At 37.1% G+C, this 57,671-nt stretch carries 54 protein-coding genes and 1 tRNA gene (2 of these 55 running past the window's edge); 43 read left to right on the top strand and 12 right to left on the bottom strand.

The window, feature by feature from the left end:
• On the top strand, positions 1–279 hold the 3' end of the coding sequence (locus tag CXF85_RS21980) for a DUF2182 domain-containing protein (RefSeq protein WP_198555736.1). 486 nt of this gene lie to the left of the window's left edge; the window shows 279 of its 765 coding nt (coding positions 487–765); its start codon lies off the left edge, out of view; it ends in the stop codon at positions 277–279.
• Positions 280–793: 514 nt separating this feature from the next.
• Positions 794–1,342 (top strand): hypothetical protein, encoded by a 549-nt coding sequence (locus CXF85_RS21975; RefSeq protein ID WP_101230785.1) that lies wholly within the window; start codon positions 794–796, stop codon positions 1,340–1,342.
• Between the two features lie 167 nt (positions 1,343–1,509).
• Here the strand turns inward: CXF85_RS21975 and CXF85_RS21970 are convergent, their stop codons facing one another.
• Complete coding sequence (locus tag CXF85_RS21970; protein WP_101230784.1) at positions 1,510–1,920, bottom strand: PACE efflux transporter; 411 nt, start codon at positions 1,918–1,920, stop codon at positions 1,510–1,512.
• Between the two features lie 38 nt (positions 1,921–1,958).
• On the opposite strand from CXF85_RS21970, the gene CXF85_RS21965 reads away from it, so the two are divergent.
• From CXF85_RS21965 to CXF85_RS21915, 11 genes are all read left to right on the top strand, one after another.
• The gene (locus tag CXF85_RS21965; protein WP_101230783.1) at positions 1,959–2,924 is read left to right on the top strand and encodes a LysR family transcriptional regulator; all 966 of its coding nucleotides are present in this window, start codon (positions 1,959–1,961) and stop codon (positions 2,922–2,924) included.
• A gap of 404 nt (positions 2,925–3,328) precedes the next feature.
• Positions 3,329–3,511, top strand: coding sequence for a hypothetical protein (locus tag CXF85_RS21960; protein ID WP_101230782.1), 183 nt, complete (start codon positions 3,329–3,331; stop codon positions 3,509–3,511).
• A gap of 254 nt (positions 3,512–3,765) precedes the next feature.
• Positions 3,766–4,608 (top strand): AraC family transcriptional regulator, encoded by an 843-nt coding sequence (locus CXF85_RS21955; RefSeq protein ID WP_101230781.1) that lies wholly within the window; start codon positions 3,766–3,768, stop codon positions 4,606–4,608.
• A 46-nt stretch (positions 4,609–4,654) separates the two neighbouring features.
• Complete coding sequence (locus CXF85_RS21950; protein ID WP_101230780.1) at positions 4,655–5,395, top strand: AzlC family ABC transporter permease; 741 nt, start codon at positions 4,655–4,657, stop codon at positions 5,393–5,395.
• Positions 5,388–5,732 (top strand): AzlD domain-containing protein, encoded by a 345-nt coding sequence (locus CXF85_RS21945; protein ID WP_101230779.1) that lies wholly within the window; start codon positions 5,388–5,390, stop codon positions 5,730–5,732. Before CXF85_RS21950 ends, CXF85_RS21945 begins: the two co-directional genes overlap by 8 nt.
• 216 nt (positions 5,733–5,948) lie before the next feature.
• Positions 5,949–6,039, top strand: a tRNA-Ser gene (locus CXF85_RS21940).
• Between the two features lie 122 nt (positions 6,040–6,161).
• The gene (locus CXF85_RS21935) at positions 6,162–7,619 is read left to right on the top strand and encodes an acyloxyacyl hydrolase (RefSeq protein WP_232771303.1); all 1,458 of its coding nucleotides are present in this window, start codon (positions 6,162–6,164) and stop codon (positions 7,617–7,619) included.
• 160 nt (positions 7,620–7,779) lie between these two features.
• Positions 7,780–8,964, top strand: a complete 1,185-nt coding sequence (locus tag CXF85_RS21930; RefSeq protein WP_101230778.1) for a tetratricopeptide repeat protein — start codon at positions 7,780–7,782, stop codon at positions 8,962–8,964.
• Entirely contained in the window at positions 8,961–9,941 is a 981-nt protein-coding gene (locus tag CXF85_RS21925) for a M20/M25/M40 family metallo-hydrolase (RefSeq protein ID WP_101230777.1), read from the top strand. The genes CXF85_RS21930 and CXF85_RS21925 overlap by 4 nt, the downstream gene beginning before the upstream one ends.
• A 200-nt stretch (positions 9,942–10,141) precedes the next feature.
• Positions 10,142–10,609 carry a disulfide bond formation protein B gene (locus tag CXF85_RS21920; RefSeq protein ID WP_101230776.1) on the top strand — a complete coding sequence of 156 codons (468 nt, stop codon included), beginning with the start codon at positions 10,142–10,144 and terminating at the stop codon, positions 10,607–10,609.
• Positions 10,610–10,653: 44 nt separating this feature from the next.
• The gene (locus tag CXF85_RS21915; RefSeq protein WP_101230775.1) at positions 10,654–11,295 is read left to right on the top strand and encodes a DsbA family protein; all 642 of its coding nucleotides are present in this window, start codon (positions 10,654–10,656) and stop codon (positions 11,293–11,295) included.
• Between the two features lie 108 nt (positions 11,296–11,403).
• Here the strand turns inward: CXF85_RS21915 and CXF85_RS21910 are convergent, their stop codons facing one another.
• The 4 genes from CXF85_RS21910 to CXF85_RS21895 form a co-directional block, all read right to left on the bottom strand.
• On the bottom strand, positions 11,404–12,294 hold the full coding sequence (locus CXF85_RS21910; protein WP_101230774.1) for a LysR family transcriptional regulator: 891 nt from the start codon (positions 12,292–12,294) through the stop codon (positions 11,404–11,406).
• 87 nt (positions 12,295–12,381) lie between these two features.
• Positions 12,382–14,103: a Na+/H+ antiporter NhaC family protein gene (locus CXF85_RS21905; protein WP_101230773.1), complete on the bottom strand. Its 1,722-nt coding sequence runs from the start codon at positions 14,101–14,103 to the stop codon at positions 12,382–12,384.
• Positions 14,104–14,400: 297 nt separating this feature from the next.
• Positions 14,401–15,612 carry a sodium/glutamate symporter gene (gene gltS, locus CXF85_RS21900; protein ID WP_101230772.1) on the bottom strand — a complete coding sequence of 404 codons (1,212 nt, stop codon included), beginning with the start codon at positions 15,610–15,612 and terminating at the stop codon, positions 14,401–14,403.
• Positions 15,613–15,739: 127 nt separating this feature from the next.
• Entirely contained in the window at positions 15,740–17,017 is a 1,278-nt protein-coding gene (locus CXF85_RS21895; protein WP_101230771.1) for a diaminopimelate decarboxylase, read from the bottom strand.
• Positions 17,018–17,647: 630 nt separating this feature from the next.
• On the opposite strand from CXF85_RS21895, the gene CXF85_RS21890 reads away from it, so the two are divergent.
• From CXF85_RS21890 to CXF85_RS21875, 4 genes are all read left to right on the top strand, one after another.
• Positions 17,648–22,405 (top strand): NAD-glutamate dehydrogenase, encoded by a 4,758-nt coding sequence (locus CXF85_RS21890; RefSeq protein WP_232771302.1) that lies wholly within the window; start codon positions 17,648–17,650, stop codon positions 22,403–22,405.
• Positions 22,406–22,797: 392 nt separating this feature from the next.
• Complete coding sequence (locus CXF85_RS21885) at positions 22,798–25,650, top strand: TonB-dependent receptor domain-containing protein (protein WP_101230770.1); 2,853 nt, start codon at positions 22,798–22,800, stop codon at positions 25,648–25,650.
• Positions 25,651–25,766: 116 nt separating this feature from the next.
• Entirely contained in the window at positions 25,767–27,014 is a 1,248-nt protein-coding gene (locus CXF85_RS21880; protein WP_101230769.1) for a M14 family metallopeptidase, read from the top strand.
• An 8-nt stretch (positions 27,015–27,022) separates the two neighbouring features.
• The gene (locus tag CXF85_RS21875) at positions 27,023–28,642 is read left to right on the top strand and encodes an N-acyl-D-amino-acid deacylase family protein (RefSeq protein ID WP_101230768.1); all 1,620 of its coding nucleotides are present in this window, start codon (positions 27,023–27,025) and stop codon (positions 28,640–28,642) included.
• 169 nt (positions 28,643–28,811) lie between these two features.
• Here the strand turns inward: CXF85_RS21875 and CXF85_RS21870 are convergent, their stop codons facing one another.
• Positions 28,812–29,750, bottom strand: a complete 939-nt coding sequence (locus tag CXF85_RS21870) for a LysR family transcriptional regulator (protein ID WP_232771301.1) — start codon at positions 29,748–29,750, stop codon at positions 28,812–28,814.
• A 51-nt stretch (positions 29,751–29,801) separates the two neighbouring features.
• Here CXF85_RS21870 and CXF85_RS21865 point away from each other — a divergent pair, with 51 nt between their 5' ends.
• The 8 genes from CXF85_RS21865 to CXF85_RS23355 all read left to right on the top strand — a co-directional run bounded on the left by CXF85_RS21865 (position 29,802) and on the right by CXF85_RS23355 (position 35,146).
• On the top strand, positions 29,802–30,113 hold the full coding sequence (locus CXF85_RS21865) for a putative quinol monooxygenase (protein ID WP_101230767.1): 312 nt from the start codon (positions 29,802–29,804) through the stop codon (positions 30,111–30,113).
• Complete coding sequence (locus CXF85_RS21860) at positions 30,110–30,352, top strand: DUF2798 domain-containing protein (RefSeq protein WP_101230766.1); 243 nt, start codon at positions 30,110–30,112, stop codon at positions 30,350–30,352. Before CXF85_RS21865 ends, CXF85_RS21860 begins: the two co-directional genes overlap by 4 nt.
• Positions 30,353–30,354: 2 nt before the next feature.
• Entirely contained in the window at positions 30,355–30,729 is a 375-nt protein-coding gene (locus tag CXF85_RS21855) for a RidA family protein (protein WP_198555734.1), read from the top strand.
• 375 nt (positions 30,730–31,104) lie between these two features.
• On the top strand, positions 31,105–32,085 hold the full coding sequence (locus tag CXF85_RS21850; RefSeq protein ID WP_101230764.1) for a transposase: 981 nt from the start codon (positions 31,105–31,107) through the stop codon (positions 32,083–32,085).
• 338 nt (positions 32,086–32,423) lie between these two features.
• The gene (locus CXF85_RS21845) at positions 32,424–32,909 is read left to right on the top strand and encodes a hypothetical protein (RefSeq protein WP_101230763.1); all 486 of its coding nucleotides are present in this window, start codon (positions 32,424–32,426) and stop codon (positions 32,907–32,909) included.
• A gap of 121 nt (positions 32,910–33,030) precedes the next feature.
• Positions 33,031–33,429 (top strand): hypothetical protein, encoded by a 399-nt coding sequence (locus tag CXF85_RS21840; protein ID WP_101230762.1) that lies wholly within the window; start codon positions 33,031–33,033, stop codon positions 33,427–33,429.
• Between the two features lie 79 nt (positions 33,430–33,508).
• A complete protein-coding gene (locus CXF85_RS21835; protein ID WP_157829163.1) occupies positions 33,509–34,180 on the top strand; it encodes a cold shock domain-containing protein in 672 nt (223 codons plus the stop codon).
• 831 nt (positions 34,181–35,011) lie between these two features.
• Positions 35,012–35,146, top strand: a complete 135-nt coding sequence (locus CXF85_RS23355; RefSeq protein ID WP_269801214.1) for a hypothetical protein — start codon at positions 35,012–35,014, stop codon at positions 35,144–35,146.
• Positions 35,147–35,198: 52 nt separating this feature from the next.
• On the opposite strand, the gene CXF85_RS21830 is transcribed toward CXF85_RS23355, so the two are convergent.
• A complete protein-coding gene (locus CXF85_RS21830; protein WP_101230760.1) occupies positions 35,199–35,414 on the bottom strand; it encodes a hypothetical protein in 216 nt (71 codons plus the stop codon).
• Positions 35,415–35,849: 435 nt separating this feature from the next.
• Between CXF85_RS21830 and CXF85_RS21825 the strand changes: the two genes are divergently transcribed.
• The 4 genes from CXF85_RS21825 (at position 35,850) to CXF85_RS21810 (ending at position 41,448) form a co-directional block, all read left to right on the top strand.
• On the top strand, positions 35,850–37,973 hold the full coding sequence (locus CXF85_RS21825; RefSeq protein WP_101230759.1) for a CapA family protein: 2,124 nt from the start codon (positions 35,850–35,852) through the stop codon (positions 37,971–37,973).
• Between the two features lie 318 nt (positions 37,974–38,291).
• The gene (locus CXF85_RS21820) at positions 38,292–39,830 is read left to right on the top strand and encodes a methyl-accepting chemotaxis protein (RefSeq protein WP_101230935.1); all 1,539 of its coding nucleotides are present in this window, start codon (positions 38,292–38,294) and stop codon (positions 39,828–39,830) included.
• Between the two features lie 272 nt (positions 39,831–40,102).
• Entirely contained in the window at positions 40,103–40,924 is an 822-nt protein-coding gene (locus CXF85_RS21815; RefSeq protein ID WP_101230758.1) for a zinc-dependent peptidase, read from the top strand.
• 164 nt (positions 40,925–41,088) lie between these two features.
• Entirely contained in the window at positions 41,089–41,448 is a 360-nt protein-coding gene (locus CXF85_RS21810; RefSeq protein WP_101230757.1) for an STAS/SEC14 domain-containing protein, read from the top strand.
• Between the two features lie 241 nt (positions 41,449–41,689).
• Here CXF85_RS21810 and CXF85_RS21805 read toward each other — a convergent pair whose 3' ends face one another.
• Positions 41,690–42,058, bottom strand: a complete 369-nt coding sequence (locus CXF85_RS21805; protein WP_101230756.1) for a hypothetical protein — start codon at positions 42,056–42,058, stop codon at positions 41,690–41,692.
• A 238-nt stretch (positions 42,059–42,296) separates the two neighbouring features.
• Here CXF85_RS21805 and CXF85_RS21800 point away from each other — a divergent pair, with 238 nt between their 5' ends.
• The 14 genes from CXF85_RS21800 (at position 42,297) to CXF85_RS21735 (ending at position 52,839) form a co-directional block, all read left to right on the top strand.
• Positions 42,297–43,073, top strand: a complete 777-nt coding sequence (locus CXF85_RS21800) for a transporter substrate-binding domain-containing protein (protein WP_101230755.1) — start codon at positions 42,297–42,299, stop codon at positions 43,071–43,073.
• Positions 43,074–43,461: 388 nt separating this feature from the next.
• Complete coding sequence (locus CXF85_RS21795) at positions 43,462–43,794, top strand: YggL family protein (RefSeq protein WP_101230754.1); 333 nt, start codon at positions 43,462–43,464, stop codon at positions 43,792–43,794.
• Positions 43,795–44,096: 302 nt separating this feature from the next.
• A complete protein-coding gene (locus CXF85_RS21790) occupies positions 44,097–44,510 on the top strand; it encodes a LexA family protein (protein ID WP_101230753.1) in 414 nt (137 codons plus the stop codon).
• Positions 44,498–45,754 (top strand): Y-family DNA polymerase, encoded by a 1,257-nt coding sequence (locus CXF85_RS21785; protein ID WP_101230752.1) that lies wholly within the window; start codon positions 44,498–44,500, stop codon positions 45,752–45,754. The genes CXF85_RS21790 and CXF85_RS21785 overlap by 13 nt, the downstream gene beginning before the upstream one ends.
• Before the next feature lie 89 nt (positions 45,755–45,843).
• Entirely contained in the window at positions 45,844–46,134 is a 291-nt protein-coding gene (locus CXF85_RS21780) for a DUF3817 domain-containing protein (protein ID WP_232771300.1), read from the top strand.
• Positions 46,135–46,172: 38 nt separating this feature from the next.
• Positions 46,173–46,484, top strand: coding sequence for a cupin domain-containing protein (locus CXF85_RS21775; protein ID WP_101230751.1), 312 nt, complete (start codon positions 46,173–46,175; stop codon positions 46,482–46,484).
• A 256-nt stretch (positions 46,485–46,740) separates the two neighbouring features.
• On the top strand, positions 46,741–47,283 hold the full coding sequence (gene folE, locus CXF85_RS21770) for a GTP cyclohydrolase I FolE (RefSeq protein WP_101230750.1): 543 nt from the start codon (positions 46,741–46,743) through the stop codon (positions 47,281–47,283).
• A complete protein-coding gene (locus CXF85_RS21765) occupies positions 47,283–48,020 on the top strand; it encodes an SDR family NAD(P)-dependent oxidoreductase (protein ID WP_101230749.1) in 738 nt (245 codons plus the stop codon). The genes folE and CXF85_RS21765 overlap by 1 nt, the downstream gene beginning before the upstream one ends.
• Positions 47,993–48,343 (top strand): dihydroneopterin aldolase, encoded by a 351-nt coding sequence (locus tag CXF85_RS21760; RefSeq protein ID WP_101230748.1) that lies wholly within the window; start codon positions 47,993–47,995, stop codon positions 48,341–48,343. Before CXF85_RS21765 ends, CXF85_RS21760 begins: the two co-directional genes overlap by 28 nt.
• On the top strand, positions 48,343–48,729 hold the full coding sequence (folK, locus tag CXF85_RS21755) for a 2-amino-4-hydroxy-6-hydroxymethyldihydropteridine diphosphokinase (protein WP_101230747.1): 387 nt from the start codon (positions 48,343–48,345) through the stop codon (positions 48,727–48,729). Before CXF85_RS21760 ends, folK begins: the two co-directional genes overlap by 1 nt.
• Positions 48,730–48,817: 88 nt before the next feature.
• Entirely contained in the window at positions 48,818–50,035 is a 1,218-nt protein-coding gene (locus tag CXF85_RS21750; protein WP_101230746.1) for an EAL and HDOD domain-containing protein, read from the top strand.
• A 45-nt stretch (positions 50,036–50,080) separates the two neighbouring features.
• Positions 50,081–50,587: a regulatory protein RecX gene (locus tag CXF85_RS21745; protein WP_101230745.1), complete on the top strand. Its 507-nt coding sequence runs from the start codon at positions 50,081–50,083 to the stop codon at positions 50,585–50,587.
• Positions 50,588–50,876: 289 nt separating this feature from the next.
• The gene (locus CXF85_RS21740) at positions 50,877–51,620 is read left to right on the top strand and encodes a class I SAM-dependent methyltransferase (protein WP_101230744.1); all 744 of its coding nucleotides are present in this window, start codon (positions 50,877–50,879) and stop codon (positions 51,618–51,620) included.
• Positions 51,621–51,888: 268 nt separating this feature from the next.
• A complete protein-coding gene (locus CXF85_RS21735) occupies positions 51,889–52,839 on the top strand; it encodes an MBL fold metallo-hydrolase (protein WP_101230743.1) in 951 nt (316 codons plus the stop codon).
• A gap of 481 nt (positions 52,840–53,320) precedes the next feature.
• Here the strand turns inward: CXF85_RS21735 and CXF85_RS21730 are convergent, their stop codons facing one another.
• From CXF85_RS21730 to CXF85_RS21715, 4 genes are all read right to left on the bottom strand, one after another.
• Complete coding sequence (locus tag CXF85_RS21730) at positions 53,321–54,562, bottom strand: tyrosine-type recombinase/integrase (protein WP_101230742.1); 1,242 nt, start codon at positions 54,560–54,562, stop codon at positions 53,321–53,323.
• Between the two features lie 407 nt (positions 54,563–54,969).
• Positions 54,970–55,887, bottom strand: coding sequence for a DUF7281 domain-containing protein (locus CXF85_RS21725; protein ID WP_101230741.1), 918 nt, complete (start codon positions 55,885–55,887; stop codon positions 54,970–54,972).
• Between the two features lie 54 nt (positions 55,888–55,941).
• Complete coding sequence (locus CXF85_RS21720) at positions 55,942–57,216, bottom strand: hypothetical protein (protein WP_101230740.1); 1,275 nt, start codon at positions 57,214–57,216, stop codon at positions 55,942–55,944.
• 12 nt (positions 57,217–57,228) lie between these two features.
• A protein-coding gene (locus tag CXF85_RS21715) for a hypothetical protein (RefSeq protein ID WP_101230739.1) crosses the window boundary here: on the bottom strand, positions 57,229–57,671 show its 3' portion. Its footprint extends 181 nt past the window's final position; 443 of the gene's 624 nt are visible here — the last part of the coding sequence; the start codon falls outside the window, past its right edge — the gene reads right to left on this strand; the stop codon is at positions 57,229–57,231.

The following is a 57,671-nucleotide window of genomic DNA, read 5'->3' as shown; positions in this document are numbered from 1 at the left end:
TGTTTGAATTTATGTCGTTCACCATTATCACTCATAGCGAGCGAATGGCGTGAAGGTATTTTAGGAGCACTAACTTTAGGTATAAAACACGGTAGTTATTGCTTAGGTTGTTGCTGGTTTTTAATGGCTCTGCTTTTCGTTGCAGGGGTTATGAATCTAACTTGGATTTTAATTCTAACCCTAGTCGTTTTAGTTGAAAAGCTAGCACCTAATGGAGAATGGCTAAGTAAAATATTAGGCTTAGCGCTGGTTATTTATGGTATGAGCTACCTGATATAAACTATTGTTGCCTAGTTATATTGGCCCATTACAGCTATAAAGTCAGTCCGGTATTAAATCTTAGCGTAAAGTTGTGTCAAGTTATGTATTCGTTTATATAGCGTTACAAATCATCCCTCATTCATAATAAAAGTCACTCGTTTTCTTGATAAGTGAGTACTACGCTTATGGGGTATATTAAAAATCACGCTATTTACAATCAGCAAGAAAGTAGCTTAAGCAAGGTGTTTTAGTACTATACCCGTACCACATGAATATCCAGGACTTAGTTGGAATTATTAACGCTTTTAGGTAAGGCATTGGTTGAAGATAATGGTTGTTCTCTTGTCGAAATCAATAACGTCACATTAAACGTTTATAAGCCAGTCCTTTGGGGAAGCCTGAGTATCTTCAAGTGGAGCGGGTATATAGGAGGTTTTTTCTTCTATAAAGTCATTGAATATCTTCAGTATGCGTATTTACTTAATCATTGCTCAGTTTTATGTCAGTAGCATAATCAAATAGGAGATATGACATGAGACGCGAGTACTTTTTAGCTGAGTCTTTAGACGATGTAGATAAGGCGGCATCCATATTACATAACCAATTACACATCAATGGAAATAATATTCATGTGATTAGTAATGATAGACAAGGTATTAAACAACATCATTTGCATGAAGGAAGCATTATAGATAAATCCGATTTAGTACGCGGTGGTGAACACGGCGCATTGTTGGGGATAATGATGGGGATAACCGGTTGCACTATTCTTGTGGTTAGCATGCCCTTTTGGGGGGAGACTGAACTGATCAAACAAGTTGTATTAGTACTTACCTTGTTTGGTTCATTGATGGTTGGTTGCTGCATTGGCTCATTCGTTGGTTTACTGCATGTTAATTATAAAATTTGCCGATTCAATGAAGATTTAACAAGCGGTAAGTCGTTAATGTTAGTCGATTCAAATGAACTTGGAATAATCAAACGGGCACTAGAAAAACAGCCAATCATCGATAAAGGTGAAGGCAGTAGCTTTATTTTTCCCTTTGATGAATTCGAGAACCAACCCCGATTGATCGGTTAAACACTTTGCTACTCATAACTTAAATGAAGTAGTAAACAGCAGAGCGTCAGGCGATTTATTCTGACACTGTGCTATATATACTCGTCGCCATCCAAAGTGCTCAAGCACTTTGAAACTTGCATCTTGAATGGTAACGGCTATAAGTAGTTCAGAATTTATCTATTAACTCAGGTCGAAACTAGCCGATGTTTTGCCAGATCGTAAGCCCAGTTGTATATAATAGCGAATACCATAAAGAATATAATCATGCCCATATCCAAAATTAGCGCTGTAATAAGGTCCATATTAAGTATCCACATTATTGCCGGCAGGGTAGTGAATAACAATCCTAGTTCAAAGAACAAGCCATGCGCTATACGTAAAGTGAGGGTTCGCTCAATTCTGTTAGTACCGAATTTTTTATCAAACATCAGGTTGTAAACGTAGTTCCAACACATTGCCGTTAGACTCAACCCAATCGCTAAACCGGTCATATTGCCCATATCCACATCACTGAATAGGCTTCCCAGCGGGATAAGTAAGCTTAACGCGACTATTTCAAAAAATAGGCTATGAAAAATACGCTCTTTGGTCGACATGATAATTTACTCCAAATTTATTGTGTTTAAAAAGTACTTTGAAAAAATTTTCTAAAAGAATTGCTTATTATTGTATTAGAAATTACGATGTTGAAAAGTTAATAACTATCGGTTTTATAGATATGTTGAGTTTACAACAACTGAAAGCGTTTGTTATGTGTGCCGAGCTAGGTTCATTTTCTGCTGCCGCACGAAGATTAGGTAAAGCACAATCGGTGATCAGCCAAGCTATCGCAAACTTGGAAATTGATTTAGGTCAGCCACTGTTTGACAGAAATACACGAAAACCAACGTTAACTGAACAGGGCCAAAAATTACTGGCCCATGCACAAGCAACAGTGCTGCAATCACAAGAGCTTGAATTTGCAGCTAAGTCATTGGCAACAGGCAATGAAAGCGAACTCCGTATAGTGGTTGATCCTGCACTGTTATTGCCCCAATTATATGAGTTATTAGAAGTATTCTGTCAGCATTTTCCTGCGACAAGTTTGATTTTGAATGTCGCTAACAGCGATGACATACCCAATATTATCAACAAACAAGATGCTCAGTTTGGTTTGATGTTAATTGATGGTTCGATGCCGGCGGGTGTTGAGCTAGGCTTACTTGGCCAATTACCCTTTTATGTTGTAGCGCATCCTAACCATCCTCTAACTCAGGTCAGTAGTGTTACTAGATCCGATCTTGCTAAATACAGACAACTGCTAGTACGTAGTGCCGAAGGAAATATGCCTGTATTTCTCCCTGAAATTTCCCCGAAAAAATTCTGGTCTAACGATTTTGAAGCATTGAAACATATGGCTGAACATAATTTTGGTTGGTGTTACTTACCAGCTCATATGGTCGAAGCATCAATGAAATCAGAAAAACTAGTACGCTTGCCCGTTAGCTTTGATATTAAAACGTGGACCATACCCGTAGATAGAGTGATGCCCATTAATACATCAAAAGGACCAGCTTTACAGTGGTTGGCTGAAGCATCTGAAAATCTTTTTAGTTCGTGAATTTCGAGATTTTCACTCGTTATTACAGCAAGTATTTGCAACACTTATTGTTGTCCTTGATTCGTCTTACCGATAAAGGTAACAGAGTTTATGAAATTTAATTTTATATTTGTCTTCGTAATAAATTAATAGTTTTTATTACAGTCAACAACTCAAGTCGTTTCTTATAATATGTTTTGAATGAATACTAGCGCTAGTATTGCTAGTATTGCTAGTATCTAGATAGTTAAAAATAGAAAAACACAATAGCGCTGAGCGGTATAGCAATCCATTGTTCTTACTGTGAATAATTTGCAATATTTTCCAATAATCACTATCTAAATCAGTCAATGTGTTGTTTGCTCTCATTTTTACCGAAAATAATGGTATAGTCAGTTAAAATAATTCAATAAAGCGGAGTAGAAATGCGGATCAAATTAACCCAAGACCTAGTATGTGGACCTGACACTTGTTTAATTGGTGAGGAATACGAGGCCGTATTGATATTACCTCGTTCAACAACGGTAGAGTTTGTTGCTAGTTCAGGTAGAAAAATCAGAGCATTTAGTTATGAATACGTAAAAGTAACGTCTGAAACTAACACCTAGTCAAATAAGTCCATGGCCATTAACACTAAGTCTGCATTTTGATAATGAAACTTAATTACTAACGGCTCGACAACTGAATTGAAAAATTAAACGTACAAAATTACCCAATGGGTCGCTTTGTACGTTTATTTTTTTACTAAAATCATCACCACATCCTTCTGTCGATTAATCCAGTGCTATTCACGTCATAGAATATGTAAATAATTAATAGCAATATTGTACTGTTTTTTAAGAATGGAATTTACTTGTTAGCTATGGATAATAAAACAAAGGAAAAAGCTAATTTTACTATTGCCAATGCCTTTGATGGTATTGAAATAGTTCACGCCGATTATAAAGGCCAAGAATTCTCTAAACATGTGCATGAAGGTTACACCATTGGTGTGATTGAAAAAGGGGCACAACGCTTTTATCGCAGTGGTGAAATCCATACTGCTGATACCAATTCTATAATCTTGGTTAATGCTGACGATGTTCATACGGGTGAGTCTGCTACACCTGAAGGCTGGCAGTATAGGGCTATGTATCCTCTACCAGAGCATTTTGAAAATGTTTGCCTTGATCTCTACGAAGGGAAAAAATGTGCACCGTATTTCAGTTCATCTGTCATTAACGATGCTTTACTCACTGAACAATTAAGATTGTTGTTTAATCAAGTAGATAACAACGCTTCTAAGTTACTAACAGAAACTATCCTGTATAGCTTAATGTTAAGATTAACCTTACGTCATTCCTCACTACGCCATGTGCCAAAAGATATTTCAGGCAGCAAAGAAAAGCTCATTCGGGTAAAAGAATATTTGGATTTCTATCCAGCGGAAGATATATCGTTGAAACAATTGGCGGTGATAGCGGGATTAAGTCAATATCACTTCATTCGGCAGTTTAAAAAAATGTTCGATCTTGCGCCTCATGGTTACCAGATACAGGCGAGATTAAAAAAAGCTAAAACCTTACTTAAAGCTGGCGTGAAGCCCGCTATGGTTGCAACCGACTGTGGCTTTCATGATCAAAGTCATTTCAATAGACACTTCAAAAAAGCACTAGGTACCACGCCAAGCAAGTTTCAAAAACAAGCAATTTTGTACAAGAACTAATAACGCTTACCCTTTACACTCGTTAAATAAATTGAAGGAGTGTTATATGCCAAGTAGAACTGTTGTCGTGACAGAGTCTGTATCAAGTGATGTTAAAATAATGAATCGGGGTATTGTCGATATTTTCCCTCTTGCACTCGCTACCGTGCCTTGGGGAATACTTTGTGGTTCATTAGCAATCACTGTAGGTCTCACGCCTTTACAAGCTCAGTTAATGTCTTTGTTAATATTTGCTGGCGCGGCACAATTAGCAGCACTGACTATTATGGGCTCTGTCGGTTCGTTATCTGCAATGTTTTCTTCAACATTTGTCATCAGTTCCCGACATTTACTTTATTCAGCAGTATTTAGAGAACACGTTAGAAAAAGCCCTTTAGGCCTGCGTTGCACTATTGCCTTTTTTCTAACAGATGAAATGTTTGCAGTAACTTGTGCTTATATGGAAAAACATAAAAGCTTCAGTGCCGTTTACGCGTTAAGTTCCGGCATTACATTTTACCTCATTTGGAATATTTCAACCTTTGCTGGCATCGTTGCGGGTCAGTACATCCCCAATTTAGAGCATTTAGGGCTTGAGTTTGCCATTGCGGCAACATTCATTGCCATAGTTATCCCGAGTATTAAAAATAGATCTACTTTGGTATCCGTTGTTAGTAGCGGTTTAAGTGCCATTATACTTTCAATATTTTTGGAAGAGTATGCACTGATCGTAGCAACCTTTATTGGTATGTTTTGTGGGTACTTAACCAATGATAATCAGCAAAACAAGGAAAAAAGTAATGAATAACTTCTGGTTAGCTTTACTGGGCATGACATGTATCACATTTTTTTGTCGATTCTTATTTTTTTCAAAAACCGTATCTTTTGAACTTGGCCCCAAAGTAAAAAGAGTACTCAGCTATACAGCTCCTTCTGTTATGACAGCTATGTGGGTACCGATTGTTTTTCTTGGACATCAAGATAGTAGTGGTGATTTTATTACTAGCCCATTTTTAATAGCAGGTATGGCAACGGTAGCATTTAGTCTTCTAATGAAAAATACCCTAGCGGTTGTTGTGTTTGGCATGGGGGTTTTTGGGTTGTTGAAGATTTTTTATAATTCAATACAGTCAGTTCTGTCGTAGTGAAAATATGACCAAAAGTAATGAAGATGTTTTAGTTTTACAACAACAAAGTAAAAGTGATGTTTTTAAGCGCAATTTGCTTTTAAAATACTCTTTTTGCATACGGCTATAAATTTATTTAACAAATTATGCATTTAACGCTTTACAAATAGGCCTCCAGTAATTAGAATCTGCCCACTTTTGAGGAATAGCGAAATCTTTCTCTAAAAGTAACTTGGTGAGATGGCTGAGTGGTCGAAAGCACTGGTCTTGAAAACCAGCAAGGATTTGTAGTCCTTCTAGAGTTCAAATCTCTATCTCACCGCCACATTTAAAGAATCCGCTAATCGAAAGATTAGCGGATTTTTGCTTTACAGCGTTTAAAATAAAAAGCAAAGTGATTGCTTCTAATAAAGTGATTGAACAGCGTTAATACTTAAGGACTTTCACGTGACTATTCTGGAAATGAATAAAATTACCGATAAAGCAAATACTAATCCAATGAAACGTATTGCTTTGGTCGTATCATTCGCAATATCTTGTTTATTACCTAGCCAATCATTTGCTCAAGACACAACACCTGAACGTTCTAGTGAGTCCCAGCAGGCAACAAGTGAAATTCAACTTAGTCCCGCAATTACCACTGAAAACCTCGATGAAATTTATCGAGAAATGGCGACTAATAGCCGTTTTGAGAATTTAACACCAGCCCCTGATTTTTTTCAATCACCTTATCAACTATCAATATTTTCGCCACAAAATGGTGAAGACAGCGAAAGACTTTGGTCACAAACACGTTCGATTTTTGCTTACGGTTTTGGTGTTATCGGTTTAATCGCTTTATTACCAGAAGATATATCGAACTGGGATAAAGAAGAAGGCGTTTTCAATAAATGGACTGACAACGTGAAATCTGGGCCTGTATGGGACAGAGACACGGGCATGTTAAACCTTATTGGTCATCCTTATTTTGGTGGCGTTTATTATCAGGTAGCCCGTAAGTCAGGCTATCGCCAGTGGGATTCCTTCATATACTCAACCCTTATGTCGACTTTCTACTGGGAATACGGCATTGAAGCCTTTGCTGAAGTACCTTCCATTCAGGATCTTGTGATTACTCCTGTACTCGGTTGGGCCTACGGTGAATGGGCTTTCAATACTGAAATGGATATTAGAGAAGAGGGTGGTGATGTATGGGGCTCAAGTATTCTTGGTAGCACTGCATTATTCTTTCTCGACCCCGTTGATAGTATGAGTGTTGGCATTAACAATATGTTTAATAAAGAAATTATCAGAGCTGGTACCGGTTTTGTAAGTTTCAATGAAATTCCTTACGGTAATTCAGGTCAAACTGATAGCCAGATAAACTTTAATATGTCATTGCAGTTAGGTGATGGTGGACATTACACGCCTAGGAAAATCAAAAGATCAACTCGAGCTGATGATCCTATTGATACCGGTATAATTGGCGTAAGTTATGGTGTAGGTCAAACCCAGCTAGATGATTTATGGGACGTTGAGGGTGACACGACAACTGAGTACAGCTTAGGTTTGTATTTTACCCGTCAATTTTCAGGTAGGGTAACTTATTCTAAAGGTAAGTTTACTGACGGTTTAAGCGCTACCGAAATTAACTATGAAAACTATAGTTTAGACAGCCAATTCTATTTCAATAGCGACAATAACATCAGACCGTACCTAACGGCAGGCTTTGGTGAAACGTTGTGGGCAAGAGATATTGAGACTAAAAGGTTCCAAGTCAATGCAGGTGTTGGCGCACATTATAAGATTAATAGTAATTTTGCCTTACAATTAGATTGGCGTTTTTATCACAGTGCCAATGCTAATACTTCAGATCATAATACCAGCTTACGCTTAGTTTATTTTTTAGGTAATGGTGAGAGATAACTAGTTTGGTATTACGTCAGGCTTTATACACTTTTAAATTTGAATAATTAAAAATACTGCATAAATTGTAATCAAATATGAATAGTGAGCTACCTAATTAGCAAGTTATTCATATTTGTCTTACGCTAAGATCATTCCTTGTTGTTCTGTTGGAGTGATCATGAATACTAGATTTTATAGCCTTTTACTTTGTTTCCCGCTTTTGCTTGCTTGCCAAAGTAATCAAAACGTCCACGTTAGCCAAGTCACTTCACCAATAAATTTATACTTAGACAGTGACTATATCTCCTTAGATCCTGTTCATATCGAAACAGAAGAAGAAATTTTCCAACTTGATAATGAAATGATCGCTATGGTTCAAGCCAAGTTAATAAATAACTTAAACGCTCAACAAAAATCCCAAATTTTACTTAAACATCTGTTTAATGACGAGAATGTTGCGTTAACTTATAGCGGTAACGCCAATGTTACTGCGAGTCAGGCTTATCATGGTAAAGTAGCCAATTGCATGTCACTTACCATTCTAGCGTATGCCTTGGCAGATGAAGCAGGCATGAATATAAGTTTCCAAGAAGTGGAAGTACCTGAGTACTGGGTGCGTAATGGGCAATATAACTTACTAACGGGTCATGTAAATTTATTAGTAAAAGAAAGTGATGATGTGAATAGGCGTATTGTATGGGGACAAAAAAATACTAAAATAGACTTCGATCCCTTTGTCGCTAAGAAAAGATTCCCATCACATGAAATTACCAAAAAAACCTTATTAGCGATGTTTTATAACAATAAAGGTGCAGAGGCGCTGGTTGAAAAAAATTACCCGCTGGCTTATCAATACCTGAAACAAGCAACACTCACTGATAATAACTTTTCATCAGCTTGGGGAAATCTAGGCATTCTATATAAATTTTCTGGGCAGTTAGACATGGCTGAAAAAGCCTATGATTATGCCATTAGTTTAGATCGTGACAACCTTACTTCATTAGGGAATTTAGCCTTGTTACTCAATAAACAAGACCGTAGAAGTGAAGCACTACCTATTGAAGAATATATTCACAAGGTTAGGGTAAAAAACCCTTATTATCACGCATTACTGGGTAATGAAGCCTTTTTTAATAAGTCTTATCAACAATCCATAAAGCATTATAAAAGAGCCATTGAGCTTGATGATGAGCAACATGAATTTTTCCTAGCCTTAGCAAAAATTTATTACATGCAAGGTAAGTTAGTTTCTTCTAGGAGGGCAATGAAACAAGCGCTAGCACTCTCTAAAACAAAAGATACTACAAAACTGTATATCGCTAAGTTAAACTTTCTTAAAGTCCAAGAGACAGCACACAATTGAAGATAATAAGCTTTAAAATATCGATTTTATTGATTACCTTTTTTCAGCTCGCTTTAGTGTGGGGGTCAACTAACCCGTTACCCTCATCTATCTTGAGTGAGTCTGACTCAACCGTACTTGAACATTTGCAGGTCTTATCTTCAGATGAATTTTTGGGTCGTAAATTTGCTAGTAAAGGCAGTGTTAAAAGCCAGTCATATTTAGTTGCTACGCTTACTGACCTTAACGTTGCTGCATTTAAAAAGAGTTATCGACATAGTTTTGAAAAATCTGGTTTTTTTCAATCTGAGCAGGGCACTAATATCATTGCCTATATACCTGGGACTGACCATGTAGATGAATACATTGTGCTCAGCGCTCATTATGATCACCTCGGCATTAAACGTAATAAAGTTTATAACGGTGCCGATGATAATGCCTCTGGAACGGCTGCTTTATTGCACTACGCTAAACGGTTAGCAAAAAAACCGTTAAAATACAGCGTCATTTTATTATTTACTGATGGTGAAGAGGTAAACTTATTAGGTGCTAAAGCTTTTATTGAACAGCAGAAAAATCTACTGAGTAAGGTCAAACTGAACATAAACTTAGATATGATTGCAGGTAGTAAGCGGACTAAAAAATTACGTTTTATTAGTCGGAATCTTCCACAGATACTATCCCCGGATAACCTCAGTGAATTATCTAAGCTACAACAGGAATTTAAAACTAACTCGTGTGCCCATTTAACCGCTGGTTTCAGAAACCGAAGGAGTTCTGGTTCAAGTCTTACTAGAACCAATTGGCTTATGGCAAGCGACCATGGCGTTTTTAATAAAGCGGGCATTCCCATTCTATATTTTGGTGTTGGTACCCATAAAAACTACCACAGTGAGTTAGATGACTTCGACAATATCAATAAAATTTTTTATTTAGCTGCGATCGATATTATTTTTCAACAACTTATCTACATAGATACTGCAATGTCTGCAGGTTAAATAGCTAATCGTGAAATACCTGACCTAAAACAAACTCTTCGTTAATTTCTATAAAATCTTTAAAAACCCTACAGATAACAGCTATCAAAAATTGTTACTATTCAATACAGGGACAACTCATTGGTAACAAATAGTCATATATTTAAGGCTCCCCAATTAGGTATAATATGTACTCATTTATATTGGATAGATAAAGGCAAATGAAAAATATAAAAACAGCAGACACTGAAACGAATCACAGTTGGAATTTACTATTTGTCGCATGGATATTAGCGACAAGTGGCACCTTAATTAGCCTGTTTTTCAGCGAAATAGTGCAGTTACCCGTTTGTGTCTTGTGTTGGTATCAACGTATTGCGCTTTACCCCTTAGTGATTATGTTGCCTTTGGCATTGTTTCCTTTTGATGTTAGCGTTATTCGCTACGTTATGCCATTGGTATTATTTGGTTGGTTTTTTGCGTTATTTCATGTGTTGGTGGTTGCTGGTATTATCCCTGAAGCAGCACAGCCGTGTACACTTGGCGTACCCTGTTCTGAAACCCACTTTACCTTACTCGGATTTTTAAATATTCCGGTGATGTCTTTGATCACTTTTTCTCTTTTGGGGCTATTACTGATACTGACTAAAAAATCATTCATCAAAAACACAGAACAAATCAATCATTAGAAGATAAGTTCGACAATTAACTAGGATATTTACTTGGAATAATCATGAATAATAAAACTCTTTTTATCGGCGTTGCAGCATTTATAACTATTATCTTTATTGCTGCGGTTGGGGTATACAAAAGTAAACAACCCTCAACAATAGCGAATGAACAATTACCGGCATTAGAACGTATTAATGCGCCAACTAAAGGTGGTAACAAAGCTAAAGTGACTATTGTCGAGTTCTTTGACCCTGCGTGTGGTACTTGTAGTCAATTTTACCCATTACTTAACAATCTAGTTAAGAAGTATCAGGGTAAGGTTAACGTTGTTATGCGTTATGCACCATTACACCAAGGCTCTGAAGATGTTGTTAAAATGCTAGAGGCTGCTCATTTACAAGGAAAATTCTGGCCAGCACTTGAAGTGTTATTTGCTAACCAAGAGCGCTGGGTAGAACATCATGTATCAAATCCAACCAGTGCGTTAGCGGGTATAAAAACGTTAAAACTAGACCATGATCAACTTGATAGCGATTGGCAAAGCAGTAAAGTCGCTAAAATTATTGCACAAGATATTCAAGATGGTAAAACGTTACAAGTACGCGCGACACCACAGTTTTTTGTTAATGGAAAACCTTTAGTTGTGTTTGGTTATCAAGAGCTTGTTAACTTAGTTGAAGAAGCGGTTGCTGAGGTTTATTAATTAAAGCATTAAGTAGATCATTCAACATTAAAGGAGTACAAATATAACGCTTATTTGTACTCTTTTTTATTTTATAGCTAACTGATTAATTGAATAGTTTACTAGTACTTAAGTCGCCTTATTAGAAAACTCAGCAGTTAAATAAGTAAGAAACTCTTCACTGACTTTAGGCAGACTTTTACTTTCAAGATATAAGCCTTTCACTGGGAAGGTTAATGGCGGATCAAAAGACGCTATAGCGGTATTGTCTGATAAATTTCCTTCAGCGGTAAAACGATCTACTACGCAAATCCCAACCCCTTGTGCGACTAGTCTGGCAGCAATAAAATACGTTTGTACTTTTATTAATGCTTCAAGGCTGATGTTGTCTTGCATCATTCGAGTCCATAGCAAATCTGCTAACGGACCACTGTCACCAATATCTATATATTCAAAGTCTTTTAGTTGACTTAACGTCAACTTTTTAGGGCTGTCAGGAAAGCTCTCTTTCGGATAAACAATAACTAACTCTGATTGAGCTAACTCAATTGAGGTGATGCCAGGCATAATGTTGGGCGCAAATAATATCGCTAGATCACATTTATGCTCTAACAACGTTTGCATAACCGCATCGTTATGTACAGTTTGCACGTTGAAGTTTACCTGATGATGTTTTTGATGATATTTTGCGATGGCACTTGGAATAACATCAAAGCCCAATGCAGGGCTGCCAGCAATATTTATTTGACCGTACTCTGATTTTTTAATGTTCTCGGCAGTATTTTTTATCGAGCGCATCTGTTGGTATATTTTATCGACTTCATCAAAAAGCATCTCTGCTTCATCTGTTGGCGTCAAACGGCCTTTAACCCGTTTAAATAAGTCAAAACCAAGCTGCATTTCGGCATGGGATAATACTTTACTGACGGAAGGCTGCGAAACGTGTAATATTTTTGCCGCATTGGTAATTGAGCCCGTGGTGTAAATGGCGTGAAAAATCTCAATATGTCTTAAGCGCATTTTTAATCCTAAGTTTTTTCAATGTTAAGTGATTATTATAATAAAGTTTAGTTAAAGCTCAGTTAAAGCGATTAACTAAGCACGTCTTTAAGCAAACAGGTAAACGGTTAATGTCCATAAGCAAGCCGCAAATGTTGCAGCAAACGTTGCTGGCACTAATTGTGATTTTACATGGTCCATTAAGTCACAGCCGGTGGTCATAGCACTGAGTATAGTCGTATCAGAAATCGGTGAGCATTGATCACCAAAGACACTACCGTTAAGGACCGTAGCAAAACAAACCATCATGTAAATTTCTGGGTTCTCTAGCCCTTGAGACTGACAAACAGCCCAAGCTAATGGCATGGCTAATGGAAAGGCGATGGCATAAGTTCCCCAACTTGTGCCGGTAGAAAAGGCAATAACCATAGTAATCAACTGTAATATTAAGGGTAAAATCCAATAAGGTAATTGCTCACCGAGTTGCGAGACCAAATATAAGCCCCCACCAATTTCTTTACTGATGCTACCGATAATAACGGCTAACATTAATATCACCGAAGCCAGAACTACACCTTTTAAGCCATTGCCAAAGCCATCAATAAGATTTGTTAATGACATGCCCTTGGCTAATGCAATACCCGCAGACAATAATAAGGCGGTACCAAAAGCCCAATTGATCTTAGGTGAGCCTAAAAAGATAAAGGTGAATACTGCAATAGCGATTAACGTGACTAAGGGTAAAACAAACTCTAATACATGGGGGTTATATCCTGATGGCACATCACAGTGCTGTAGCTCTTTTGCACTTAACGGTCTTGCACCATGAGCGTCTAGCTGGCCAGTTGTTAAGGCTCTTTGATGGGCATCTCTAATTCTTTTACCTGAAAACATGGTGATGTTTACACTTAATAATAAAGTACCTAGTACGGCAAAGAGGGCATAAAAACTAAAAGGGATACTGCTAAAAAAGAAGTTTAATCTATCGGTTTCTGTTGCTAAAAAGGAAACGCCAGGAACAAATATTAACGCTTGAACATAGGCTGGCCAGGCATTAAAGGCAATAATAGTTGCTATAGGGGAGGCGGTAGAATCGACAATGTAGCTCATTTCTTCATGGCTCACGTTAGCTTTATCCGCTAAAGGTCTTACGGTGGTACCCACTAATACAGTGCTCATAGTGCCACCTTGAAAAAATAGAATACCAAGGAACCAAGAAATCACTTTAGCTGAGCGCGGTCCTCTAACGTAGTGCAGTGTCATATAGTTAGCAAAGGCCTGTGCAGCACCTGTTTTAGACCAAATACCTAATAGGCCACCCAGCAACCATAAATAGAGTAACAGTAACGCGGCGGTGCCTTCTTTGGCTAAACTGGGAATGATAACGGCATCAGTTAAATCATATTGGCCTAACATTAATGAGCCAACCACTATACCGCTGAATAGCGAGGTAAGCGGCTCTCGAGTTAGTAAACATAAAGCAATGGTTATGAAAGCGGGCAGTAGCGACCATAATCCAAAATGAAAAGCAGGTTTAAGTAGTGTTATTTTATCGGCAGGGTCTGAAACCCATTGTTGTGCTAATAAGGGATCGTCAATGAGCTTATTTAAATTTTCTTGTCTAAGTGGTGATTGTTGATAAGGCACAATAGCTGAAATAAGAACTTCTTTACCTTTATATATATAGGCAGGGCTACCTGAATCTGTTTGGTAAGTATCATAAACATAAGATTGCTCCAGCCAGGTTTTATTCACTGAATTACCAACAAACATTGCAGCAAATAAGCCAAATATAACAATGACTAAGGCAAGGGTATTATTGTTACTCATTACTGTAACCCTCGCAGATCAGGATTTTATGGTGTTCAATCATTCTTTTGCCCGTTGTAAGCTAATCTAAAATATAAAAGTCGGCGAAATATAGCATGAGTATTATGATTTTAGATCTAAGTTATAACCTAAGGTTATAGGATAGACTTAAGTAGATAAAGCAAGTAATGATTTTATTTTGTAATTTTAACAAAGCCATCTAGATAACTGGTTTATAAAACAATATTCGTTGCTTTATAGACCACATCGTTCATCCAAATGGCATGTTTACCGTTAGTTATTATTGGTAATTATTAACTATGGGCTGACAAAAGGCAGACTCAAGTAGAGCTGAATAACCAACGCATTGGTAATATCGATAAAGAATGCACCAACTAATGGCACAACTAAGAAAGCCTGCGGTGAAGGACCATGTCTAGCGACAAGAGATTCCATATTGGCTACTGCCGTTGGCGTAGCACCTAAACCAAAGCCACAATGACCACCAGCAATAATAGCGGCATTATAATTTTTTCCCATCACTCTAAAAGTAATAAAATAGGCAAACATCATTAACATGGCTGTTTGGATCAAAATTATCACCACCATAGGGCCAGCTAAGCTCGCTAATTGCCAAACTTTTAATGACATTAACGCTAACGCTAAGAAAATAGAAAGCGCCATTGTTCCCCATAAATCTATACAAGCTCTGCTGATAGTGTACCGTTTAGATACTTCACATAAGTTGGTGGCTATTACACCAAATAATAACGGCATTAAAAAAGCGGGTAAGACAATATCAGCTTCTTTTAAGCTAAGGTAAACAACATGACCAACCGTCATACACAATAAGATGAAAAATAAGGTTTCCATCATTTTTTTCGGCGTCACTAAATCATGATCTTCAGGGTTAAATGTTACTATGTCATCGAGTTCTTCATGATATTCATCGGCTTTAAGGTTATAACGGGTAATAAGTCTTTTACTCACGGGGCCGCCAACTAAGCCGCCTAAAACCAAACCCATTGTTGCAGCAGCCATAGCAAGTTCAAAGATATTAGCTGGCATATTATATTCAGTAATGAATAAGTCAGCGTACGTTGCACCATTACCGTGACCACCTGATAAAGTGACTGAGCCGCCAATTAACCCCATTAATGGGTTCATCCCAGTTCCCATTGCAATTGAAACGCCAATAGCATTTTGTACGAGTAAGTATACGGTTGCCACACCTAGAAATAAGACAACTTTAGGACCGCCTTTGAGTAGCAGTGAATAACTAGCACCTAAGCCGACAGTGGTAAAAAATACTGTCATAAGGGGATTTTTGAAACTCATATCAAAATTAAAGTGAAGGTCAAAAAAGGAGTGAGCGATAGCGGCTAATATTGAGAATAGTATGCCGCCAACAACAGGTTCAGGAATGTTGTTATTTCGTAAGAATGATACTTTGCTATTACAATAATATCCTGAAAAAAGAATGATAAGTGCTACCACCAGCGTTTCAAGAATACTGACATTTATTTCCATGATTAAACTCACTTTATTGTTATGAGCCTAATCAAGCCGCACATGTTAATCGGTGCTCTATAAAGGGCTTGAATAGGCTATTTTAGTATGAGGATTTTTTATGTGTTTAAGCGAACATAAAAATGATTTACATTTTGTTTAAAACATCTTCAAGGGATTCGCCTTTACGGATAGTTTTGATGGTTAGGTCATCATCGTTACCGCTTACCGTGTAAACAGCCACTCGTGGTAAACTGTTATAGTCGAAGTGATTGGTAAAATAATAGCCGCCAGTATCGTGCACCATAACGTAGTCATTACGTTCTAGCTTTGGTAAGGCTTGATTACTACATATAAGATCACCGGCAAAGCAGCAGGGGCCTGCTACATCGGTGGTTACTATTTCGGAAGTCTGTTCGCTTCTTTCTACACCGTCAGAGGTATATCCAGTGACTCTTATCGGCCATGATTTCGGTAAAAAAGCGGTGCGGGTTATTATTTGTGCGCCAGCATGTGTTGTTGCAATATGACGTCCGCCAGAGTTTTTAGTGTATTCAACGCGCGTGATGATAACGCCATTTTTAGCAACAATTGCGCGGCCAAATTCAGTTTTTACTTGATACTTGTTGGTAAACAATAACGGTACTTCAGCTTCTAATATATCAGCGTAATCTTGAAAGCTTGGCTTAACGACTTCAGAACTAAAATTAACCGGTAAACCGCCGCCTATATCTAATCGCGTTATTTGTTGAACACCGATAAGGTCATTTATTTCTTCAGCCAATTCAGTAATTATTTTTATACCATTGGCCATTAACGATAATTCACAACCCTGAGAGCCAGAGTGGGTATGAATACTCTTTAACCAGGGACGATTTTTATAAATATTGATGAGTTCGTTACGGTTATCGCCGTCTACTAGGGCATAACCAAACTTAGAGGTAGCGGTAGCCGTGCTGGTTGAGCCTATCTTGCCACCACCAATTTGTGGATTAACGCGAAAACCTATCACTGAGGTACTTTCAGGATATTCAAGCATTATGGCATCAATTCGCTCAAGTTCCTGTAGATTGTCAATGTTCAATGCTATGCCATTTTTTATACAAGTGCGTAAGTCCTGAATCGTTTTAGCTGGAGAATCAAAAATAATATTCTCAGCTGAAAAACCGGCGGTAAGGGCTATTAATAGCTCTCCCGGACTAGCAACTTCAGCGCCCATGCCATATTCACGTAACGGCTCTAATACTTTAACTAACGCATTGGCTTTAACCGCAAAGGTATGGAAAAAGTTAGCGGGGAAGGCTTGATAAGCGTCATTCACTGTCTTACGCAAACCATCTAAATCCATTATGCCAATAGCAGTTAAATTATTATCAATAATTTGATCGTTAATAGCCGTTTTAATTATATTTTGTTTTCTGGTCATATTGGTATCTTATAGATTAAGGGAACATGCCACTGTTGCAATAGCAGATGATTCTTTGTCGATACCTTTAAGATAATGTAGCAAGGTGTAAATGGACAATAGTTAAACTTTGCTAGGTAATAGCTTTGGGTTATGTACTTAAGGAGTCGTGTTGGTAATGGCCTAATCGATTACTGGCGCAGTGATTTTCATCGTAAGTCGAGTGCAACGTTTGGTTATACCCTTATCAAAAAAATGAATTTGCCTGTAAAAGCGGCACTAGCTACGCTTTTACATACACCAATTGAATTCATTATATGAACACTTGGTGTAATACCTCTCCCAGAAGGGAAAGGCTCTTTAAACCAAACGGATTAATTTATTGCTCAGCTTAGAGTTACATTAGCGAGCTTAAAACAAGCAAAATGAGTTAAACATAGTTAGTCTATATTTCATTCATTTTGTGCTGTTATAAGTTTGCTAATGAGCTCCCGAAGGGCGAGTTTAAAAGGCATATATGCGGCGTTATTGATTTTGACAAGGGAATAACCATTCTCTTCAATCAATGCCTTGCCTCTAAGCCTTTTAATTCTCACTAAGTGAGCAATAAATTAGTCCGATTGGTTTTCATACCAATTAAGGCAATTTATCGTGACTGTCGCTACTGATTTAGAATTATCTCGTTATATAAATGAAAGCTACCAGGAAGCAGATACCTCTGCTTTTGAACGTTTTTCTCAGCAAATGTTTAACAGCTTGCTCAGTGTTGATTTACAAATGTTATCAACACTACAACGTTATCAAACCGCCTTGTTATTATGGCAATCGTTCAATTGCCGTAGCACCAACGGAAATAAAGTTGTCATTGAGAATAAATTACTACCCGGTGACTTAGTTGAGGGATCAGTAATACATATTATTACTGATGATAAAGCCTTTATTGTTGATTCAATCTCAGCATTACTCATGGCTCAGGGATATAAAATTAATTTATTTTTACACCCTGTCGTTAATAGAGCGCAAATAAACACCGGTAATACATCAATAGCAGAAGGGGCTTCTACTGATGAGTCGATTTTATATATTGAACTTGCCAACCCGTTAGAGCCCACTGTGATTGTTGAACTAGTCGAAAAAATACAACAGCTCTTGGTCGATATTTCACAAGTCACTCAAGATTGGCCATTAATGATGGCAAAAAGTAAAAACATCAGCCATGCGTCAACTGACCTCGACGTTAAAACCAACGACACCGACGAGTTTTTATCGTGGCTTTGTCAGGGGAATTTTGTTTTTCTTGGTTATAACATGCAAGCAGTCAATACAAAAAGTACACTGGGTCTTATTCAAGACTGCTTCGGTATTTTTCATGATGATGTATCTGTCATCAATGAAGAGCTAACCCTGTCTGCAACAGAGTTTAGTCGTTTTATTGGGACCAGTAACTCACTAGTAGTTAGCAAATCAACGGTGAAATCAACGATACACAGACAGGATTATCTTGATTTAGTCAGCATTAAAGAATTTAGTAAACAAGGTGAACTTACTGCTATTCATCAGTTTGCCGGCTTATTCACCCAAGTTGCTAATAATCTCCACCCGAATAAAATCCCTTTTTTGAACGCAAAATTAGCGCAAGTTTTACAGCAACTTAATCTAAAACTAGATAGCCATGATTACCGTAATTTCAACCATATTCTCGCGGTTTTACCTAAACGTGAGTTATATGAAAGTAGTGTAGAGCAGCTACTTAACTTAGCAAAGAGCATACATAGCCTTAACGTGAGAAGTAATGCTGGTGTCTTTATCAGAGAAAATGACTTTAATGAGCAAGTTTCCGTATTAGTTTTTGTCTCTAAAGATGCATTTTGTACTGATTTACGCGATGAAATTGAAGACGAGTTATCAAGTACTTATCAAGGGGAGATTTTATCTCGTCGTTCAATGCTTAATGATAATTACCTCGCTCAATGGCATTTCATTGTTAAAAAAGGTACTGTTCTTAACCATGACATTGATGTATCCGCGCTGATCGCGAGCATAGAAACTAAGGCACAAAGCTGGAGTGAAAACTTAAGCAGCATAATCTCGCAGTTATGGGGCGCTAAGCAAGCCGGCCAGTTACACAAAAAATATGATAATGCCTTTTCAAAAAGCTATCGAGAACATTTTTCAGCCAGACAAGCCACCAAAGCAATAAAGAACATTGAAAGCTTAAGTCAAAAAAATCCTTACCAATTCCAAATTTATCGTTCTACGCAAGGTACAGGTAATGTGCTTACCTTAAATATTTATACTTTAGGGCAAAGCATTGCCTTGAGTGACTCTATTCCGATCCTAGAGCAGTTTGATTTTAGACCTCTGGATGAATTTAGCTTTAAAGTTAATTTTGCCAATAGTGATGCCAGTAGCAATATTTATAGCTATACCCTTGAGTATCCAGATACTGAAGCGGATATTGACGCGTTAAAACTCAATCTTGAACATGCATTGGCACAAGTTTGGGCGGGTAATATAGAAAGTGATGGTTATAACAAGTTATTGCTTTGTGCACATCTTGATATCAGACAGATTGTGATTATTCGTGCCTATGGCAAATATTTACGTCAACTAGGTCTGGGTTATTCAGAAGAGTACTTCCAACAAGCCTTGATTGATTACCCTAATATTGTCCATGGCTTAATCAACTTATTCGAAGCACGCTTTGCCTTAAGTAACGATAGCATTAAGCAACGACAAGCGGTAACCGAAGTCATCAAAGCTGAACTGATGGAAAGCCTCTCTACGGTTATAAAAATTGATCACGATAGAATCCTTCGTAACTTTATTGCTGCTATCTCGGCAACTGTAAGAACAAATTTTTATCAAGCCACCTCAACGGGAGAACAAAAAAAATACTGTTCCTTTAAAATTAAAAGTGGCGAAATTGATGATGCACCTCAACCTAGACCTTATGTTGAAACCTTTGTTTACTCTCCTCAGGTTGAAGGCGTTCACTTACGATTTGCCTTAGTTTCTCGTGGTGGTTTACGTTGGTCTGACAGACAGGAAGATTTTAGAACTGAAATATTAGGCTTAGTGAAAGCACAACAAGTTAAAAATGTCGTCATTGTGCCTCAAGGTGCTAAAGGTGGTTTTGTTCCTAAGCAGTTACCTGTTAATGGTTCCCGTGAAAGTGTGACGAAAGAAGCCATCAGCTGTTATAAAGTTTTTATCTCGGCATTATTAGACATCACAGATAATATTACCCCTGAGGGCATTGTTAAACCCAAAGATGTGGTTTTTTTTGATGGCGATGATAGTTACTTAGTCGTTGCAGCAGATAAAGGCACAGCGACATTTTCTGATATTGCCAATCAACTTGCAGATGAATACGGCTTTTGGCTCGGTGATGCTTTTGCATCAGGCGGTAGTGTTGGTTATGACCATAAAAAGATGGGTATAACCGCTAAAGGTGCTTGGGTATCAGTACAGCGACATTTCAATGAAATGGATGTTGATGTTCAACTAGATGAAATTAGTGTTATTGGTATCGGCGATATGTCTGGTGATGTCTTCGGTAATGGCATGTTATCTTCAAACACCATTAAGCTAGTGGCGGCTTTTGATCATCGCGATATATTTATCGATCCTAACCCTGATAGTGCAGTGAGTTATGTTGAACGAAACAGACTTTATAACCTTGAACGTTCTTCATGGCAAGACTACGATAAAGCGCTAATGTCTAACGGTGGTGGTGTCTTTAGTCGCTCGGTAAAATACATTAAATTATCGACAGAAACAAAACAATTACTCAATATTGATAACAAGGTAAAACAGTTATCGCCTGATGAGTTAATTCGTCATATTCTACTCTGCCAAGCCGATTTACTCTGGTTTGGTGGCATTGGTACGTATGTTAAAGCCAGTAGTGAAATCAATACTGAAGTAGGGGATAAGGCCAACGATCAACTACGGGTAAATGGCAATCAATTACGTTGTAAAGTTATTGGTGAAGGCGGTAATTTAGGTTGTAGCCAGCTTGCCCGAATAGAGTTTTCAAAAGGCGGTGGTAAAATCAATACCGATGCAGTTGATAACTCAGCCGGTGTTAATTGTTCAGACAGTGAAGTAAACATCAAAATTTTACTTAATGGCTTAGTCGATAACAAAATAATGACCAAAGTCGAACGTGATAATTTATTAGCCAGCATGACAGACGAAGTTGGCGTTATGGTATTACGTAATAATTATTATCAAGCGCAAGCGTTAAGTATTGATGAGGCGAATAGCCAATCTCACTTTGATAGTTTTACCCGCTTAAGCCAATATTTGGTGAATAGCGTCGGGCTAAACCGTGAGTTAGAGTACTTGCCTGATGATGAAGAGCTACAAGCGCGAAGTGTCGCACAACAAGGATTAACTAGACCTGAGTTAGCAGTATTGATGGCATATTCAAAAATGGATGTGCATGATGCTTTATTAGCTGAAGAGCACTTAATAACCGATGGTTATTTCGAAAAGTATTTGTTATCCGCATTTCCTGAAGTATTAGCCAAAGAGTACACTCAAGCTATTATTAATCACCCTTTAGCAAAACAAATTATTGCTACCAGCGTTGCGAATGAAATATTTAATCGCGGTGGCATACATGCGGTAAGAGAACAAACCGGCGCGACTATCGCTGAAATTGTTAAAGCCTTTATTATCGCTAAAGAAGTCTTTTCATTGGATAAAATTTGGCATGAAATTGAGTCATTACAAGGCCGTGTTTCTGCACATGTGCAAATAAAAATGATGATAGAGGTACAGCGTTTTTATCGTTTGATGGCCATTTGGTTTATCAATCATGCCAGCGTAGATGACAGCATTGAGACCATAGTGAGTCGCTATTCACCGGGAATAAATACCCTGCAACAACTTAATGGTGATGAAATTACCTTACCATTTTCGCCGGTTGACGAGTCTCTTTATCAACTTAACAATGAAGTAGATGGCTTAGTGCTCATTGATACCATTCATCAATTAAAAGTCTCGAGTGTGGTATTTTGTGACATCGTAAAAACAGCTTCAGAGCTTGGCTTATCGGTCACTGAAATACTGCCTTGTTATTGTAAGGTCAGTAAATTACTCGGTCTTGCTTGGTTAATTGAACAAACAGAAAAGGTGCAAGCCAAAGATCACTGGTCTCGATTATCTCGCTTTAGCTTATTACTTGATTTGTTAGAGTTTAGAGAAAAGTTAGTACTTAACGTACTCAAGGGCACCCAAGAGTCTTCTGCTGACATTGCTATTGATTTATGGGCCGCAAGCAAGAGCACAGAGTTAAATAGGGTGAATAGAGTGTTAGATGATTTAAAAGTCGCCGGTAAAGTACATATTGATAAACTTTACTTTGCTAATCGTCAACTAAGGACGTTAATCGCTTAATACCTTTAGTTCGCTAAACCTACAATAATCATTTCTTAATAACTGATTATTGATTACTGCAAAAATTTCACCCATCACATGTTTGTTAAAACAGTGATGGGTGAAAACTATCTAAGCATTGTTTTTATTAGTATAATTCAATAGCTGTCATGCTCTCGTTCTTCTATATCCTTAAACTTATTTAATTAATGCTTACTTTTATTATTAAAAATAGTCTTAATATTCCTAGATAAAATCCAAGCCATAACCCTAGGTTATAGGTCAGCAATAAAGGGTCAATTGTTAAAGGTGTAATTTAAGTTCATGGTTAAGGTGAATGAAACGTAACTAAATGATCGGGTAACTAATAACCTGACAATTATAAAACAAGCTAAATTACAATGGTGGATGTCATGAAAGATAGAGCAATATTTAAGTCTAAATTATCACATTTGAGTTTATGCGTGCTAACAGCACTTACTTCTCAAGTTGTCTTTGCTGAAGATGCAGCAAATATTAAAGAAGAAGAAGTTGAACGCATTAGTGTTATAGGCTCAAATATTAAACGAGCAACTGATGTTAGTACTTTGCCAGTTACTGCGATGACAGCAACTGATATTGAAAATAGCGCGGCTATGACAGGTGATGAATTACTTCGCTCTATCCCGCAAATGGGTTCAGTTAACTTTGGTGAAGCGACCGGTTCTTCTGGTGTGAACGATGCTCGTGGTGATGTTGGCTCATTTAACTTACGTGGTCTCGGTGCTGGTAATACCTTGGTATTACTTAATGGTCGCCGCATGGTAAACCATCCTGGTACTCAATCTAAAAAAGGTGCTAATAAAGTACCGGTAAATACCGTTAACTCAAATACCTTACCTGTTTCAGGCTTACGTTCATTAGAAATATTACGTGATGGTGCTGCTGCTATTTACGGCTCAGACGCTATTGCTGGTGTGGTTAACTATGCTCTTGATAGTGAATATGTTGGTAATAAAGTAAGCCTTCGATATGGTCAATCGCAAGGTACACCACTCAATGAAACAACATTTAGTTATTTAGGTGGTGTAGAACTTAACGATGGCCTTTCAAATTTAGTTGGCTCAGTTACGATATATAACCGAAATGGCATGATGGCAACTGAACGTCCTTATTCAGCTAGTCATGACCGACGTGAATACCCTGGTTTACCTGCAGATTTTGTTGGTGATACCCAACTTGATAACCGCAGTACAGATACACCATGGGGTGAATTTAGCAATGATAGTTTAGGCAAATTTCACTTACAACCTGACACTATGTCAGGCTGTGTAGATTCGCCACTTGATGTTGAAGGCGTTTGTGCCGATAAAGGCAGTACCGGGAGAGATATTCGTTTTGACCGTGGTACCACACGTCCTTTATCTTCAGATGTTAAAAGACTTAACTTTTATACCCACTTTACCCATGAAGTTAATGACGATTTAGAACTTTTCGCCGAAGGTATTTATTACCAAGCAGAGCTTTCAAATCAATCAGAGCAAAATCATGGTGGTAGTAAACACCAATTTACTGTTGCAGCAGATGCTTTTTATAATCCTTTTGGAGAAGAAACGATTGTTCGTAAATATCGCCCTGTTGATGTTGGTCCAAGATCAGTGGTTGTTGATGATATCAGCTTTAGAACACTTGTCGGCTTAAGAGGCTATATGGGTGACTGGGAATGGGAAACTGCTGCTTTTTATAGTGAAGCAGAAACGAACGATACCAGTACACGTGTAGATGTAAATGCCTTTGAAAAAGCGGCTAACAGTACCGATGAAAGCACTGCTTATAATGTTTTTGGTGGTGGAGATGTTAACAATCCAAATTCTATCGGTAATATACCACTTGTATCCTCTGCAATCAGCGACCAGTTTATGGTTAATGCCCATGTAGATTCAAAAACTAGTTTAGCGTCTATTGACTTTAAAGCGTCGAATAGTGAGTTATTTGAAATGCCGGCAGGTGATGCTGGATTGGCAGTGGGCGTAGAGTTTCGTCGTGAAACTTACTCCAGTGATCGTGATCAGTATGTAGATGGTAGCAGACCTTTTACTGATGCTTATGGTGTGGTTAACGACAGCTCTTTATACGGTAGTAGTGCCACATCAGATGCAAGTGCTAGTCGTAATATTGGTTCAGCCTTCGCAGAGCTTATCGTGCCATTGATTGATAGTGGTGATCAATATGCTGAAGTTCAACTTGCCGCACGTTATGAAAACTTCTCTGACGCTGGTGATGCCTTAAAACCTAAAGTTGCTTTTTTCTATAAGCCAGCTAATTGGGTAAGTTTACGCGCATCTTATGCCGGTGGTTTTAAAGTTCCAGGCTTACAGCAAAGTGCTGATAACAGCAGTATGCCGCGTCGTAGTAGTAAATATGATCCGGTACTTGATGATAGCTATGCCATTATTGATAATCGCTTAGGTAACTCAGACCTTGAGTCAGAAGACAGTGTAAATACGTCTTTCGGCCTTATTATCGAGCCGACTGATACTTTAACATTCACCATAGATGCATGGAATATTGATCAAGAAAACCTGGTTTTCTTAACGCCTTATGACACTGTTATTGCTTATGATTATGTTTTACAGCAACAAGGTTCAAGTGAGCCTTCGGTAATTCGTGGTGCTGATGGCACAGTGAGTGAAGTGCGTAACAAATATCAGAATGCGTCAAAACAAGAACTATCCGGTCTTGATTTTGGCATAGTGTATGACCTTGAAACTGACTTTGGTGATTTTCAATTTAATGTTAATGCCGCGTATTTAACTAAGTATGATGTTTCTGTCGATGAAACTTCAGCCAAAGTACTTGCAGCACAACAAGACCTTGCAACATACCCGAACCTTGAAAATGTAAATGTTAAAGGTGTAGGCGATCAAATATTACAAGATGGCAGCCCTGAATGGCGCGGTAAGAGTTCACTTAACTGGAAACTTAACGGCTGGGGCGCTGGTGTAAGTGTTGATTATGTTAGTGAGTTTATTGATACCAGTACTGACGTGAAAATTGACGATGTAAAAGTATTTTTACCTATCGACAGCTTCACTACGGTTAACGTATATGGCTCTTATAGATTTGCTGAAGGAGGTCTATTAGATGGCTCTTATGTAAGAGTGGGTATTCGAAATATCGCCGATGAAGAGCCACCAGTAGCAGATAATTACTGGCATGGTTATTCAGCTGATTACCATTCAAACCGTGGTCGTTACATGTATATGAACTTAAGCAAAAACTTTTAATCCTTATCTTAAGCGATTAAAGGTAAATGATAAAAAGTAAGTAATAAAGCCTATGGCTCGGTTGGTTAATACTAATCGAGTCATATTAATTTTAAATCAACTACAATTTGAAAAATATGATAAATACAATTAAAAAATCACCATTATCGTTACCATTATCGTTACCATTATTATTCCCGTTGTTGTTCTTATTTTCCTGTTCAGCACCTCATGTTGAAGAAAAAGATAACACCTCAGTAGTTCGTGCATCTCAGCATGCGGCATTAGCGAATCAATCTTGTGCCACCGGTGCTGTTAAGCTAACAGCTAACTTTGCTGCAGGTCGTATGGATGAGTGTAAACGCGTTGCTGACAATGAATTTCAAATTGTATTGGTCGCTGAAAACAATCCAATAATAAACTCAAGTCCTTGGTACGCATTTAAAGTACAGGCTGAACAAAACACAGATATTACCATCACCATGAAAGTGCGTGGTGATGAACACCGCTATCCACCGAAAATTAGTCGTGATGGCGAAGCGTGGCAACTACAAGATTATAAATTACGCGGTAAGCGTTTAATCATGAAAATGACCGCATCGAACAAGCCGGTAATCATTGCAGCACAAGAGATCATAAATAATCAATATTATGTCGATTGGGCGACAAAATTAGCTGGCAATAATACCTTCACTCACAGTGTATTAGGTAATTCAACACAGGGCCGTCCAATTTACAAAATGGAAAGCCGTAATGATAGCGCAAAAGATTGGTTAGTTATTTTAGGTCGTCAACATCCACCAGAAGTTACCGGTGCACTAGCATTATTTCCTTTTGTGGAAACTTTGTTATCAAATAATAAGCTAAGCCAAAATTACTTAGAAAAATTTAATGTACTTGTTATCCCAAACATTAACCCAGATGGCGTGCAAGCGGGAAACTGGCGTAGTAATGCCAATGGTTTAGATTTAAACCGCGACTGGAATGACTTTTCTCAAGTTGAAACGAGAATGATAGATGATTATTTACAACAATTAGTTAAAGAAGGGCAAAAAATAAAATTTGCCGTAGATTTTCATTCGACTAAAAGTGACATCTTTTACACTATGCCGGTAGATTATGGTGTTGAACAGGCTTACTTTGTTACGCATTGGTTAGCGGACCTTGATAAACAAATGCCTAATTTCAATGTGGTAATAAGACCGGGTAATAACCCTGACTTAGGCGTTTCAAAGCAGTATTTCTCTGATAAATTTGGTGTTCATGCTATTACTTATGAAATGGGTGACAATACCGATAGAATTAAGATAAAGCGAATTGCTTATAATTCTGCAAGGTTATTAATGACTAATATGTTATCCGATGTAGATCACGATAAAGAATAGGAAAAGCGATGCGTGTATTTAATAATAAAACGATTATCTTTAAAAATATTAGCTTTAAAGAAGTCACCTTTAAAAAATCAATCAGCTTGGCGGTAAGTCTAGCACTACTGAGTGCTTGCTCGATCGAAGGCCAAAACATCAAAGTTGATAACGTCGATTTATTAATCACCAATGGCATGGTTTACACCGGTGATAATAATCAAGCACAAGCCTTAGATATCGCTATTTGTCAGCAAATTATTTGTGGCTTATATCCGACTGGTAAGCACAGCATTAACGCTGAAAAAGTTATTAATGCTAAAGGTAAAATTGTAAGCCCTGGTTTTATTGATCCACATACGCACTCGTTAGCTGAGCTGTTAAGTAAAGATAAAAATCATAACTTAAATTACCTAACCCAAGGTGTCACCACCGTTATCAATGGTAATGATGGTGGTGGGCCGGTTGATATCAACGCGATGATTGAAAAACTAAACATTCATGGTATCGGAACGAATACCGCATTTTTAGTGGGCCATGGTAGTTTAAGAGAACAAGTCATGGGTAGAGCACAGCGTTATTCTACTCCTACAGAACTCGAAGAAATGTCAGCACTATTAACTACCGCGATGGAAGCGGGAGCTATTGGCTTATCAACGGGTTTATATTATGTGCCAGGGAGTTATGCTAATACTGATGAAGTTATCACCTTAGCCAAAATTGCCAGTCACTACGGCGGTATTTATGATACCCATCTACGTGATGAGAGTACTTTCAACATAGGTTTTACCGCCGCGTTAGATGAAGCTATTAACATAGCTGATAAAGCGAATATACATCTACATTTAGCCCATATAAAGGCGTTAGGTGTTGATGTTTGGGGGCAAAGTGAACAAGCAATAGCAAAAATTATCCAAGCACAGCAAAAGGGTACTTCAATATCGGCTGACCAATACCCTTGGTTAGCATCAGGTACTAAGATGCGAAGTGCTGTAATGCCTAAGTGGGTAATGGCTGATTCAACAGCCGCTTTTCATCAACGCTTAAAACAAGCTGATTTAGCAGAAAAGTTAGCGGAAGAAATTACCGAGAATATTCGTCGCAGAGGTGGCCCTGAGTCGCTTTATATTACCGAATTTAACGATAAAAGTTTAGTGGGTTTAAATTTACTGCAGGTGTCAGCGCTGAAAAAGTTATCTGTCGTTGATACCGCTATTTCGATGGTGTTAGAAGGTGACGTGAGAGTCGCGTCTTTTAATATGTCACCAGAGGATGTTGAACGTTTTATGGTGCAACCTTGGGTGGTGACTTCCTCTGATGGCACAAACGGTCACCCGAGAAAATACGCAAGTTTCCCGCAAAAATATCAAGAATATGTAGTCGACAAGAAATTGCTTACTATGGCCGAGTTTATCAATCGAAGTTCATCTCAAACAGCTAAAATTTTGGGTCTTAATGAACGCGGTATTATAAAAGTGGGCTATAAGGCTGATGTCATTGTTTTTGATCAACAGAACTTTGCACCTAAAGCAAACTTTAGCCAATGGAATAATTACTCGGTCGGAATAGAGCAGGTGATTGTTAACGGTAAACTGGTGATAGAAAATGAACAATTTCTCGATGTATTAGCCGGAGAATTTATTCAGTAAATAGGGTGTGGTTAAGCTGTTACTCAGTGTAACAGTTAATACTACTGTTATTGACGGTCGTATAGTTTAAAACAACCGTCAATTTTATATAATGCTAACTCGATAAAGCCTATTACGCTGGTTTTAATCAACTCGTTAGTGCTGACGCTCATTGCTTCAAGTAAAACTTTCAATCTAGTATCATAGTATTTTCCAAATACTCTTGCATGTAAACTTTTAAACAGTTAGCTCTAGCACTTAACAGCTTACCACTGGACCATACTGCATAGAGATCTCGATTTGGTCCCTGCCAAGATTGTAATACTCGTACTAATGCTTTTGACTTTATTAAATGACTCACCTCGCTCATTGGTAAAAGTGAAATACCCAGATCATCACATACCAGCTGTGTCACCATATTTACATCGTTTACTAAGGCCGAAAATCTAGGGCGAAGTTCCTGCTTTTTCCCCGTCACTGTATTCAGCATGGCCCAACTTACTAATGTATTAGTTCCGATTAAACGATGCCGTTCAAGTTCCTCGAGACTTTCTAGTTCACCTTGAAGGGCTAAATATTCTGCAGTTGCAACTAACACCGTTTGCAATGACCCTAAACGCTTTTGATAAAGCATTGAGGATTCTTGCGGACCAATACGTAGTGCGATATCAGCCCCAGACGACAGCATGCTGTCCACACTATTACTTAGTATCAATTCGAGTTTGATATCAGGATAGGTTTTAATAAAACCTGACCACATCGGCTGCAGCAAACCTGTAGAGATATTAGTGGGCGCTAAAACTTTTAAAGGCCCCGCTAACATAGTTAACTCACCAGTAAGTTGCTGGTGAGTTTGCTCCAATTGTTCAACTAAACTGGCATAAGCTTGATAGAAAGATTCTCCTTCATGGGTCAGTCTGAATTGGCGCGCCGAACGGTGAATCAACTGGTGACCAATACAAGCTTCTAAGCGCTGTAAACGCCGAGTCACTGTAGCCGGAGGCAAGTTTAACTTCTTTGCCGCTGATGCTAAGCCTTGTTGTTGCACTATGTGCACAAATAGAACGATATCATCGTACATGATTTCATATTTGCAATTAATGATTGGTAAATCTAGTATATATTTCATATTCGTAAGTGTATATCTTTAGATTCCCGTAAATACATAACAGAGATAACCATGACAACATCTAAAGCCTTACCTTCGAAGAAACTATGGATCAGCGCGGGCCTAAAGGTTTCAGCCGATATACCAGCAGAAAAAGCCAAAACAGAACTGCAAGCATTGAAACAACAAACCATCAAAGAGCAAGGCTGTATTTTCTTTGACGTATTACAGCATAAAGAAGACCCCAGTTTATTTATGCTTTGGGAAGAATGGATCAACGAAGACGCTTTAAAAGAACATTTCAACCAACCCCATACCAAAACCTATTTAGCCCAATCATTGACTGAAGTTAGATACATAGAAAAACTAGAGAAACTCTCATGATCCATCGTATTTTATTCTCGCTCATCATGTCATTACAGCTGTCATTTCTAATGACAGCTTGGGTCACTTGGATAAATCTTGGCTGGTCTCCGGAATTCTATCAGCAATGGATTCATGCCTTTATTTTAGCTTGGCCTGCAGCGGCATTGATTTCATTATTCAGCGCACCAGAAATTCACAAACTTACGACCGTAATGAGCAATAAAGTTCAATCGAAAGCTGAACTAAAAGGACAATAATCATGAGAATTCAAAGAAAAAATTACAATGAATTGGGTGAAGTACTTGGTCCCTATACCCACAGTGTTATACATAACAATACCTTGTACACATCGGGACTCACAGCATTTGGTCGTTCAGCGCAAGAGCAAGGAATAGAAGCACAAACTCGGACCATTTTTGCTCAGCTCAAGCACATTTGCAAGGTTCACAAGGTCACACTTAAAAATCTGATCAAAGTAACATTATTTGTCAGTGACTTTAGTGAAATGGATTTGTTAAGAACGACACTATTTGATCTCTATGGCGATGATATCCCCGCGAGTTCTTTGATAAAAATCGATGCACTTTTTTGTGATGATCTAAAAATAGAAATTGAAGCCATCATTGCACTGTAGAAAAATTAATATCAGTATTGAACATTACCCATACGGACGAACAATAAGGTAATCCTTTTGGGTAAATGCCCCTTATTCCTGGCTGGCTTTATTTGGCCTATGTAGCTATCCATATGCAAACAAGCGATAGATGGTACTTCGATGTCGGCTTATGGTTTTGGACGTCTGTAAATCTTAATGTTTGTCTTTTTAGTGTGACTATCATATATATCACTCTCAGTGAACTGTGCCTATCTCGTGATTTTTTACTTTTTGGAGCAAGCATAAACTAAGCGTAATCTAGTTCAGGAGCTTATCAGGCCACCCATAATAACTTCCTCATGTTCACGTCAATAACCTACACTTAATCTACCTTTGTTAAGTTTGGTTATTGTTATGCCGAAGCCTCGTTCACAACAAATAAGTTTATTAGACACGCCTTTTTATCACATTTGCAGTCGCACGGTGCGAAAGGCATTTTTGTGTGGGATTGATACAGAAACAGGTGTTAGTTATGAACACAGGCGAACATGGATTGAAAAACGAATATTTCAATTAGCTCAAGTGTTTGCTATCGACATTTGCGCACATGCCGTGATGCATAATCATCTACACCTTGTGTTACACGTTGATAGTGAAAAAGTTAAAAGCTGGTCAACAGCAGAGATACTTCAGCGTTGGCACCAGTTGTTTAAAGGTACATTGTTGACTCAAAAATACCAGCTTAAACAACCGCTTGATAAGTTTCAATTGGCGATGGTTGAAAGTACGGCTGACATTTATAAAAAGCGACTCATTGATATCAGTTGGTTTATGCGCTCCCTTAATGAGCCCATCGCTAGGGGAGCTAACCGAGAAGATAACTGTACAGGGCATTTTTGGGAAGGCCGATTTAAATCTCAAGCACTGCTAGATGAAGGGGCAATACTGTCGTGCATGGCGTACGTTGATTTAAACCCCGTACGGGCAGGTATTGCCGCTACACCAGAGCAGTCTCACTTCACCAGTATTCAATTACGTATAAAAGCGGCGGTAAAAGGTGAGCAACCTTCAACATTATTAGCCTTTACAGGTAATGAACACCACCAAAAAACAATGGGTATTCGCTTTAGCTTAAGAGACTACTTAACATTAGTGGATGAAACTGGGCGAGTACTTCGTGATGATAAACATGGCGCTATTAATGAAAAATCTGCCAACATTCTCGCAAGATTACACATCAGTGATGAAAGTTGGTTAAAGCTAATGTCAGATTTTGAGCGTATCTTTACGGGCGCAGTAGGAACCGCAGAGCACTTGTGTGAGTTTAGTGAACATGTAGGCTTGCAACGCACACATGGTATAGCCAATGCCCAAGCTTGTTTAAATAGCGCATAATCGAGTTTATTAATCTTAATTAGTCTAAAAATCAGGTTAAGTTTCTTTCGTGTGACGTATAAGTGCATTTAAAATCCGATGATTTTGACCATATTTTCCGTAAGTTGTTAGTAGATAGGGGGGGATTCGAAAAATACCTTTTTATTTGATGAGGACGCAACAAATAATACAAGTATCAGCGCGCCGTTATTGCTTGTAATTATCATGGGTGGCATAGTTAGTTGTTGCACATGAACATTGGAGTTTAATTTAGATTTTGTCATTCTAATTTTTAGTATTACAGAACATTTAAGGCTTTATCACTGAACTTTCAACTAACTTTAAAGGGATTAATTAAAGTGCTGCATACCTTAGAGACAAAACAACTCAAACCAGAGTTATCAACCCCCTTAAATAAACTCGTACTATTGATTTTCTTGCTTGTGATTATATATTTTGGATACGAAAGATATGAGCAGCATAAAACTGAGCAAGCAGAAGCTTCGATTTTTATTTTAAATCCCCAAGTTAATGATATTTATTTTCTAGATATGCAGCTTCTCAATGATAAATTAGAACGAAAGAGCAAATATAAATTAGCTAAGGTTATACGTGTTACTGATGATAACGTAGCTATAGTTTATGGGAGTGTTTTCTATCAATGGCAATATGCTGTAGTAAATAGCATCGAGTATGGTGAACTACATAACAGTGATTACTTTACCTTAATACCAGATTATATTTCCTTTAGTAAAATTAAAGAAATGAATAATAACGGAGCTATTTACTTAGTTAAACGACCAATGCAAAATAAAGTTTATGGCAATGTTGTTAGCCCTGAATAAAGTGCAATGTAACAAGAATTTCAAGCGGGACTGCTAACAGTTTGCTCAGTTTCGCTTCGCTACACATTTTAGCAAACTATTATCAGCCCCTTAAATGGGCGTTAGGTGAAATGGAGTTTACATGCGACTTGTATTAATATTATCGTTATTTACATCATCAGTATTAGCATCTGAATTCGATGTAGATACTTATTCTACGTCTTTGGATTTTGCTCAGGTGACAAATGTTCTAGCTACTAAAGAACCAAGCGGTAGCTGGTGTTTTGGCTCTTCAGTTCAACATGATGACCAAGGCTGGGATCATTTTTCAGATCGCTGGGAAGTTATAGATTTAGAGGGTAATCAACTTGGTTACCGAGATCTTGCTCACCCTCACGTTAATGAGCAACCATTTACACGTAGTCAGTGTGGTATTAAAATTCCCGCAAAAACCTCTAAGGTAATAGTTAGAGCCAAATGTAATAAGCATGGTTTTGGTGGTAAATCGTTTATTGTCAACCTAAACACTGCAAAGCAATAGGCGCAATTAATGGGTTTTCACCTAACAAGGGTTTTCAAGTCGGATAAATTACCTAACGAGAATGGAGTCTTTAGATAATATGAAAGGAAAAATAAGCCAGTGGAAAGATGATAAAGGTTTTGGCTTTATAACCTCAGACGACAACCAAAAAGTGTTTTTTCATGTTTCTAGTCTTACGACTAAAGGTCGAAGACCAGAGATTGGAGATGTTGTTGTATTTGTTGATAAAAAAGATGATCAAAATAGATTAAAGGCAACTAGTGTTGCCATTGAAGGCTTACCTAAAACAAGCAACAATAAAAGTCATACGCAAGTTGAGCCTAAAACTAAAAATATTTTTGATTACATCCTGATTATTGTTTTAGTAATTTCTGTAGTATTTACAGCATATATATATTTCAAATCAAGCAACATAGAAAGCTCGGTTATATTTGGTGTTCCTGCTGTTATTGCTTTCCTTTTACTAAACCGTCAAAAGAAACCAAAAAATAGTTCATTCAACTGTTCTAAGTGTAAAAAAAACGAACGATTTGGTTCGAGAAGTATTACCGCGTGGAATAGAGGCTTAACTCGTTTATATTGTAATACTTGTCATGTTCAATGGTTAAGAAGTAGACCTAGTAATAACCAAGCAGAAGTTTACTCTTCAAGTAAAAGAGGTGGTTGCTTAGGTGTATTTACTCTCATTGCCACCACAGCGACTTTGGGCGGGTATTCAGTAGTTGATTGGTTGGTGCAATCGGTAACTTAAAAAGTTGCTTAAACGGACACAAATAGTTGGCTGTGCTCGTACCTCGCTATTATAGCCAGCCACTTTTAGCCCCTTAGCAAAACGTTATATTTAAAGGACTCCTCTTGCTTAAATATCTATTTGTACTTTCATTTATATTCAGTCTTGCTTCTTGTAAATCAAAAGATGAAAAAATCAACTCAATTGAAGAGCAGATAATTGGAACTTGGGTATCAAGTGAATGCTATACATCTACTAACGCGGATAAAAATAGTGAATCACAAAAAAACAATATACATTTTCTGATGACACTGTAATTGATACTTGGAAATTTTATGTTGATTCTGATTGTCATAATTTTAATGGTTCTTCAGATCTTACTTCGCCTCTCATCAAGCATAAAGTCCTACAATCAGATACAGGTGAACATGTATTACATCTTGAGTGGATATACTCTTTTGAAGATGGGACGATTACAGTGACTAATTTGAGTGTATATGTAGAAGGGCAAAACCTCTATTTTGGCTCTATAGAAGAAAATAATACTATACAGGTAGTAATGTAGAAGCATAATATGAATATCTTTGACGTTCCCGTTGTGAACGTAATTAACAACTTAGGCTTAGGCGACACTGTCTTGAAAAACACCTAAAATCAACATCTCTATTTTAGCTCGATATTTCAGATGATTATGAAATTATTATTCAGTGAAATACATCAGTTGGGCAGTGTGGTTTTCAAAGGCAGGGGATCATTCGCGTATAAGGCATTGGACGGGAAAGTTATTGTTATATAAAAGGGTAAAGTACTAGGTAAGTCTTGATTTACTTATTTATTATGTAGCAAAGTAATTTGGCAATAATAACAGTACTTTATATCGTTGACGAAATAAGTAACATTCACCATCAATTGAAAGAGCGATTAAGTAGCAATATTTTATCCGAAGGCGTATTAAGCATTACCAATATAGAAAATATCGATTATTAACAACTACAGTAATCATTTTCACAAAGTACTATTGATCTGACCAACCATTATCTTAGTTATAACCTAATACATAGTTATAATCTGCCTCATCGGCTAAATCGAAGTATCTCATTAGCGGTGCATCTGTTTGCATCGTTTTATTCTCTGTCGCATTACTTTTATTTACTAAGCTTGTTGCGGCATTAGACGTTGAGCCAGTTACGAAACTATCGGCCTGGTTGCTATTGTCTGTTGTCATTTGTGTCTGGGTATTGTCAGTATTAGTCATTATCATCACCTTGTAAAAATCATTGTTAGTCACCTTGGATTACCATCATGTAATTTTATGTTTAAAAATGAAAAGACTTAAGTTTTACTACCCCATAAATAAAGGTTATGGCTTGATAAGCATTGTCAGTAAAGGAAAGTTTCTACGTTGAGGACAAGAAATTTTATTCAAAGCTAATTCAAAGTTAATACAAAGATAACTCAATAAATGCATTTGATTTAACTCACCTTTGACATCGAATTTTGAACTCTTAACGAAGGTAATACCTAAGGAATAGCGCCATTTCGACTAGCTTTCGTTACACTGCACCTTTAAGCTATACCCTTAGGTTATACGTGACTTATAGATAGGAATGAATATCTTCTTTTTGATTGTATATACTCGATATATAACTTATGGATAGCCTTTTTAGGGACAACAAACTTGGGTACAAATATGAGACAGTTTATAACAATAATAATTCTAATCGCTGCTATTGTTTTTCAGCTTAATGTTAGTGCAAATCAAACGGTTAATATAACCGGCAGTTTACTTGATGAATCACAACAACCCTTAAGTTATGTAAATATCACCCTGAACAATAAGTCAGTTACCAGCGATAAACAGGGGCGCTTTGTTATACCGACGAAAGTTAAAGATATTTATCAGCTTAGTTTTGTAAAGAAAGGTTATTTTAAGAGCATTCAAACCTTCAGTCATTATGAGCTTTTCTCTCAGGAAAAAGCGAATGCAACGATTGCAGATATGACCTTAGTTACCAAAAAAGCTAAACGCGTGATGTTAGCATTTGGTGGTGATGTGATGATGGATCGCCGTTATTATAAGCCTTACTTTGGTGACTCGGTACTCATTCATCCCGAGACTAGACTTAGCGACAGTAAAGCTATTGTCGAACATATAAAACCCTACATGAGCATTGCTGATTACGCCGCGGTTAATTTAGAAACGCAAATCGCCGAGACAAAACCAGGTGATCGCGCCCCGAAATCAGTTACGTTTTATTCTCGACCTGAAATACTCGACGCTTTAGTGTGGGCGGGTGTTGATTACGTCAGTTTAGGTAATAATCATACTTATGATTATCTAGAACCCGGCATGGAAGCGACCATGAAATTTCTCCAGGAAAGTCCTTTGGGTTTTTCTGGCGCTGGTATGAATGAGAGACAAGCACTACAAGCGCATCACGATACCATAAAGGGAACTGAATTCTCTATGTTAGGTTATGTCGGCTGGGAAGGAAGTTCTGATCCTACGCAAACAGCTAACCACAAACATGGCGGCGCTGCTTATGGTTCAATGACTAATATTATTAACTCGGTTCAACAAGAAGTGAATCAAGACCGAGTAACCATAGTGCAATACCATGGTAGTCAAGAATATGCGAATAGCCCAACGGGTGTTACCGAGCAACGATTAAAATCAGCCTTAGATAATGGCGCAGCATTGGCCATTGCTCATCATCCACATGTTACTCAAGGTCTAGAGCTGTATGATAACAAGCTAATAGCGTACTCAATGGGCAATTTTATTTTTGACCAAAACTTTAGCGCCACACAACACAGTTTCATTTTATATGTTTGGTTAGATGAAGGTAAATTTCATCGCGCAGAAATAGTCCCTTTATACGTTAAAGGCTATAAACCAACACCTGCAACAGGGGCTAATCGTTATACTGTGATGAAGCGCCTAACAGAGCTTTCTAAAGTGAGAAATACGCTTATCACTCAATCGGGTGGTCATGGTGTTATCAATGCTAAAACCCCATCAGTTACGGTAAAATCTGTTAACAATACTCCAGCTAAAATTAACGACGATACTGATACAGCCGTTAAACATGCGTTAACTTTTTCTCAAGGCAGCAAGATAGCGAGTTTGTATCATCTACCATGGCAGCAACAGCTTAGTGAAGTATTGATAGAAGATGAGCAAGTAAAATATCGCCTAGGTAAAAACTTAGTCAATGGCAGTGATTTTGAAAGCTTTTCAACGTTTGATAGCCCTGAACGTGGTTTGTTTTTTGATAGAAGTATCATGTCGTTAAATAATTATGGTGCGAGTGGTGATACCAGTATTGCGTTAGCACTGAATAACAAACAGTCAACGTCTTTTGGTGTAAAAAGTTTTTGGCGTGTTTATTCTGCCAGTAGACAAGTAACCATTAAAGCCAATTATCGAAGTAAAAAAGCCGTTAAATTACATTATTACTGGCAAGGAAGAAAAAAGAGACAAAAGTTATTTGATGCCTTTGAAAATAGTCCTAAAAACCTGATTAAAACGGTTGAACTAAACGGCTCAGCTAACTGGAAAAGTGTGGAAGTCGATTATAATTCTCCACGAATTGGTTATAAAAGTTATCGTGTATTGGTTGAAGCTGAAATGGTTGATGGCACTATAACTCAGTTAGATATTGATGATTTTGCCGTTATTGAATGGCACAGTGCATTTACTGATAATCCAGTACCACCCCTTTTTACCCTTGATAGTCGCCAACCTGCTTATTTGGGTTTATCTAAGGCAAGTAAAATGAATGACAGCGAGGTTATTGTGATCACTAAGTAGTCTATACACAGCAACTAAAAGCACTACTAGCCCGGCACATTACCGGGCTTTTTTATGCCTGAATTTTGAGGGGACAATACTAATTCCCTCTACAATAAACTGCGATTAAAATTTCAATTTACCGCCGATTACAAATAAATAACTAGGATCACAGATTTACAATGTAAGTAATGATTTAAGTTACATTTTTACATGTTATTTGTTGATATATATCAAATAAACGTGCCTAATATCGATTGCTCACCTATCTCCTTTAATTGTTTAATTTTACTTAAACTTCTTATTCCCTTAACAGCTTACTTTTTTGGATATAACTCAATGAATCATGCTTCAGCCAATGAAATTACTTTTTCAGATTCCGACCAACTTGTCTCAATTACTGATCTCAATGGCAGAATAACCTACGCCAATGATGAATTTTGTATCGTCTCTGGTTACTCCCTAAAAGAGTTAGTAGGTCAACATCACAATATTGTCCGTCATGCGAGTATGCCAAAAGAAGCCTTTGCTGATTTATGGCAAAAGCTAAAATCAGGTGAATCTTGGCGTGGCATGGTTAAGAATCGCTGCAAAGCCGGTGGTTTTTATTGGGTTGATGCGTATGTAACGCCTCTTTATGAAAATAATCGTGTTGTTGGTTATCAATCAGTTAGGTCTAAGCCATCGGCTAGTCAAAAGCAAAAAGCTCAGCAGTTGTATGATGCAATAAATAATGGCAAAACGACTCAAGATTTTAATGCCAATACAATGCTCAAACGTAGCATCGCTGCCATTATTATCCTGCTTGCTTGTATAGTTAACGGGCTGTATGCAACACCATTAATCTCTACGGCTATTTTACTGACCACAGTAGCGTTAATGTTACTGATTTTCTCAGAGGAATTGTTTGTTTTCCCAAGATTAGCTGCGCTAACTAAAAAAACACTTGATAGTCCATCACGACTTGTTTTTTCAGGTAAAGGATTGACCAACATCATTAATTACTCAGCTGAGTTATATAAGGCAAAAATCAATACTATCTTAGGCCGTAGTAAAGATTCAGGTCGAAGTCTTATCAAGGTCGCGACAGAGCTAGAACAAGCATCACATAACATGCTCGAAGGCATACACGAGGAAAATTCTCATATTGAACAGTTTGCCACGGCAATTACTCAAATGAGCGCAACCATAGATGAGGTGAGTGCCAATACAACTCACACTCATGACAAAGTAATTAGTATTCAAGCAGAATGTAAACAAAATATCGAAATAACTAAGGTAACCCAAGCTAAAATTACTACGCTAGCAAATGAAGTGGGTATAGCAGCAGAAAGTGCCATTGATTTAGTTAAAGATGTCGATAAAATATCTACCATTATGTCAGAAATTCAAGGTATTGCCGATCAGACCAATCTCCTCGCCTTAAATGCAGCTATCGAGGCGGCAAGAGCAGGAGAGCAAGGCCGTGGTTTTGCCGTGGTCGCCGATGAAGTTAGAGCCTTAGCAAGTAGAACACAGGGGGCTACCGTTCAAATAGATGCTTCGGTTAAAGCATTACAATCAACATTACAGCAGTGGAGTAAAGTAATGTTGGCAAGTAAAGCTGATGCTGAAGATTGTTCACAAGATACAGTAAAAATAAATCAGACCATGGAAAGTATTATCAATAGTGTTAATCAGGTAAGTGATATGACAGCGCAAATAGCGACAGCGGCTGAAGAACAAAGTGTTGTAGCTAATCAAATAAATCATAGTATTACCACAATAGATGGCATCTCTAAAAATAATGCTGATTTAGCTGAACAGGTAAATAACTGTGGTATTGAAGTCAATAATAGCGCCAAGTTAATCGATGCGTTAAGTACTACATTCAAATAATAAATAAGATTAACGTTAAAAAGTATAACACTGCACGTACAATGAATTTAGCCCTTGTTAATTTGGTAAACGCTATAAATTAACAAGGAGTTTTCATCTATTCCCGCGACTCTCTTAACAAATTAATTAAGAAAGGAGGCTGCCATTAGCGTCCTTCTTTATCAGCTAATAAACCACTATGGCTTGAAATTTATTCCCCTCGTACCAAGATATCAGTAAAGCTCATTATTTTAATACATTGGTATCCTTATGATTATTGAATTCGGGGAGTTATTTTGATTATTCTTCTGCCGCTCTTTATTGGCATCGCAATTATTGGCTATATGGTGGCTAAACCCTATGTGCGTGAATATAAGCGCGATAAGGTTAGAAGCTTACCATTCAAAAAAGAATGGCGAAAAATCATTCAGCAACGTATGCCTTATTTTAGGCAGATGCCTACAGATCTACAGCTGCAGCTAAAACAACATATTCAAGTTTTTATCACGGAGAAAGAATTTGTCGGTTGCAATGGCGTTAACATAACCGATGAAATAAAAATTACTATTGCTGCTCAAGCATGTTTACTGCTGCTCAATAGAAAAACAGATTATTACCCTAAACTAAAAACGATTTTAGTTTACCCAAGCGCGTTTATTAAAGAGCAAAACCAACGTAGTGCTGATGGTACTCAGTCCACTCGAAAAATATCTTTATCAGGTGAATCATGGGACTTTGGTAAAATAGTCTTATCTTGGCAAGACAGTCTACATGGCGCCGAGTTACCAAACGATGGCCATAATGTGGTCATTCATGAATTTGCACATCAACTTGATCAAGAAAATGGTAGCGCCAATGGTTCGCCTATCTTGGGTAAAGACCAAAGTTATCAATGTTGGTCTCACATATTCTCTAAACAATTCGAAATTTTAAAAAGGCAAGCAGCAACGGGCACACCTTCAATATTTGATTATTATGGCGCTACTGAGCCAGCAGAATTTTTTGCTGTTGTTAGTGAAGTGTTTTTTGAAAAATCAAAACAATTTTCACTAGAACATCCTGCACTTTATAAGCAACTGACAAATTACTACAAGGTGGATCCAATACATTGGTAGGCTGATTTATTTCAGGGTAAGTAACTGTTTTTATACAATGTTAAATTAATGTGAACGTAATAAATATTAAGTAACTATCAGAAATATATTTCAACAAGCCGTGTAATTGATTATACTAAGCTTGTTGAAATTAAAGAAAAAAGTTAAAGGATTAAGTACGAAATATGGACGTTCACCAAATATCTTTTGCCAAAGTTTGCGTACTGCGTAGTGGTCTTGCTGAGATTACCGTTGATAGTGGCGCTGACATTAACCTTGAAATGGTTGATGAAATTCATCAGTTTTTACTTTCTCTTTTTAGTCATTCATTTTCATTACTTATTAATAAAAGCAATTCCTACTCCACACAGCTTGATGCACTTATTCAATTTGGCACTTTAGCCGCAATAGATAAAATAGCAATTTTTGCTCCCAATAAATTGGCCAAAATGAGTGCTGAATTTTCAGCAACTATCCCCAGCTCCACAGCGTTAAATATTGAAGTTTTCACCGAGCGTGATGATGCGCTTGATTGGTTAACATAAGTACCTTATTTGTATTCTAATATTGATCAGCTGTAGTCGCTTTATCAATTCTCTATTCCTGCTAATTCTCTTATCTCCCAATGCTATATGACAATTGCTAATAAGAGCATCCGATAAAGCGACTAAAATTTACCTTTACTAAAGATCTCTGCTGCGAAAATGTCAATGAGTTGGTTGCTAAAATCCTCGAATTGAGCGGTTCACATGAAGGTGGCGAATCTAGTAACTGGGGATCTATTGCTTATTGCGCAGAGCCTTTTGGTAATGGCTTTTGTGTCATCAACGAATAGAAAACACCTTTAGTAACATTCGTGTTACTGGAAGTGCCAGAAATCCAGTTTGTTGTATGATTCAATGAACTTGAATATGCAGTGACATTATCGGCTAATCTGTAGCGCCATACTATATTTGTGTTAGGGGCATATGCGTCACCCATTATTGTTTTGAAGAGTGTACCATCGGCTCCAGTGAGTAATGTAGTGGAAGAAGATGAACCAGTAAGGTAAGTAGCAGATCCTAATGCAGCATCAAGGAATAAATCGGCATGGGTTGCCCCTGCTAGTGAATAACCATAATAAGCGTGGTTTGTGTTGCTAAAAGCGGCTAACAACGTGTTCAGACTATTATTATTGGTTGCGTCAGGTTGCTGCTGACTGGCACAACGTGCTCATGAGCAATGCTAAATCACTGCTGTATGCCATCAACCGGTGGTTTTTCTAAGTTTGCACTGACTAACTTTCACTGCTAAGTTTGTAATATGCAAACACTAGCCGTGTAAACAACTAAAACAATTGAAGTTATAATGACTTTTAGGGCATCTTAATTTGACAAAGCATCTCTTCAAAGTGATGAAATTTATTACAAGTTTTATCGTGTTAAGTAGTTGGCAATTAACCTTTATACCAACAAGTTATGCCTTTGTTGGCTATATTGAAGAGCCTGTGAAAATAGGTACTTATTTGACTCCGGGTTTAATTAAGACAGACGGTACGGGTCTATTTAATAAATTAAATAATGCAATATTTATGGAAATGAGTAAAAATTCTGAATTAACCCTAACGTCTTTGAACAGGGCAAGAATAGGTATTAAAAATGGCAAGTTTGACAGCTATTTCCCTGAATTATGGGAGCACCTACCAGGGGAAAAGGATCAATATGTCGTTTCAAGACCTATTTTTTATAAACGAATAATACTGTTCACACTTCATGATTCAGCTTTGGCTGAACTATCAGATTTTGAAAATGAAACTTTAGCAGTTGTTAAGGGATATTCTTACGGAAAAGAAATAACATCGAATCCCCGATTAAATTTCACCTTTCAAGAAAATGACATTATCAATATCAAATTGTTGCTAAATAAAAGAGTCGCGGGTGTTTTAGGCGGTTATCCAGGCACGGTGAAAGCGGTAATAGAAAATAGTGAGGCCAATAAAATTCATTACGATCTAAATAACCCTATAGCTGTTTTAGAAAGCTTTTATGTTTGTAATAATGATTTAGATGGCGTGAAGCTATGTAATTCTATTAATAAAGCCATCCAATCTTTATTGAAAAAGGGTATATTAGAGCTTAATGAAAACACTGGATTCAGTCGATTCAGCCCAATAGCGCAAATAGAAGAGTAGTTTGGTCTTTAATTGGGCGACAACACCTATTCATCTACCTCAGCGGTAGTTACGTAAGTGATTGTTTTATCTACTTAATGATATGAAAAATGCTCACTGAAACTGTAGTATTGAAAACAACTCCTGTTAATTCCCATTATTAAATTTTTTCAGTCTCGATAATATCTTATACCTCCATTGGGAAACTCACCTAAATATAATGACTTCATCGATATACTTTCCTAGAAATGGCCTCAAAGTACTATGATGGAAGATGGTTTATCGTAAGCGTTAAAGAAAACACAATAAGAAAATTAACAATGAGCAAAGTGGTGTAAGATCACAACGTTCCATTTCAGCCAACTAAATTTCGCCCTTTATTAGGGCGTTGATATCCCCAAGGAAAATTATGAACAGTACTAAGAACCGTAGATTACGTAAAAAACTATATTTAGATGAATTTGCTATGTTAGGCTTTGAATTTTCATGTACTTTGAATGCAAAAAATTCAGATGACTTTGATTCGCTATTAAGTCAGTTGGTAGACGTTGTTGAAAGCCGTGAACTTTCTATGGGCGGCGGCGGAGACAAGACACTATTTACAGCATTTATCTGTTCAGATCATCGTTATAAATCAGCAACTAATGAAGATTTAGAAGCTATTATAGCTTGGCTTGATGCAAACGAAGCCATTGACAATGTTACCGTAGGCAAATTGATTGACGCAAACTACGGCATATAACCAGTAGTTATGGTGTTAATCAGTCACCGTTAACGAATACCCGTATTATTTTTTATAATAATACGCTATGGGGGTACTCATACAGAGTATCCCATTAGCTAGAATGGTAACTTCAGTAAAACGTTTAAAAACTAAAGTGTTCGCTTCCCATACTCATCATGGTATTACCTCATTTTTTCACCGAAAAGTGAGATAGACTGCTATTACGGCATCTCAAACTACTTTAATTCTCACTGAAATCCTGCACTTTTAATGATAATGAGTATATACTGTACATAATTACAGTGTGGTACTATTTTGATATGAAAGTTATTCCAATATATGCCGAAGCCGGTATCTCAGGTTTTGAATCCCCAGCAGCAGAATATAAAGAATTAGGCTTATCGCTTGATCAATTAATCATAAAACATCCCAATGCTACCTTCATTGGTCAAGCTTCAGGTCAGTCAATGAAAGGTGTTGGCATATTTGATGGCGATATTCTTATTGTCGATCGGTCGTTAACGGCGAAAAATGGCGATGTTATTGTGGCTAATTATAATGGCTGTTTTGTTTGTAAATTAATTGATAAGAAAAAAGCTCGGTTATTATCTGCCTCGGATGATTTTGCTCCCGTATTCATTACCCCTGAAGATCAGTTTTCAGTAGAAGGCGTTGTCACTCGCTCTATTCGTCTACATCATAAGTCTCCAGAGCTTGCTGCATGTATGCTTTAGTTGATGCTGTATCATTTTACGCCAGTGCTGAAAAAGTGTTTGATCCAAGAATACGCAATAAACCCGTTGTTGTTTTAACCAATAACGATGGCTGTATTTGTGCGGTTTGTCCGATAGCCAGACGCCTTGGCATTCCAAAATTTATACCTTACTTTCAAGTAAAATCACTGCTTGAAAAACATGGTGTGGTTGTTCGTTCTTCAAATTATGAGCTGTATGCAGATTTGAGCGACCAGATGATGAATGTCATGAGCCGATTTTGTGATAACCAGTATATCTACTCAATTGATGAATCATTCTTATATTTTGACCATTATGACAGCTGCATAAAGGATTGGTATGAATACGGACAGCAAATAAGAAAGGCTATTTGGAAAGAGACCAGACTTCCCGTTGGCGTTGGTTTTGGTGAAACAGCAACATTGTCCAAAGCAGCAAACCATGCGGCCAAAAAGCTATCAGGCTTTAATGGTGTGGCTGTTATTGATAGCCAAATGAGCAGAGATGAAATTCTAATTCGCATGGATGTAGAAGATGTCTGGGGCATTGGCGGTAAAATAGCGAAACGGTTAAAGTTTGATGGCATTAACAACGCCGCGCAATTAGCAAAACAAAACCCTAAGCATATGCGAAAACAATTCAGTGTAGTGACTGAAAGAACAGTGAGTGAATTAAACGGCATTAGTTGCTTGTCTTGGGACGAGATAAAATCACCGAAAAAGGAGATTTTCTCAACGCGAAGTTTTGGTCAGCGCATTACCACAAAAAATGAATTACGTGGGGCATTAGTAACACATGCCTCGATTGTTGCCCGTAAAGTGAGGAGACAAAACTCACTCATTAAAAAATTAATGATATTTGCTTCTAGCTCGCCACATGATGAATACTATTACAAACAAACTATTGTTTATCCGTTTATTATGGCAACCGATAATAGCTGTGAAATAGCGAACGCGATTAACCGAGTCATTGATTCTATATACAGTGCAGGAGTACGGTTCTACCGTTGCGGCGTAGGTGCAATAGAGTTAAACAGTAAAGCGTTTATACAACCTGACTTATTTATACCCGATCACACTAATAGTCATTTAATGCAATGTTTAGATAATGTGAATCATAGATATGGGGATAGCACATTAAAACTGGCTGCTGAAGGACACCATGAACGATGGCAAATGCGACGAGAGTTTTTAAGCCCGCAGTACACCAGCCAATGGCGAGATATACCAAAAATACAATGCTAGTCATGTGTTCGCCATATGTTCGCTTTATAACGTTGACCCCACGGTCTCACCACAGGATAATACACTTTTCTATTTTACAGGTTTTATTCATGCTTAAATTTTTTCGTGTCGTCAGTCTTTTAGAAGGCTTATCTTTCTTATCAATATTAAGTGTTACACTTGGTTTAGTTAGTCGAGACTTTGTTTTTCAATTAGGTATGGCTCACGGCGTGTTATTCATGCTCTATCTTTTAGTATCTCTAATAGTATCTAATACACAAAAGTGGTCACTCGTCATTTGGTTGTCTTTATCTATCGCTTCGATCATTCCTTTTGCTTTTATAGCTGTAGAAATATTTCTAAGTAAAAAACTAGGATATCAAAAGCCTGCTGAAGCATAGTTCAGCAATTTTAATGGTGTCATGGAGAGGATGCGTTATTGGCCAATATATTTAGTAATATTCCAGCAGAAATACCCGATGAAATATTTGAAGATATTATCACGACACCAAGTCTCAGAATTGAGCGAATAGTGTCAAAGGGGCATGTGTCTCCAGATACCCAGTGGTATGACCAAACTGAAAATGAATGGGTGATAGTGTTATCAGGTTACGGTGTAATCGAATATATTAATGGTGATAAGATCACGCTCAAACAAGGTGATTATCTGCATATTAAAGCCCATGAAAAACATAGAGTAATAGAAACATCAATGGATGAAATCACCGTGTGGTTAGCTATTTTCCATTAAGATGGCCGATCACATGACTAAAATACTAGCGATGTCGCTATTACTCAATTCCGCTTCACTACACCGTTTCAAACGCCAGCACAGCACCGATCGCGCTAAATAGTTCAAACTACAAAATAAGAACTTGAAATTTAAGGGCTTTAGGGTAAGTTATTAACTATAAACGATTCGTTTGGTCATTATACTAAACGGATTAATCCTAATAGCTCGTATGTGTTAAAGGCATATCAAGTTAATAATAAACAGGTAGTTAAAAGTGGAACAAGATTTTAAATCGATTATTGAACAAATAGGTGAAGATTCGAACCGTGAAGGATTGGTTGATACGCCCAAACGTGCTGCTAAAGCGTTGAAATTTCTAACCCAGGGTTATGAGCAAGATTTAGATACTGTTATCAACGGCGCATTATTCAGCTCAGATTGTGATTCAATGGTAGTGGTTAACAACATAGAATTGTATTCGTTATGCGAACACCACATGTTACCTTTTACTGGCCTCTGTCACATTGGTTATATTCCTAACGGCAAAGTACTCGGTTTATCTAAACTAGCTCGTATCGTTGATATGTTCGCGCGTCGTTTGCAAATTCAAGAGAATCTAACACAAGAAATAGCCAATGCCATTATGGACGTTACCGGTGCTAAAGGTGTTGGTGTTGTTATGTCTGCATCACATTTATGTATGCGTATGCGTGGTGTTGAAAAGCAAAACTCCGAAATGAAAACGTCTTGCATGCTCGGTTCATTCTTGAAATGCAAAGATACCCGTGCTGAATTTTTACAGTTGATAAGAGATTAATGAACAGTACCGCGTGGGTATTAGTAACAGGGGGAGCAAAGCGCATCGGCGCGTTCCTCAATCAAGAGTTTGCCAAAAGCGGCAAGAATATTGTCCTACATTACAATCAATCTGAAACAGCGGCACTAGCATTAAAAGTGCAATTAGAAGCATTGAATATCAAGGTTGTCTTATGGCAGGCAAATTTAAATGATCCTGCGACCATTGAGCAACGCTTTGCAGCACTACTCATGCAGGTTCCTCATATTGAATTATTAATAAATAATGCCTCAGTGTTTGAACAAGCCTCATTGCTTGATTCAACGTTAGAGCAAATTCAAAGCAACCTTAATATTCATCTTACCAGTCCCTGGTTACTGATTCAGGCACTAGTAAAACAGAATAAGTCATGCCAAATTATTAATATTTCAGATGCCAATTTGTCACATCGTTACACCAGTAAATCGGCTTATTTCATTTCAAAGAAAGCTCAAGAAACCTTAACTGAATTAGCGGCAATAGAATGTGCACCGAATGTACGCGTAAATGCCATAGCACCAGGTTTTGTCTTAGATGCGACGGATGCAGCTGCTCAAATAGACAGTAAAGACATCAATATTTTACAGCGTAAAGTTCCGTTAGCTGATTTATATTCAGCCATTGAATTTTTATATAAAAACAATTCAGTTACGGGACAAACATTAAAAATAGACGGAGGGAGTCACCTAAAATGTCCACCATATATGTTGAAAAATTAGAGATTTATACCATTCTTGGCATCACCGAAGAAGAGCGCAAGAACAAACAAAAACTCATTATCGATTATTGGATTGACGCAGATATATCTAAGGCTATGTTGTCTGATGAAATCGAAGATTGCGTTAACTACCGTACGATTAATAAAGAAATTTTAGCGATCGTGCTCGACTCAAGTTATAACACCATTGAACGATTACTCGGCATATTACTCGACTTGATCCTGTCGTTTGATGGTGTCTTACACGCGAAGTTAAAAGTCGCTAAACCCGGCGCTTTACGTTACGCAAAAAGTGTTTCAATCACTGCAGAGCGTTTTGCTTAATGCCTTTTTACATTGTTGGTGTTGGCTCAAACATTGATGCTGAAAGACATATTCAGCAAGCGTTTGAGCAACTTAAACAAATTGACGACCAGATAAATAGTGCGACATTACTACGCACCAAACCCGTAGGTTTTACCGAACAGGCAGACTTTATTAATACTGCCTTTTCATTCACTTGTAACCTAAATTCAGCTGACTTGAAAGCCCATTTGAAAAGCATAGAAAATCAATTAGGGCGAGTACGAACCAAGAATAAAAATGGCCCACGCACTATTGATTTAGACATAGTGAAAATAGACAACGAAATTGTTGATGAAGATTACTACCAATACGATTTTGTTAAAAAATCAGTGGATGAGCTCGCTGCGAAACACAATATACGGTAAATAATATTTGTAAAATAAGTAAATTTTATATCAACAAATAAGCCACATAACGATATAATTAAATAAGCAAAGGTAACTAGGCTTAGAGATGAAGAAAACTTACATTGCTCGACAAGCGGTTCTTGACAGGAATTTAAACACCATTGGCTATGAACTGTTTTTTAGAGATAGTGCCGAAAACAAGTTCCCCGAAGTTGATCAAGATATTGCCAGCTCTAAGCTCATTATTCAAAACCATATTCAAAGTGATATTCAAACCTTGTGTATGGGTAAATTGGCTTTTATCAATTTTACCGAAAGTAATTTAATACATAAATTTCCATTAATGTTTGATAAAGAGTTAATTGTTATTGAACTTGTTGGTCATAAAAAGCCGTCAACCAATTTAGTTAAAATTGTTAAATATTATCATGAACATGGCTATAAAATAGCGCTGACAGAATATGATTTGGCTAGTCATTGGGATGTGTTATTTCCCTATATTGTTATAGTTAAAGTAAATATAGAAGAGATTAATACCAAACGTTTGAAACCCGCGGTCATTCGAATGAGAGCCTTTAACATCAGAATTATTGCTGAACGAGTGGAAACAAGAAATCAACAACAAACACTTGCCGAAGTTGGTTTCAATTATTTTCAGGGATATTTTTATCACCAAACAGAAATGATTGAAGGGCAAACGTTAACAACATTAAAAACGATGATGTTACAGTTGCTGACAGAAACGGCGAACAACACCCTTGATTTTGAAAAAATATCACACATTATTAGTCATGACGTTAACTTGACCATAGGGTTATTAAAAATGGTTAACAATGTTTCAACAGGCACTAATGTTGAAATAAAGTGTTTAAAACAAGCCTCGACTTATTTAGGTGAAGAAAAATTAAGAGAGTTAATCTCTATTTTAGCCTTATCAAACCTAACGTCAGACAAACCAGATGAAGTCTGTAAACAGGCGTTGATTACAGCTAGGATGATGCAATGCCTTAGCATTCAAAACAACTTTTCTTGTGTACAGGAATTTTCTTTTATCACAGGTTTACTGAGTTCAATCGAAGTGATCTTATCCATGCCTGTTATTGAAATCATCAAAACCATGCCACTCGCTAAACCTATTGAAAAAGCACTAATATCGTATGATGGTGTATTAGGTGATTTACTGAAGTTAACAACGGCATTTATTTCAGATAAGAATGAAAACACTCACCAACTTATGAACCTCCATGGTATTAGTAATGAAATACTGCAACAAGAGTTTCTTGATGCATGTCAGTGGTGCCAAGCATTAGAATTAAATAGCTAAATATTAGGGTGTAACTGATACAGAGTGATAGGATTTAACATTACCATGTATAAAAAAAAGCAAGATGCCAAACCACAAGTGATTACTTATGATCGTGTCAAATCATACATGCAATGGATGATTGAACGATACGGAGATTACTCAGCTAAAGCATTAATGCAAAAAGCGAATTTACTCTTTAAGGACGATAAACAATTCAATGAACCAGCACTAGATTATTTAATTGAGCGAGACATAGTCAATGATCTTCGTTATGCAAAACGATTAACAGAGAGTCTAACCGAGAAGAATATCGGCCCTAATAAAATAAAAGAAAAACTGTATGCAAAAGGTTTTTCATCGCAAACAATCAATGAATGCGTCAGTGCCATAGAGACAACAGAAGAAGACTATTTTGATAAAGCGCTGATGCTAAAGGTAAGAAAATTTGGTGAAGAGCCAATTGAGGAATTAAAGTTAAAACAAAAAGCATTACGCCATTTAATCAGCAAGGGTTTTTCATATTCCATAGCAAATCAAGCAGTTAGCCATTGTGAAAATGAAGATTGGTAGCTCATCACGTTCCTGCATCTGAAGTATTTACTCGCTCAGCGATAATCATATTAAAGCCCTTTTAGGGCTTTTTTTATTTCTGATAATGAATATATAGAGAAACTAGTTATAATTTAATGTTATAAAAACTGATGTTGTTGTAACTTAGACAGACATAAATTGTTACCACTTGTCATACATTTCGCGACTATTTGTGATAATTTCAGCTCAATTTACTGGTAAAGTAAGGGGGGAATTTACTTATTATCTTATGATAAAAACAATTATAACCATTTGGAGTGGACGAAAAATGCGTAAAATATTAGTTCCTTTACTTATTAGCTGTAGTTTTTCAGCTGGATTTGTACAAGCTGAAAATTTTAGTGAAGATATTAAAGCCGCAATGAAGTCAGAACAACGTTCTGACAAAGATAAAGAACGTGATCGTAATCGTAAACCAGTGCAAACGCTTGAATTTTTAGGTATACAATCAGACATGACGGTACTTGAATTAATTCCAGGTGGCGGTTGGTATACCACTTTACTTGCTCCCGCTTTAAAAGATAAAGGCCAACTTTATGTTGCGATTGGAGCAGAAGATCTATTAAGTAAGGACGGGTTTAGTAAAGTAAAAAGATTGAGTGAAAAGTCGAAGTTTGAACGTAACGTAGAAGAAAAACGTTACGATATATCAAATGTTGATTTTGATGTAAAAAATATAGATGCCGTTTTAACATTCCGTAATTACCATAACTTATCACTAGCTACACGTACTAAAGTGAATGAAGAAGCAATAAAGGCATTAAAGCCTGGTGGGATTTACGGTATTGTTGACCATACTCGTCGTCATATGCAAAAAGAAAATGACGAAAATGGCCGTAGAATAGATCCTGTATTAGTTATAAAAGAAGTTCAATCCGCTGGTTTTGAGTTTGTTGATTATTCAACCATCCATTATAAAGCTGATGACGAATTGCGTTACGAAGTAGGGCGTAAATCAGTGACCGGTAATTCAGATAGATTTACATTTTTGTTCAAAAAACCAATGAAATAAAATCTAGATTCAAAATGAAAAGTTAGCAAAAGTAGACAGTCGGTGGTATAAAAATTAAAACGGATTGTTCCCATAAGAACAGTCCGTTTTTACGTTCATAATAAGAATTAAAGTAAGTATAACTGAGATAAAGTTAATAACTTTCAACGTAAAAAATCACTATTCCACCGTAAATTTGTTCTTTTTAAATTAAGATTTGTTATAAATACGGGAGTACATCAATATGTAATAAATTGATGGTTTGCAAAACAAAAAATTAAGGAAAATAATGTTAAAAATATTTAAGAAACTCCTAATTTCATTTAGCCTAATTGTCTTACTAACTAACAGCGTGTTGGCAGAAAAGAAAGATCATAATTTTACAGTGACACCCGTAACAAAAAATGTGTATAGCATCATTGCACCATCATACGGTTTACCGAGTCCTGAGAATAAAGGTTGGAATTCTAACAGCCATTTTGTTGTTACTGACAAAGGCGTACTTGTATTTGATAGCGGCTCTTCAGAATTAATTGCTAAAAATATTAAGCAGGCAATTAAAACAGTCACCGACAAACCTGTTCGCTGGGTAGTTAATTCCCATAGCCATGCCGATCACTGGCTAGGTAATGCCGAATTTTCGGATAGCGGTGCTGAGATTATTGCATCAGCTTCAGCGAAAATTATAATGAAACAAGATGGACCTGGAGCAATAGATTTTTTTTCCCGCATCACTAAAGGCGCAACCGGATCTACTCGTATTAGACATCCAACTTGGTTATTAACTCAAAGCGAAAAACGTAATATAGATGGAGTTGATGTTGAATTCATCTTTGCTAATGATGCACATTCTCCAGGAGATATTTTGATGTGGTTGCCAAAACAAAAAATCATATTTGGCGGTGATGTATTAAATTCTGATTGGATGCCTATCATTATTGATCATGGAAATGTAGATAACTTAATTAATACTCTTCAGGCCGTGGCAGGACTGAATCCAACTATTGTTCTTCCTGGACACGGAGTACCGACTACGGTTAACTCGGTAATACGAGATGCGGATTTATTAAGTGTTGTTTGGGATCGAGTAAAAGAGGGATATAAAGCAGGTAAAAATAAAGAAGAAATTCTCACACAAATTAGCACAACGTTAGAGCAAAAATATAAACATTTATATAAAAATTTCGATGAGGCTATCAAGCAACAGGTTCATGAAATGTATAACAAGCAGAAAGTATAGAGTAATAGTAATTATCGGTAGATAGGTAAAATACATCAAGTATTACGAGGCTATATAGCAGTGAGTTTATATAACAAGGTACTTAAAGGCTGGGTTAAAAGGGCACTTATGTCTATTTTATGAACTAAAAAACTTGTAGTTGAATGTTAAATAGACACCCTGATTTTTAATTATCAGTGTGGTCATAATTCTTCTAAAAAACGAGCATACTTTAAACAGAAATAGTGCTGTGAGAATCTATTTACTAGGTTAATCAGTTGTTTAGCTCTAAATACATATCACTTAAAACAAGACTTTATTGCTACATCCCTTTATTACAAAGGCTTGTAGCACTTTTGTTTAAATAATAGCTTGATGCTACGTGATTTTTATAATGTTTTGCCTGTTATCACCGGAACATTATCACGTAGCAAACTGTTTTCGCTGGAAATGTTAGCTACTGTATATAATATAAGAAGTAGGGTGCTTAATTAGCTTTTACTTAATCTACTTTTCTTCTTTTACCACTTTCTGCACGTTTCTTGTTTTCACTTTGAACATAAACGGTATCAGTTGTTGCCATACTCGCATGGCCAAGATCTTCTGAAATATCTTTAAGAGGGCGCCCACGTTCAATTTCCATACTCGCACCGGTATGTCTTAACCAATGGGCAGAAGCTTCTTTGAGTTTCAACGCTTTATTTTCACCTTCCGATCTACGCATATTGTCATGTGCTTGATCAAAAACGCTCTGAACTAAACGTCGTAAATGCCGAGATGTCATACCGCCTTGGCCACGTACTTTTTCTACTAGAATTGAATTTTCATTACTTGATGGTAAACCTAACAAACCACGGGAAGACCGATAGCGCTCTAAAAAAGGTAAAAAATCAATAGGCACAGTAATGTCACGTAACTTGCGGCTTTTACCAAAAACTTTAAGCCACCAGTTTTCATCATCATCTTGCCAAAAGTGTCCCATTGTTGGTGACCAATTTTCACGTTCAGATAATTCTGAAATTCGCAAAAATAGGGTTTTTAATGAAGCAATGACAAATAGGTTACGTTCACACATAGGGTTTTCATCAGCCATTTGAACGGCGGTATCTAAAACATATTGCCATTGGCTAGCAGTTAAACGCTTGATTTCTTTAACTTGTGAATCAATTATAAAGTGACGACAATCCTTTTTAGCAATTTGTGCAGGGTTACCAATGCAAAAATCCTCGGCCATTAAGTAGTTATAGAAAACAATAATGGCTGTGAACATAGATGAAAGCGTTTGTTGTGATGGCCGATATTTTTTCTTATCTAGTACATACTGAGATTTTTGACTTTTGGGTGCTTGAATCTTATATGGAAACCAAAGCTCATTAGCTGTTGAATAACCATTGGCTAATTTAAAACGTTCTTGATTTGATGTGCCGATCCAAGTGACTGGTGGCTGCCAACAAAAGTCAGCGTACTCGAGTAAGTCTGATTTACGTAATTGATCGATTGGTTTTTTCTTTTCAATAAATGCCCATAGAAGAAAACGTTCAACGTCATTTCTAAATCGGTCATAAGTATGTGCTGATTTATTTCTACCGATGTAGGTGAGAAATATTTTTCCCCAATTAAATTGCTCAAGCCACCAGGGTTCATTGGCCGAAAATATTTTATCTAACTGAGGATAATCTTCGAGATCAAATTCACATAAATCAATGTATGGAGGATATAACGGAACAGGTGTATTTAGTGACATTTATTAAATACCAAATTTTGGATTCTGTGAGGGAATGTACGTATGAAGCTAGTTTAAACTACTATACCCACTATGTCCAATACTGAAGAGTATCGGACATAGTGGGCTTGTATATCTGTAGAGCAGTTATCCCTGCTATTGTTATTACCAACAAATCGCTGGATTCCTTCAACCCAGCATATTAACTTAGACACTTACTTTTAATGGTCTGCATATCAGTTTGTGTTTTGTAAAATTACTTTTGAACAATTTCTTTAAAGTTAATCGCTACGTCTACTTTGCACTAGCGCTATTTAGTTATCTGCTCTTCTTAGCAATAATTAGCCAATCTTTAAATCGTGCGCTACGTGCTTGAAATAAATTTTTGTGTAACTTACCTCGTTATTTTTACGTAGCATCGAGTGTTATTAAACGCTTAATAAAGTTAACGCTAGATTATGTTTGAGTATGTGTTCTTGTTTTAATGTTTTTTGCATCTTGGCACTTATTGAAAATATTGGTTCCCAAGCGTATTTCTTTTGGTCAGTCTTATCTTGTTTAAACAGTATTTTTTGTAAGTACTTTATAGAATCACTTTGCTTAAACCATTCTTGTTCATTTCCTTGCAATGACTGTACGGTCTTTATATAGCTATCTATATCTTTAATTGTTAACCAATAATCAGCGTGGCTGGTTAACGAAATTTCGATTCCTTTAGGATCTACATCACTAAAACATATTCGTTGATGGTTCTTAAAACGACGGAAAAATTCATAAGCAGTTCCTGTGCTTTGTTGTTTTTTTATATCGCCTCGGTATATCCACAAAGCATCTGTTAAGTCTGCACTGCATGATAATAAATTAAGTAATGCTAAGTTTGCCATCACAGCAAGATTTTCTACAAAGATAATAGTTTTATGCTCGATAGATATAATATCATCGGCTTTGATATAGATACCTAATGAATTTAATGGCGAGAGCTCGTGGTTTGTTTGATTAACTTTAAGTGTTGAAAGGCTATTAATTAATATAAAATCTTTGCTCACAGCATAACTATTATCTTTTTCATTTCGACATTTTTCTGCTGTACTGAGTCGATCTTTTTTAGTCGGATAAGGGTCTTGTCTTATATCAAGGTTAACCGACCTTTGAATTTCTTCGCTTAGTGCTAAAATATCTTGAAGGGTAAACGTTAATGATTGTTTGTTAAAATCCAGCTGACCAAAATTATATTCTTCATAAAGCCTTGTTGCTAAGGCTGAATTTTTTATCTGACCGCCCTGCCTATGTTTTTGTAATTTATCTTGGGTAAAATTATACAGTTGTTTGTTCATTACTGTTTTCATCTGGCATTCCTTTGCAATAGTTCAGTAGAACTCACTTCGATTTAAAAATTAATATTAAGCACTAACTTTCAGCTCAGCCTTTAACTCGGGTCTCAGCTCGATAACTACATCACTATAACCATAATTATCCGTTGTGCCTTTAACCGCAACGCCTTTCATTTTTATATTCAAAGCACTTTGTTGTGCGCTAGTTAACTTGCAGTAACAACTAAAGACTAACTCTATCCAAGATTTTGGTGCAATGCTTTGTGATTGTGCAAGCCAAGAATTTTGAAACTCTTGATAAAAACTTAATGCTGATACCGCGCTGTTATTTATGATCACGCGCTCGAACAATAATTCAGTTTGTTGTTCAAAGAAATCTTCTTCAGCGGCAATTTTTTCAATCGGTTTAAAACTAACTTCACTTGTTTCTCTGGCTTTAAGCGGAGTTACAACAGCTTGCTTACGTAATGACTGCACCAATAAAAGTAAAGGTTGTTCAATATCTGTTTGCTTAGTATCGACATAACTTCGCAACGGCATCGGCGGCGAATATCTTAGTGTTTCAGGTAAATTTGGCAACTCAAAGAGGTTTTCATCAAGATCAAATTCAGGGTGTTTACGTAAAAATCGCGCCATGTTTCGTAATTGACTGGCCTGTTTTTCATCTCGACGTAAGCGAAATAAACTAATACGCATGTTATCGATAATCAAACGCAGTTTAGGTAATATTTGATTATACCAGTAAACAAAGCTTGAAATTTTACGAGCAAATTCGTTTGGACAAGCCCAATCTAACCACTCGTAACAGTCTTGCGGGTCAATTTGTTGTAGTTCATTTAGCAGTTTTTGTGCATGAGATAGATAACGTTCGTTTTGACGTATTTTATTAGACAAACTGTTAACGAAACCAAACTGACTAACAATAGCAAAATGCATTGTGTCTAAGTTATTGTTTAAACTATCTTTAGTTTCGTAAAGTAAATCATCAAGTTGATCTAAATAATATTCCGCATCTTCTTGTTCTTTGGCTAACGTCGCTAATTGGTAATCTTTCGCTACTTCATCAATCGCTTCAATCACTTTACCCATATCGGTAAGTTGTCGATAGCTTGATTGTTTACGCATCAGTCTATTTAACATGCGCTTAAGATCGGTAGTTACCCGGTATTCACCTGGAGATTCATCCGGTCTGATCAAGCCTGATTTATGTAACAAACTGATGGTGTTTGCATCTTGCTCGTCACTCGCTATCGAGCCAAAAACATAGGCACTAGCGAGTAAGTCATTGTATGCGCCAATCTGTCTGAGTAGTGTTGCAACTTGAGAGGAATCAAAGCCAGCCATTAAAACTCTCCATTAAAATAATAACTCATCTTGTTGGCTTTTCTCTTGTTCAGGTAAACTGACTAATTCTGCATCGTTCAAAAATTCAATAAGTAAGTAAATTAAGTCAAAACGTGCCGTAGCATAATATCTACTGCTGCCTTGATTTTTACGAACAAAGTAATGCATCTCTTCAAGCTTTTGAAATACCATAACTAATTGTTCGCGTGTTTCTGTTTTATTCGTTTTGAAAGGTTTTATCGATGTTAATCGTCGTAACTGTTCACTTAATGTTTGATCGTGTTCAAACGGTTCGAATAGCTCATTGATATTTAGTACTGATTTAGCACGAATAGGTAAATCAGCTTGAGTCGCCGTTAACAGTAGATCTAAAAATTCAACTAAAGGTCTAAAGGTATTACGCATTTCACTAAATAAAGTACTGAGCTCGTGGTGATTGTTGTCATCCACTTGAT

Source organism: Colwellia sp. 75C3, assembly GCF_002836255.1.
Taxonomy (GTDB): Bacteria; Pseudomonadota; Gammaproteobacteria; order Enterobacterales; family Alteromonadaceae; genus Colwellia.
Note: the sequence above shows the minus strand (reverse complement) of the source record. Positions and strands in the feature narration are given on the sequence as shown.

Bases quoted from the DNA above. Each gene is read 5' to 3' on its own strand.
- CXF85_RS21975 (WP_101230785.1), top strand. From the start codon at position 794: ATGAGACGCGAGTACTTTTTAGCTGAGTCTTTAGACGATGTAGATAAG.
- CXF85_RS21970 (WP_101230784.1), bottom strand. From the start codon at position 1,920: ATGTCGACCAAAGAGCGTATTTTTCATAGCCTATTTTTTGAAATAGTC.
- CXF85_RS21960 (WP_101230782.1), top strand. From the start codon at position 3,329: ATGCGGATCAAATTAACCCAAGACCTAGTATGTGGACCTGACACTTGT.
- CXF85_RS21955 (WP_101230781.1), top strand. From the start codon at position 3,766: ATGGATAATAAAACAAAGGAAAAAGCTAATTTTACTATTGCCAATGCC.
- CXF85_RS21950 (WP_101230780.1), top strand. From the start codon at position 4,655: ATGCCAAGTAGAACTGTTGTCGTGACAGAGTCTGTATCAAGTGATGTT.
- CXF85_RS21945 (WP_101230779.1), top strand. From the start codon at position 5,388: ATGAATAACTTCTGGTTAGCTTTACTGGGCATGACATGTATCACATTT.
- CXF85_RS21930 (WP_101230778.1), top strand. From the start codon at position 7,780: ATGAATACTAGATTTTATAGCCTTTTACTTTGTTTCCCGCTTTTGCTT.
- CXF85_RS21920 (WP_101230776.1), top strand. From the start codon at position 10,142: ATGAAAAATATAAAAACAGCAGACACTGAAACGAATCACAGTTGGAAT.
- CXF85_RS21915 (WP_101230775.1), top strand. From the start codon at position 10,654: ATGAATAATAAAACTCTTTTTATCGGCGTTGCAGCATTTATAACTATT.
- CXF85_RS21910 (WP_101230774.1), bottom strand. From the start codon at position 12,294: ATGCGCTTAAGACATATTGAGATTTTTCACGCCATTTACACCACGGGC.
- CXF85_RS21905 (WP_101230773.1), bottom strand. From the start codon at position 14,103: ATGAGTAACAATAATACCCTTGCCTTAGTCATTGTTATATTTGGCTTA.
- gltS (WP_101230772.1), bottom strand. From the start codon at position 15,612: ATGGAAATAAATGTCAGTATTCTTGAAACGCTGGTGGTAGCACTTATC.
- CXF85_RS21895 (WP_101230771.1), bottom strand. From the start codon at position 17,017: ATGACCAGAAAACAAAATATAATTAAAACGGCTATTAACGATCAAATT.
- CXF85_RS21885 (WP_101230770.1), top strand. From the start codon at position 22,798: ATGAAAGATAGAGCAATATTTAAGTCTAAATTATCACATTTGAGTTTA.
- CXF85_RS21880 (WP_101230769.1), top strand. From the start codon at position 25,767: ATGATAAATACAATTAAAAAATCACCATTATCGTTACCATTATCGTTA.
- CXF85_RS21875 (WP_101230768.1), top strand. From the start codon at position 27,023: ATGCGTGTATTTAATAATAAAACGATTATCTTTAAAAATATTAGCTTT.
- CXF85_RS21870 (WP_232771301.1), bottom strand. From the start codon at position 29,750: ATGAAATATATACTAGATTTACCAATCATTAATTGCAAATATGAAATC.
- CXF85_RS21865 (WP_101230767.1), top strand. From the start codon at position 29,802: ATGACAACATCTAAAGCCTTACCTTCGAAGAAACTATGGATCAGCGCG.
- CXF85_RS21860 (WP_101230766.1), top strand. From the start codon at position 30,110: ATGATCCATCGTATTTTATTCTCGCTCATCATGTCATTACAGCTGTCA.
- CXF85_RS21855 (WP_198555734.1), top strand. From the start codon at position 30,355: ATGAGAATTCAAAGAAAAAATTACAATGAATTGGGTGAAGTACTTGGT.
- CXF85_RS21850 (WP_101230764.1), top strand. From the start codon at position 31,105: ATGCCGAAGCCTCGTTCACAACAAATAAGTTTATTAGACACGCCTTTT.
- CXF85_RS21840 (WP_101230762.1), top strand. From the start codon at position 33,031: ATGCGACTTGTATTAATATTATCGTTATTTACATCATCAGTATTAGCA.
- CXF85_RS21835 (WP_157829163.1), top strand. From the start codon at position 33,509: ATGAAAGGAAAAATAAGCCAGTGGAAAGATGATAAAGGTTTTGGCTTT.
- CXF85_RS21830 (WP_101230760.1), bottom strand. From the start codon at position 35,414: ATGACTAATACTGACAATACCCAGACACAAATGACAACAGACAATAGC.
- CXF85_RS21825 (WP_101230759.1), top strand. From the start codon at position 35,850: ATGAGACAGTTTATAACAATAATAATTCTAATCGCTGCTATTGTTTTT.
- CXF85_RS21820 (WP_101230935.1), top strand. From the start codon at position 38,292: ATGAATCATGCTTCAGCCAATGAAATTACTTTTTCAGATTCCGACCAA.
- CXF85_RS21810 (WP_101230757.1), top strand. From the start codon at position 41,089: ATGGACGTTCACCAAATATCTTTTGCCAAAGTTTGCGTACTGCGTAGT.
- CXF85_RS21800 (WP_101230755.1), top strand. From the start codon at position 42,297: ATGAAATTTATTACAAGTTTTATCGTGTTAAGTAGTTGGCAATTAACC.
- CXF85_RS21795 (WP_101230754.1), top strand. From the start codon at position 43,462: ATGAACAGTACTAAGAACCGTAGATTACGTAAAAAACTATATTTAGAT.
- CXF85_RS21790 (WP_101230753.1), top strand. From the start codon at position 44,097: ATGAAAGTTATTCCAATATATGCCGAAGCCGGTATCTCAGGTTTTGAA.
- CXF85_RS21785 (WP_101230752.1), top strand. From the start codon at position 44,498: ATGTATGCTTTAGTTGATGCTGTATCATTTTACGCCAGTGCTGAAAAA.
- CXF85_RS21780 (WP_232771300.1), top strand. From the start codon at position 45,844: ATGCTTAAATTTTTTCGTGTCGTCAGTCTTTTAGAAGGCTTATCTTTC.
- CXF85_RS21765 (WP_101230749.1), top strand. From the start codon at position 47,283: ATGAACAGTACCGCGTGGGTATTAGTAACAGGGGGAGCAAAGCGCATC.
- CXF85_RS21760 (WP_101230748.1), top strand. From the start codon at position 47,993: ATGTCCACCATATATGTTGAAAAATTAGAGATTTATACCATTCTTGGC.
- folK (WP_101230747.1), top strand. From the start codon at position 48,343: ATGCCTTTTTACATTGTTGGTGTTGGCTCAAACATTGATGCTGAAAGA.
- CXF85_RS21750 (WP_101230746.1), top strand. From the start codon at position 48,818: ATGAAGAAAACTTACATTGCTCGACAAGCGGTTCTTGACAGGAATTTA.
- CXF85_RS21745 (WP_101230745.1), top strand. From the start codon at position 50,081: ATGTATAAAAAAAAGCAAGATGCCAAACCACAAGTGATTACTTATGAT.
- CXF85_RS21740 (WP_101230744.1), top strand. From the start codon at position 50,877: ATGCGTAAAATATTAGTTCCTTTACTTATTAGCTGTAGTTTTTCAGCT.
- CXF85_RS21735 (WP_101230743.1), top strand. From the start codon at position 51,889: ATGTTAAAAATATTTAAGAAACTCCTAATTTCATTTAGCCTAATTGTC.
- CXF85_RS21730 (WP_101230742.1), bottom strand. From the start codon at position 54,562: ATGTCACTAAATACACCTGTTCCGTTATATCCTCCATACATTGATTTA.
- CXF85_RS21725 (WP_101230741.1), bottom strand. From the start codon at position 55,887: ATGAAAACAGTAATGAACAAACAACTGTATAATTTTACCCAAGATAAA.
- CXF85_RS21720 (WP_101230740.1), bottom strand. From the start codon at position 57,216: ATGGCTGGCTTTGATTCCTCTCAAGTTGCAACACTACTCAGACAGATT.